Annotated in this window: 54 protein-coding genes and 3 pseudogenes (2 of these 57 cut by a window edge); 23 read left to right on the top strand and 34 right to left on the bottom strand. The window is 71.3% G+C overall.

Going from position 1 to position 56,267, the window contains the following annotated elements:
* The 13 genes and pseudogenes from L1857_RS22205 to uraD all read right to left on the bottom strand — a co-directional run.
* On the bottom strand, positions 1-936 hold the 5' portion of the coding sequence (locus L1857_RS22205) for a glycerate kinase (protein ID WP_249466171.1). It extends 171 nt beyond the left edge of the window; 936 of the gene's 1,107 nt are visible here — the first part of the coding sequence; the start codon lies at positions 934-936; the stop codon falls past the left edge of the window.
* A complete protein-coding gene (gene gcl / locus L1857_RS22210; RefSeq protein ID WP_116110570.1) occupies positions 933-2,645 on the bottom strand; it encodes a glyoxylate carboligase in 1,713 nt (570 codons plus the stop codon). The genes L1857_RS22205 and gcl overlap by 4 nt, the downstream gene beginning before the upstream one ends.
* 52 nt (positions 2,646-2,697) lie before the next feature.
* Complete coding sequence (locus tag L1857_RS22215) at positions 2,698-3,573, bottom strand: 2-hydroxy-3-oxopropionate reductase (protein WP_249466175.1); 876 nt, start codon at positions 3,571-3,573, stop codon at positions 2,698-2,700.
* A 33-nt stretch (positions 3,574-3,606) separates the two neighbouring features.
* Positions 3,607-4,428: a hydroxypyruvate isomerase family protein gene (locus L1857_RS22220; RefSeq protein WP_116110572.1), complete on the bottom strand. Its 822-nt coding sequence runs from the start codon at positions 4,426-4,428 to the stop codon at positions 3,607-3,609.
* Positions 4,425-4,805 carry an allophanate hydrolase-related protein gene (locus L1857_RS22225; protein ID WP_116110573.1) on the bottom strand — a complete coding sequence of 127 codons (381 nt, stop codon included), beginning with the start codon at positions 4,803-4,805 and terminating at the stop codon, positions 4,425-4,427. Before L1857_RS22225 ends, L1857_RS22220 begins: the two co-directional genes overlap by 4 nt.
* A gap of 11 nt (positions 4,806-4,816) precedes the next feature.
* The gene (locus L1857_RS22230) at positions 4,817-6,256 is read right to left on the bottom strand and encodes an NCS2 family permease (RefSeq protein ID WP_116110574.1); all 1,440 of its coding nucleotides are present in this window, start codon (positions 6,254-6,256) and stop codon (positions 4,817-4,819) included.
* Positions 6,257-6,446: 190 nt separating this feature from the next.
* The gene (locus tag L1857_RS22235; protein WP_094002576.1) at positions 6,447-6,929 is read right to left on the bottom strand and encodes a nucleoside deaminase; all 483 of its coding nucleotides are present in this window, start codon (positions 6,927-6,929) and stop codon (positions 6,447-6,449) included.
* Positions 6,930-6,983: 54 nt separating this feature from the next.
* A complete protein-coding gene (gene pucD, locus L1857_RS22240; RefSeq protein ID WP_116110576.1) occupies positions 6,984-9,293 on the bottom strand; it encodes a xanthine dehydrogenase subunit D in 2,310 nt (769 codons plus the stop codon).
* On the bottom strand, positions 9,290-9,775 hold the full coding sequence (locus tag L1857_RS22245; RefSeq protein WP_249466181.1) for a (2Fe-2S)-binding protein: 486 nt from the start codon (positions 9,773-9,775) through the stop codon (positions 9,290-9,292). The genes pucD and L1857_RS22245 overlap by 4 nt, the downstream gene beginning before the upstream one ends.
* Positions 9,766-10,637 (bottom strand): annotated as a pseudogene (locus L1857_RS22250) (FAD binding domain-containing protein). The gene L1857_RS22245 and the pseudogene L1857_RS22250 overlap by 10 nt, the downstream one beginning before the upstream one ends.
* A gap of 12 nt (positions 10,638-10,649) precedes the next feature.
* A complete protein-coding gene (pucL, locus tag L1857_RS22255; RefSeq protein WP_116110579.1) occupies positions 10,650-11,525 on the bottom strand; it encodes a factor-independent urate hydroxylase in 876 nt (291 codons plus the stop codon).
* A 25-nt stretch (positions 11,526-11,550) separates the two neighbouring features.
* Entirely contained in the window at positions 11,551-11,865 is a 315-nt protein-coding gene (gene uraH, locus L1857_RS22260; protein ID WP_116110580.1) for a hydroxyisourate hydrolase, read from the bottom strand.
* A complete protein-coding gene (uraD, locus tag L1857_RS22265; RefSeq protein ID WP_346009478.1) occupies positions 11,862-12,575 on the bottom strand; it encodes a 2-oxo-4-hydroxy-4-carboxy-5-ureidoimidazoline decarboxylase in 714 nt (237 codons plus the stop codon). Before uraD ends, uraH begins: the two co-directional genes overlap by 4 nt.
* Between uraD and L1857_RS22270 the strand changes: the two genes are divergently transcribed.
* The 6 genes from L1857_RS22270 to L1857_RS22290 all read left to right on the top strand — a co-directional run bounded on the left by L1857_RS22270 (position 12,550) and on the right by L1857_RS22290 (position 19,685).
* Positions 12,550-14,094 (top strand): PucR family transcriptional regulator, encoded by a 1,545-nt coding sequence (locus L1857_RS22270; protein ID WP_249466186.1) that lies wholly within the window; start codon positions 12,550-12,552, stop codon positions 14,092-14,094. The two genes, uraD and L1857_RS22270, sit on opposite strands and share 26 nt — an antisense overlap.
* A 101-nt stretch (positions 14,095-14,195) precedes the next feature.
* Positions 14,196-14,363, top strand: coding sequence for a hypothetical protein (locus tag L1857_RS22275; protein WP_162831039.1), 168 nt, complete (start codon positions 14,196-14,198; stop codon positions 14,361-14,363).
* Between the two features lie 108 nt (positions 14,364-14,471).
* Positions 14,472-15,140 (top strand): FAD-dependent monooxygenase, encoded by a 669-nt coding sequence (locus L1857_RS35760; protein ID WP_429727775.1) that lies wholly within the window; start codon positions 14,472-14,474, stop codon positions 15,138-15,140.
* A 6-nt stretch (positions 15,141-15,146) separates the two neighbouring features.
* Positions 15,147-15,548, top strand: coding sequence for a PGPGW domain-containing protein (locus L1857_RS22280; protein ID WP_094002567.1), 402 nt, complete (start codon positions 15,147-15,149; stop codon positions 15,546-15,548).
* 224 nt (positions 15,549-15,772) lie between these two features.
* Positions 15,773-17,152 (top strand): hypothetical protein, encoded by a 1,380-nt coding sequence (locus L1857_RS22285; protein ID WP_162831040.1) that lies wholly within the window; start codon positions 15,773-15,775, stop codon positions 17,150-17,152.
* On the top strand, positions 17,145-19,685 hold the full coding sequence (locus tag L1857_RS22290; protein ID WP_162831041.1) for a phospholipase D-like domain-containing protein: 2,541 nt from the start codon (positions 17,145-17,147) through the stop codon (positions 19,683-19,685). Before L1857_RS22285 ends, L1857_RS22290 begins: the two co-directional genes overlap by 8 nt.
* A 497-nt stretch (positions 19,686-20,182) precedes the next feature.
* Here L1857_RS22290 and L1857_RS22295 read toward each other — a convergent pair whose 3' ends face one another.
* From L1857_RS22295 to L1857_RS22315, 5 genes and pseudogenes are all read right to left on the bottom strand, one after another.
* Positions 20,183-21,121: an ATP-grasp domain-containing protein gene (locus L1857_RS22295; RefSeq protein WP_162831042.1), complete on the bottom strand. Its 939-nt coding sequence runs from the start codon at positions 21,119-21,121 to the stop codon at positions 20,183-20,185.
* Positions 21,118-23,105 (bottom strand): annotated as a pseudogene (locus L1857_RS22300) (TfuA-like protein). The gene L1857_RS22295 and the pseudogene L1857_RS22300 overlap by 4 nt, the downstream one beginning before the upstream one ends.
* 108 nt (positions 23,106-23,213) lie before the next feature.
* The gene (locus L1857_RS22305; RefSeq protein WP_346009479.1) at positions 23,214-24,563 is read right to left on the bottom strand and encodes an MFS transporter; all 1,350 of its coding nucleotides are present in this window, start codon (positions 24,561-24,563) and stop codon (positions 23,214-23,216) included.
* Entirely contained in the window at positions 24,485-25,444 is a 960-nt protein-coding gene (locus L1857_RS22310; RefSeq protein WP_249466189.1) for a YcaO-like family protein, read from the bottom strand. The genes L1857_RS22305 and L1857_RS22310 overlap by 79 nt, the downstream gene beginning before the upstream one ends.
* A gap of 826 nt (positions 25,445-26,270) precedes the next feature.
* The gene (locus L1857_RS22315) at positions 26,271-27,026 is read right to left on the bottom strand and encodes a glycosyltransferase family 2 protein (RefSeq protein WP_249466196.1); all 756 of its coding nucleotides are present in this window, start codon (positions 27,024-27,026) and stop codon (positions 26,271-26,273) included.
* Positions 27,027-27,124: 98 nt separating this feature from the next.
* On the opposite strand from L1857_RS22315, the gene L1857_RS22320 reads away from it, so the two are divergent.
* From L1857_RS22320 to L1857_RS22330, 3 genes are all read left to right on the top strand, one after another.
* Positions 27,125-28,330: a hypothetical protein gene (locus tag L1857_RS22320; RefSeq protein ID WP_094002560.1), complete on the top strand. Its 1,206-nt coding sequence runs from the start codon at positions 27,125-27,127 to the stop codon at positions 28,328-28,330.
* A 267-nt stretch (positions 28,331-28,597) separates the two neighbouring features.
* Entirely contained in the window at positions 28,598-28,831 is a 234-nt protein-coding gene (locus L1857_RS22325) for a hypothetical protein (RefSeq protein WP_094002559.1), read from the top strand.
* Between the two features lie 92 nt (positions 28,832-28,923).
* Entirely contained in the window at positions 28,924-29,430 is a 507-nt protein-coding gene (locus L1857_RS22330) for a hypothetical protein (protein WP_198958068.1), read from the top strand.
* A gap of 379 nt (positions 29,431-29,809) precedes the next feature.
* On the opposite strand, the gene L1857_RS22335 is transcribed toward L1857_RS22330, so the two are convergent.
* The 6 genes and pseudogenes from L1857_RS22335 to L1857_RS22355 all read right to left on the bottom strand — a co-directional run bounded on the left by L1857_RS22335 (position 29,810) and on the right by L1857_RS22355 (position 33,453).
* Complete coding sequence (locus L1857_RS22335; RefSeq protein ID WP_198958067.1) at positions 29,810-29,932, bottom strand: toxin-antitoxin system, antitoxin component, PHD family protein; 123 nt, start codon at positions 29,930-29,932, stop codon at positions 29,810-29,812.
* A 108-nt stretch (positions 29,933-30,040) separates the two neighbouring features.
* Positions 30,041-30,874: a phosphotransferase family protein gene (locus L1857_RS22340; RefSeq protein ID WP_205413235.1), complete on the bottom strand. Its 834-nt coding sequence runs from the start codon at positions 30,872-30,874 to the stop codon at positions 30,041-30,043.
* A gap of 118 nt (positions 30,875-30,992) precedes the next feature.
* Positions 30,993-31,400, bottom strand: coding sequence for a RidA family protein (locus tag L1857_RS22345; RefSeq protein ID WP_116110589.1), 408 nt, complete (start codon positions 31,398-31,400; stop codon positions 30,993-30,995).
* Positions 31,401-31,598: 198 nt separating this feature from the next.
* On the bottom strand, positions 31,599-32,069 hold the full coding sequence (locus L1857_RS35765; RefSeq protein ID WP_429728401.1) for a serine hydrolase: 471 nt from the start codon (positions 32,067-32,069) through the stop codon (positions 31,599-31,601).
* Between the two features lie 97 nt (positions 32,070-32,166).
* Positions 32,167-32,514: pseudogene (locus L1857_RS35770) on the bottom strand (serine hydrolase domain-containing protein); the annotation flags it as partial.
* 105 nt (positions 32,515-32,619) lie between these two features.
* A complete protein-coding gene (locus L1857_RS22355; protein ID WP_116110590.1) occupies positions 32,620-33,453 on the bottom strand; it encodes an SDR family NAD(P)-dependent oxidoreductase in 834 nt (277 codons plus the stop codon).
* A 587-nt stretch (positions 33,454-34,040) separates the two neighbouring features.
* On the opposite strand from L1857_RS22355, the gene L1857_RS22360 reads away from it, so the two are divergent.
* Positions 34,041-34,817, top strand: a complete 777-nt coding sequence (locus L1857_RS22360) for an SDR family oxidoreductase (protein WP_116110591.1) — start codon at positions 34,041-34,043, stop codon at positions 34,815-34,817.
* A gap of 98 nt (positions 34,818-34,915) precedes the next feature.
* On the opposite strand, the gene L1857_RS22365 is transcribed toward L1857_RS22360, so the two are convergent.
* The 5 genes from L1857_RS22365 to L1857_RS22385 form a co-directional block, all read right to left on the bottom strand.
* Entirely contained in the window at positions 34,916-36,247 is a 1,332-nt protein-coding gene (locus L1857_RS22365) for an MFS transporter (protein WP_116110592.1), read from the bottom strand.
* A complete protein-coding gene (locus L1857_RS22370) occupies positions 36,244-36,660 on the bottom strand; it encodes a TetR/AcrR family transcriptional regulator (RefSeq protein WP_116110593.1) in 417 nt (138 codons plus the stop codon). Before L1857_RS22370 ends, L1857_RS22365 begins: the two co-directional genes overlap by 4 nt.
* 257 nt (positions 36,661-36,917) lie before the next feature.
* On the bottom strand, positions 36,918-37,442 hold the full coding sequence (locus tag L1857_RS22375) for a hypothetical protein (protein ID WP_233156960.1): 525 nt from the start codon (positions 37,440-37,442) through the stop codon (positions 36,918-36,920).
* Positions 37,443-38,313: 871 nt separating this feature from the next.
* Positions 38,314-39,180: a helix-turn-helix domain-containing protein gene (locus L1857_RS22380; RefSeq protein WP_115944789.1), complete on the bottom strand. Its 867-nt coding sequence runs from the start codon at positions 39,178-39,180 to the stop codon at positions 38,314-38,316.
* A gap of 108 nt (positions 39,181-39,288) precedes the next feature.
* Entirely contained in the window at positions 39,289-40,230 is a 942-nt protein-coding gene (locus tag L1857_RS22385) for an acyl-ACP desaturase (protein ID WP_116110595.1), read from the bottom strand.
* 172 nt (positions 40,231-40,402) lie between these two features.
* On the opposite strand from L1857_RS22385, the gene L1857_RS22390 reads away from it, so the two are divergent.
* The 5 genes from L1857_RS22390 to L1857_RS22415 all read left to right on the top strand — a co-directional run bounded on the left by L1857_RS22390 (position 40,403) and on the right by L1857_RS22415 (position 44,414).
* Positions 40,403-41,035 carry a hypothetical protein gene (locus L1857_RS22390; protein WP_233156959.1) on the top strand — a complete coding sequence of 211 codons (633 nt, stop codon included), beginning with the start codon at positions 40,403-40,405 and terminating at the stop codon, positions 41,033-41,035.
* A 524-nt stretch (positions 41,036-41,559) separates the two neighbouring features.
* Complete coding sequence (locus L1857_RS22400) at positions 41,560-41,931, top strand: hypothetical protein (protein ID WP_488153996.1); 372 nt, start codon at positions 41,560-41,562, stop codon at positions 41,929-41,931.
* Positions 41,932-42,439: 508 nt separating this feature from the next.
* Positions 42,440-42,769: a putative quinol monooxygenase gene (locus tag L1857_RS22405; protein ID WP_094002550.1), complete on the top strand. Its 330-nt coding sequence runs from the start codon at positions 42,440-42,442 to the stop codon at positions 42,767-42,769.
* A gap of 12 nt (positions 42,770-42,781) precedes the next feature.
* Complete coding sequence (locus L1857_RS22410; protein ID WP_116110597.1) at positions 42,782-43,219, top strand: MarR family winged helix-turn-helix transcriptional regulator; 438 nt, start codon at positions 42,782-42,784, stop codon at positions 43,217-43,219.
* 64 nt (positions 43,220-43,283) lie between these two features.
* A complete protein-coding gene (locus L1857_RS22415) occupies positions 43,284-44,414 on the top strand; it encodes an FAD-dependent oxidoreductase (RefSeq protein ID WP_116110598.1) in 1,131 nt (376 codons plus the stop codon).
* Positions 44,415-44,467: 53 nt separating this feature from the next.
* Here L1857_RS22415 and L1857_RS35775 read toward each other — a convergent pair whose 3' ends face one another.
* The 3 genes from L1857_RS35775 to L1857_RS22430 all read right to left on the bottom strand — a co-directional run bounded on the left by L1857_RS35775 (position 44,468) and on the right by L1857_RS22430 (position 46,927).
* A complete protein-coding gene (locus tag L1857_RS35775) occupies positions 44,468-44,701 on the bottom strand; it encodes a zinc-binding dehydrogenase (protein ID WP_429727776.1) in 234 nt (77 codons plus the stop codon).
* Between the two features lie 280 nt (positions 44,702-44,981).
* Complete coding sequence (locus L1857_RS22425) at positions 44,982-45,266, bottom strand: NAD(P)/FAD-dependent oxidoreductase (protein WP_162831037.1); 285 nt, start codon at positions 45,264-45,266, stop codon at positions 44,982-44,984.
* Positions 45,236-46,927: an NAD(P)-binding domain-containing protein gene (locus tag L1857_RS22430; protein WP_240323177.1), complete on the bottom strand. Its 1,692-nt coding sequence runs from the start codon at positions 46,925-46,927 to the stop codon at positions 45,236-45,238. Before L1857_RS22430 ends, L1857_RS22425 begins: the two co-directional genes overlap by 31 nt.
* A 100-nt stretch (positions 46,928-47,027) precedes the next feature.
* Here L1857_RS22430 and L1857_RS22435 point away from each other — a divergent pair, with 100 nt between their 5' ends.
* Positions 47,028-47,870 carry a helix-turn-helix domain-containing GNAT family N-acetyltransferase gene (locus tag L1857_RS22435; RefSeq protein ID WP_116110599.1) on the top strand — a complete coding sequence of 281 codons (843 nt, stop codon included), beginning with the start codon at positions 47,028-47,030 and terminating at the stop codon, positions 47,868-47,870.
* Between the two features lie 28 nt (positions 47,871-47,898).
* On the opposite strand, the gene L1857_RS22440 is transcribed toward L1857_RS22435, so the two are convergent.
* Positions 47,899-49,479 (bottom strand): MFS transporter, encoded by a 1,581-nt coding sequence (locus tag L1857_RS22440; protein WP_094009227.1) that lies wholly within the window; start codon positions 49,477-49,479, stop codon positions 47,899-47,901.
* Positions 49,480-49,592: 113 nt separating this feature from the next.
* Between L1857_RS22440 and L1857_RS22445 the strand changes: the two genes are divergently transcribed.
* Positions 49,593-50,195, top strand: coding sequence for a helix-turn-helix transcriptional regulator (locus tag L1857_RS22445; RefSeq protein ID WP_094009228.1), 603 nt, complete (start codon positions 49,593-49,595; stop codon positions 50,193-50,195).
* A 76-nt stretch (positions 50,196-50,271) separates the two neighbouring features.
* Complete coding sequence (locus L1857_RS22450) at positions 50,272-51,132, top strand: class I SAM-dependent methyltransferase (protein WP_116110601.1); 861 nt, start codon at positions 50,272-50,274, stop codon at positions 51,130-51,132.
* 349 nt (positions 51,133-51,481) lie between these two features.
* Here L1857_RS22450 and L1857_RS22455 read toward each other — a convergent pair whose 3' ends face one another.
* Positions 51,482-52,231: an IclR family transcriptional regulator gene (locus tag L1857_RS22455; protein WP_116110602.1), complete on the bottom strand. Its 750-nt coding sequence runs from the start codon at positions 52,229-52,231 to the stop codon at positions 51,482-51,484.
* A 158-nt stretch (positions 52,232-52,389) separates the two neighbouring features.
* On the opposite strand from L1857_RS22455, the gene L1857_RS22460 reads away from it, so the two are divergent.
* The 5 genes in view from L1857_RS22460 to L1857_RS22480 are tightly spaced (at most 17 nt apart) and all read left to right on the top strand, a layout consistent with a single transcriptional unit that may run on beyond the window.
* A complete protein-coding gene (locus tag L1857_RS22460; RefSeq protein WP_240323178.1) occupies positions 52,390-53,643 on the top strand; it encodes an MFS transporter in 1,254 nt (417 codons plus the stop codon).
* Positions 53,640-54,350: an alpha/beta fold hydrolase gene (locus tag L1857_RS22465; protein WP_116110604.1), complete on the top strand. Its 711-nt coding sequence runs from the start codon at positions 53,640-53,642 to the stop codon at positions 54,348-54,350. The genes L1857_RS22460 and L1857_RS22465 overlap by 4 nt, the downstream gene beginning before the upstream one ends.
* Positions 54,347-55,093, top strand: a complete 747-nt coding sequence (locus L1857_RS22470; RefSeq protein ID WP_249466202.1) for an SDR family NAD(P)-dependent oxidoreductase — start codon at positions 54,347-54,349, stop codon at positions 55,091-55,093. Before L1857_RS22465 ends, L1857_RS22470 begins: the two co-directional genes overlap by 4 nt.
* A 17-nt stretch (positions 55,094-55,110) precedes the next feature.
* Positions 55,111-55,734, top strand: coding sequence for a nuclear transport factor 2 family protein (locus tag L1857_RS22475; RefSeq protein WP_116110605.1), 624 nt, complete (start codon positions 55,111-55,113; stop codon positions 55,732-55,734).
* Positions 55,731-56,267, top strand: the 5' portion of a protein-coding gene (locus tag L1857_RS22480; RefSeq protein ID WP_162831045.1) for a sugar phosphate isomerase/epimerase family protein. The gene runs 294 nt beyond the window's last position; only the first 537 of its 831 coding nucleotides appear in the window; its start codon is at positions 55,731-55,733; its stop codon lies off the right edge, out of view. Before L1857_RS22475 ends, L1857_RS22480 begins: the two co-directional genes overlap by 4 nt.

The following is a 56,267-nucleotide window of genomic DNA, read 5'->3' on the forward strand; positions in this document are numbered from 1 at the left end:
GGCCACGGCCACGACGGGGATCCCGGCCGCGCGGCCGGCCCCGGCCACCCCCGCCGGTGTCTTGCCGTGCAGAGTCTGCTCGTCCAGCGACCCCTCGCCGGTGACGACCAGCCGGGCGCCGCGCAGGGCGTCGTCGAAGCCGACCAGGTCCATCAGCGCGCGCACCCCCGGGCGGCGGCGCGCGCCCAGCACGGCCAGCGCCGCGTATCCCACTCCCCCGGCCGCGCCCGCGCCGGGAGCGCCGGCGCACCGCGGTCCGACGACCTCGGACCACCGCCGCAGCCCGGCTTCCAGGACGGCCACGTCGGCGGGGCTCGCGCCCTTCTGCGGCCCGTACACCGCGGCCGCGCCGGTGGGCCCGAGCAGCGGGTTGTCCACGTCACCGGCCAGCTCGAACTCGACGCCGGCCAGTGCCGGGTGGAGTCCGGTCAGCTCGACCCGGTCCAGGTCCCGCAGCGCGGCACCGCCCGGAGCCAGTTCGCCGCCGTCCCGGTCCAGCAGCTTCGCCCCGAGCGCGGACAGCAGGCCCGCGCCGCCGTCGGTGCACGCGCTGCCGCCGACCCCCAGCACGATCCGGCGGCAACCGGCCGACACCGCCGCGGCGATCAGCTCACCGGTGCCGAAGCTGGACGCGGTCAGCGGCGCGGGCGGTCCGGGCAGCCGCTGCAGCCCGGACGCCTCGGCCAGCTCCACCACGGCGGTGCCGTCGCGCACCGCGAACGCGGCGGTGACCGGCTGCCCGGCCGGGCCGTGCACCGTCACGGGCACGCGGCGGAACCCGGCCGACACCGCGGCCTCGACCGTGCCCTCGCCGCCGTCGGCCAGCGGCACTGTGCGGGCTCCGCCGCCGAGGCCGTCGGCGACCGCCGCGGCGACCTCGGCCGCGGTCAGCGAGCCCTTGAACTTGTCCGGGGCGACGAGGACGTGACCGGTCACGGGGCGGGCTCGAACTCGCGCACGGCGTCGATCGCGGGCCCGTGCGGGGTGTTGGCCTCGCGCTCGATCATGATCTCCACGAGCACCGGGCGGGAGGTCGCCACCGCCTCCTTGCGGGCCCAGTCGATCGCGTCCCGGATCTCCGCCGGGTCGAACACCCGCCGCCCGGCGCAGCCGTAGGCCTCCATGATCTTGACGTTGTCCGAGCCGTACTCGTCGTAGTGGATGTCGACCTGGTAGTTCATGTCGTACGGGATCGACGCCTGCCGGATCAGGCCCAGGTACTCGTTGTTGAGCATGATGAGCACGAACGGCACGTCGTACTGCGCGGCCACCGCCAGTTCCTCGACCAGGTACTGGAAGCCGTAGTCGCCGACGATGCCGACGACCTCGGCCCCCGGCTCGACCGGCTGCAGCGCCTTCTTCACGCCGATCGCGGCCGGGATCTCCCAGCCCAGCGGCCCGGCTTGCCCGCACACCTGGTAGCGCCGGGGCCGGTAGGCCTTCTGGTGCTGGCCGCCCCAGATCTGGTAGAGCCCGATCGCGGTGACGAACCAGGTGTCCGGGCCGAACGCCTCGTTGATCTCCTTGTACACCCGGGGCGCCTTGATCGGGGTGGTGTCGAAGTCCTCCCGGCGGCGCAGCGTCGCCTTCAGCTCGCCGATCCGCTCGACCCAGGCGGCCGGGCCGCGGCCACCGGCGCCCCGCGCCCGCGCCGCGTCCAGCAGCGCCCGCAGGAACAGCTTCGCGTCGGAGACGATGCCCAGATCGGGCGGGAACACCTTGCCGATCTGGGTCGGCTCGATGTCGACGTGGATGAACGTGCGGTCGCCCCGGTAGACGTCCAGCCTGCCGGTGTGCCGGTCGCCGAACCGGGCGCCGACGGCCAGCACGGTGTCGCACTCCAGCATCGAGGCGTTGCCGTAGCGCTGGGAGGTCTGCACCCCGGTCATCCCGGCGTAGAGGTCGTGGTCCTCGTCGATCGCGCCCTTGCCCATGAGCGTGACCTGCACCGGGACGTTGAGGTACTCGGCCAGCTCGCGCAGCTCCGGCGCCGCGTCGGCGATGACGACGCCACCGCCGGCCAGGATGAGCGGTTTCTCCGCGGCCAGCAGCAGGTCCAGTGCCCGCTCGACGCGCGGCAGGTGCGGCCGCACCACCTCGACCGGGAACGGCGCGTCGATGTCCGGGTCGTAGGTGATGATCTCCTGCGCGACGTCGACGGGGATGTCGACGAGCACCGGGCCGGGACGGCCGGACCGCGCGATCCGGAACGCCTCGCGGAAGATCCACGGCGCCGTGGCCGCCTCCTTGACCTGCACCGCCCACTTGGTGACCGGTTCGGCGATCCGCACGATGTCGACCGCTTGGAAGGCCTCCTTGTGCAGGTTGGCCGACACCGCCTGGCCGGTGATGGCGAGGATCGGGATCGAGTCGGCCATCGCGGTGTAGAGACCGGTGATCATGTTGGTCCCGGCCGGGCCGGAGGTGCCGATCGCGACGCCGACCTTGCCGCTGGTGCGCGACCAGCCGTCGGCCATGTGCGTGGCGCCCTCCTCGTGCCGGACCGTGAGGTGCTCGATGCCGCCCCGGCGTTCCATCGCCTGGTACAGCGGCAGGATGGCCGCGCCGGGGCATCCGAACGCGACGTCCACGCCCTCGGACTTGAGGACTTCGACGACCGCTTCCATCGCGGGCATTCTGGGCATGGCAAAGACTCCTCGGACTGTCGACGGGTGTGGTGGCTGGTGGAGCGGGCCGTCAGCGGCCGGACAGCCGCTCGGTGACGGCGAGCAGCGCCGAGTGGTCGGCGTCGCCGAGGCCCTGGGCGCGGGCGGACTGGACGAAGGCGGCGACCTGGCCGGCGAAGGGCAGGGCCACCTCGGCCTGCCGGGCGGCGTCCAGCACGATGCCCATGTCCTTGTGGTGCAGGTCGATGCGGAAGCCGGGCGTGAAGTCGCGGGCCAGCATGGACTTGCGCTTCAGCTCCAGGATCCGGCTGCCGGCCAGGCCGCCGGCCAGCACCTCGAGCCCGGCCTCGGCGTCCACACCGGACGCTTCCATCAGCACGATCGCCTCGGCCACCAGCGCGTAGGTGCCACCGACGACCAGCTGGTTGGCCGCCTTGACGAACTGGCCCGCGCCGGACGGTCCCACGAGCGCGGCGACCTTGCCGACGGCGTCGAACACCGGCTTGGCGGCGTCGAAGTCCGCCTGCGCCCCGCCGACCATGATGGACAGCACGCCGTCGACGGCACCGGCCTCACCGCCGGACACCGGGGCGTCGAGCACGCGCACGCCCTGCTCGCCGAACCGCCGCGCGACTCGTTGCGACGTTTCCGGTTTGACGGTGCTGAAGTCGATGAACAGCGTCCCGGGCTCGATGTGCCCGGCGATCCCGCCGGGGCCGAACACGACGTCTTCGACGTGCGGGTCGGCGGGCAGCATCGTGATGACGATCTCGGCGTCCCGCACGGCCTCGGCGATCGACCGGGCCGCGGTGCCGCCGTTCGCGGCGAGCCTGGCGACCGCGTCGGTGTTGCGGTCGTAGCCGGCGACGGCGAAGCCGGCCTTGACGAGGTTGCGGGCCATGGGGGCACCCATGATGCCCAGGCCGACGAATCCCACACGGGTCATGATCAGGTTTTCCGTTCCGGTGTCGGGGATGGTTCAGGTCGCCGCACGACGGTCCCGGGGCAGCCAGGCCAGGCTGTCCTCGGTGGTGCCGGACGGCTGGTACTCCAGGCCGACGTGGCCGGTGTAGCCGCCGGCGGCGAGCTTGCCGAGCGCGGCGTCCAGGTCGATGGCGCCGGTCCCGGGCTGGTGGCGTCCGGGGTGGTCGGCGATCTGCACGTGGCCGATCCGGCCGGTGTGCTCGGCGATGACGGCGCCGAGGTCGTCGCCGTTCGCCGTCAGGTGGTAGAGGTCGGCCAGCAGCGCGAGGTTGCCGGCGCCGGATTCGCGCGTGACGCGGTCGATCACGGCGAGCGCGTCCGCGGCCCGCCGCAGCGGGTAGTGCGGCGCGCCGCTGACCGGTTCGACCAGCACGGTCGCGCCGATCCGCGCCGCCGCGTGCGCGGCCACGGCGAGGTTCTGCGCAGCGAGCGCGTCCTGTTCGGCCGGGTCGGCGCCGGCCACGCGGTTGCCGTAGAGGGCGTTGAGGGCGCGGCAGCCGAGCTGCTCGGCGATGCCGACGGCGATCGGCACGTTCTCGCGGAACTCCGCCGACCGCGCGGGCCAGGACACCAGGCCCCGGTCGCCGCCCGGCAGGTCGCCCGCCGCGAAGTTGAGGCCCACCAGCCGCACGCCCGCGTCCCGGACGGCCGCCACGAACCGGTCCACCTCGGCGTCACCGGGTGCCGCGGTGCCGAAGGGCCACCAGAACTCGACCGCGTCGAAGCCGGCGGCTTTGGCCGCGGCGGGGCGCTGCAGCAGGGGCAGCTCGGTGAACAGCATGGACAGGTTGACGTCGTAGGGCAGGGTGTGGTTCACGCGGCTTTCTCCTGGTAGGCACGCCAGTCGCCGAACTCGGTGATGTCGCGCAGCTGCGCGTGCGAGGTGTAGGGGCGGCGCAACAGCATCGCCAGCGACGAGCTGCCGTCGGCCAGCTCGATCACGCCGAGCTCCAGCTCGTGCGGTTCGGACGGCAGCACCCGGTCGCGCAGCACGTCCATCGGCACGTCGTAGACCTCGCCCGCGATGGCCGCCCCGCCGTGCGAGACCGGGAACAGCGCCGGGCACTGACCGCCGACGGAGTAGAAGCGGTACTTGGGCGCGGTGGTGGTCGCGGCGACCAGCGGGGCGCCGCCGAGCAGGTGGTGCAACGGCTCGCCACGCATGGCCCCGCCGTTGAGGAACATCAACGCCATGTCTGTCTCCTTCAGCCGAAGAGCTTCTCGACACCGGTGATTCCGAAGTAGACGGTGAACACCAGGGCCAGCCCGGTGAGCAGCCAGCCGGGCCAGCGGCCCTTGCCGATGCGGATGACGACGTAGGACACCAGCCCGGCGCCCACGCCGTTGGTGATCGAGTACGTGAACGGGATGACCGCGGCGGTGAGGAACACCGGGATGGTGAAATCCGTGTCGTGCCAGGGGACGCGCCGGATCTGCGACACCATCATCCCGCCGATCACGACCAGCGCCGGTGCCGCGGCCTGCGCCGGGACCACCCCGGCCAGCGGGGTGAACAGCAGGGTCGCCCCGAACAACAGCCCGGTCACCACGCTGGCCAGCCCGGTGCGGGCCCCCTCGCCGACACCGGCGGCGGACTCCAGGAACACCGTGTTCGGCGACGACCCGGTGACTCCGCCCGCGATCGCGCCCGCCCCGTCCACCAGCAGGATCCGGCCCATGCCGGGCACCTTGCCGTCGCGGGACAGCCCGGCCTCGTCGGAGACGCTGGTGATGGTGCCCATCGCGTCGAAGAACCCGGACAGCACGAGCGTGAACAGGAACACCGTCGCGGTGACCGGCCCGGCGGAGACGAACCCGCCGAACAGGTCGACGTCCCCGAACAGCCCGAAGTCCGGCGCGGCGAGCACCTGGCTGGGCAGTGTCGGCTCGGTGCGGCCCCAGCCGCCCACGCCGAACCCGTCGTGCAGCACGATCGCGAACACCGTGGTGACCGCGATGCCGATCAGCACCGCGCCCGGGACCTTGCGCGACACCAGGACCACCATCAGCAGCAGGCCCAGGCAGAACACCGCGATCGGCCAGCCGGCGAGGTGCCCGCTCAGGCCCAGCTGGACCGGGACGGACGAGCCCGCGACGTCCGGGACGCGCGTGACGAACCCGGCGCTGACGAACCCGACGAGCGCGATGTAGAGCCCGATGCCGACCGTGATGGCCGTCTTCAACGCCGGCGGGATGCCGTTCATGATGCGTTCCCGCACCCCGCTGACGGCCATCAGGACGATGCACACGCCCTCCAGCACGACCAGGCCGAACGCCTGCGCCCAGGTCATCGCCGGGGCCATCTGGAAGGCCACGATGCCGTTGATGCCCAGCCCGGCGGCCAGCGCCAGCGGGGCGTTGCCGACCAGTCCCATGAGGATGGTCGTCACCGCGGCGGCCAGCGCGGTCGCCGTGGTGACCTGGGCCGCGCTCAGCTTCGCGCCGGTGATGTCCGCCGACGCGCCGAGGATGAGCGGGTTGAGCAGCACGATGTAGGCCATCGCGACGAACGTGGTGATCCCGCCGCGGACCTCGCGGCCGACGGTGGTCCGCCTGCCGGTGAGGTCGAAGAAGCGGTCGAGCGCCGTCCTGCGGGGTACGGTGGGTGCTGGTGCGACGCGGTCGTCGCTGGGGGCCTGGGTCATGGCGTCCTCCCCTTGCCGGTGGGTGTGCTCGGCCGGGCCGCCGCGGCTGGGCGCCGCGGGGCCTGGTGAGCGGGACGATTGGGGTTTTTCTGGTGCTCCGGTCAGCACCGCCGAGGGGCCCGGTGAGGGGCGCTCGTCGCCGGTGACAAGCCGTACTCGGTTCCCGGTCCCGGGTTCCCGGGCCGGGGGGTCAGTACTCGATGCGGTCGGGCCGGTCCAGCCAGGCCGCGAACGGCACGAATCCGTCCACTTCGGACAGCCGGGAGACGGGGACGGTCCACGACTCCCGCGGCCGGTCGAACAGCTCGTAGAACGCGCGGTCGTCGAAGCCGGCGCGGGCGGCGTCGTGCCGGTCGGCGGCGTAGACCACCCGGTCCAGGCGGGCCCACAGGGCCGAGGCCAGGCACATCGGGCACGGTTCGCAGGACGACACCAGCACGCAGCCGGTGAGCTTGAAGTCGCCCAGCGCCTGGCAGGCCGCCCGGATCGCGACGACCTCGGCGTGCGCGGTCGGGTCCAGCGCCGGGGTGACCTGGTTGGTCCCGGTGGCGACGATCTCGCCGTCGCGGACGACCACGGCGCCGAACGGCCCGCCGCCGGCGGCGACGTTGTCGGTGGCCAGCTCGACGGCCCTGGCCAGCCATTCCTTCTCCACACTGACGATCGCGGTCACGCGTGCACTCCCTCCCCCGTGCCGGGCACGGGGTTTTCGTGGTGGTGGTGTTCCTCAGGTGCCGGTGAGGTGTTCCGGCCGGATCGGGACCCGGGGCAGTTCCAGTCCCGTGGCGTCGCGGATCGCGTTGGCGATCGCCGGGGTCGCGGAGATCGTGGGCGGTTCCCCGACCCCGCGCACGCCGTAGGGGGCGTGCGGGTCGGCCCGCTCGACGATCTCGATGCGCATCGGGGGCATGTCGAGGGTGGTCGGGATGAGGTAGTCGGTGAACGACGGGTTGCGCACCTTGCCGCCGGAGACCTGGATCTCCTCCATCACGGCGAGCCCGAGGCCCTGCGCCGAGCCGCCCTGGATCTGGCCGATCACCGCGTCCGGGTTGATCGCCTTGCCGACGTCCTGGGCGCAGTCCAGCTGCACGACCTTGACCAGGCCCAGCTCGGTGTCCACGTCCACGACGGCCCGGTGCGCGGAGAACGCCCACTGCACGTGCGCGTCGCCCTGGCCGGTCTCCGGGTCGAGCGGGACGGTGGGCCGGTGGTGGAACTCCCGGGTCTCCTCGACGGCGTCGGTGCCCAGGACGTCCACCAGGTCGGCGATCACCTCGCCCCGGCCGTCGACGATCTTGCCGCCGGACAGCGTCAGCCCCTCGGCGGGACGGCCGGACTTGCTCGCCGCGAGCGCGCACACGGACTCCGCCACGGCGCGGCAGGCGTTGCGGACCGCGCCGCCGGTGACGTAGGTCTGCCGGGACGCCGAGCTGGACCCGGCGTCGCCGACGGAGGTGTCGTTCGGGTGGATCGTCACCCGCTGCACGCCCAGCTCGGTCCTGGCGATCTGCTGCTGCACGGTGACCAGGCCCTGGCCGACCTCGGCGGCCGCGGTGTGCACCAGCGCCACCGGTTCCCCGCCGGCCACCTCCAGCCGCACGCGGGCGGTGGAGTAGTCGTCGAGACCCTCGGCGTAGGAGACGTTCTTGATGGTCACGCCGTAGCCGATGCCGCGGACCACCCCTTCGCCGTGGGTGGTGTTGGACGCGCCACCGGGCAGCTCCCGGATGTCCGCGGGACCGGTGCGCTCCGGCGGCAGCGGCATGTCGCGCACCCGGCGGACCAGCTCGGCCACCGCCACCGGGAAATCCGCGACCTGCCCGGTGACCCCGGTGTCGCCCTCTTTCATCGCGTTGCGGATGCGCAGCTCCGCCGGGTCCATGCCCAGCGCGGTGGCGAGCTTGTCCATTTGCGACTCGTAGGCGAAGGTCGGCTGCACCGCGCCGAGCCCGCGCATCGCCCCGCAGGTGGGGTTGTTGGTGCGCACGCCCCAGCCCTCGATGCGGGCGTTGGGCACCACGTACGGCCCGGCGCCCAGCGTGGTGCCGTTGCCGACGACCACCGGCGTCTTCGAGGCGTACGGTCCGCCGTCGAAGTACAGCCGCGCCCGCACGTAGACCAGCTTCCCGTCGCGGGTCGCGCCGTGCTCGTAGTACATCTTCGCCGGGTGCCGGTGCACGTGGCCGAAGAACGACTCCTCGCGGTGGTAGGACATCTTCACCGGGCGGCCGGTGCGCAGCGCGAGCATGCAGGCGTGGATCTGCATCGACAGGTCCTCGCGGCCGCCGAACGCGCCGCCGACGCCGGACAGGGTCAGGCGCACCTTCTCCAGCGGCAGGCCCAGCGCGTGCGCGGTCTGCCGCTGGTCGACGTGCAGCCACTGGGTCGCCAGGTACAGGTCGACCCCGCCGTCGCCGTCGGGCACCGCGAGCCCGGACTCCGGGCCGAGGAACGCCTGGTCCTGCATGCCGATCTCGTACACGCCGGACACCACCACGTCGGCGGTCGCGTCCGGGTCGCCCTTGACGATCCGCTGGTAGCGCACCAGGTTGCCGTCGGGGTGCAGCGCCGGCAAGTCCTCGTCGTGCGCGGCCCGCTCCGGATCGGTGATCGGCTCCAGGACTTCGTAGTCCACCTTGATCTTCTTCAGCGCCCGGCGCGCGATCTCCGGGTGGTCGGCCGCCACCAGCGCGACCGGTTCCCCCTGGCAGCGGACCCGGTCGGCGGCCAGCACCGGGGTGTCGGCGTACTTGAGGCCGTAGACGTTTTCGCCCGGCACGTCCTCGTGGGTCAGCACGGCGTGCACGCCGGGGTGGGCCAGCGCCGCGCTGTAGTCGAGCGAGCGGATGCGGGCGTGCGGGTGCGGGCTGCGCAGCGTCGCGCCCCACAGCATGTCCTCGTGCCACAGGTCGGACGAGTACGCGTACTGGCCGGTGACCTTCAGCCTGCCGTCCGGGCGCAGCGGGCTGTCCCCGACGCCGCCCGTGACGGCGTCGGTGAGGTCCTGCGGGAAGCGGGCCGGTGCCGGCTTGGTCACCGCGCGGCCTCCTTCGCGGCGGCCGTGCGCTCGGCGGCGAGGCGGACGGCGTCCAGGATCTTCTCGTAACCGGTGCAGCGGCACAGGTTCCCGGCCAGCGCCTCGCGGATCTCGGCGTCACCGGGCGAGCCGGTGCGCTCGATCAGGTCGTGCGCGGCGACGATCAGGCCCGGCGTGCAGAACCCGCACTGCACCGCGCCACGCTCCACAAAGGACCGCTGCACCTCGTCGAGCGCGTCGCCCTCGGCGAGCCCTTCGACGGTGCGCACCGCGCGGCCCTCCGCCTGCCCGGCGGCGACCAGGCAGGCACACGCCGGCACCCCGTCCAGGTACACCGTGCAGGACCCGCATTCGCCCTGTTCGCAGGCGTTCTTCGAGCCGGGCAGGCCCAGCCGCTCACGCAGCACGTACAGCAGGCTCTCCCCCTCCCAGACGTCGTCGGCCTGGCGGTGCTCGCCGTTGACGGTGACGTTCAGGCGCATGCGGTCCAGCTCCCTCGCGTGTAGTCGGTCCAGGCCCAGCCGAGCGTGCGGCGGGCCAGCACCGCCAGCGCGTGCCGGCGGTAGTTCGCGGTGCCCCGGACGTCGTCGATGGGGGCGGCCGCCGCGGCGACCAGCTCCCCGAAACGGCGCAGCACCGCGTCGGACAGTGGTTTCGGCTTCTCCCAGTCCAGTTCGCCGGCGAGGAACTCCTCCGCGTCCGGGGCCCGGCGCGGGGTCGGGGCGGCCGAGCCGAGCCCGGTGCCGGCCCGCCGCTGCTCCGGGTGCAGCGCGAGGCCGAACGCGCACACCGCGATCACCATCGCGTTGCGGGTGCCGACCTTGCTGAACTGCTGGGGACCGGTGGCCGGGGCCAGGTGCACGGCGGTGATCAGCTCGTCGGGCTCCAGGACGTTGCGCTTGACCCCGGTGTAGAAGTCGGCCGCCGCCACGGTCCGGGTGCCGCGCACCGAGGCGATCTCCACCTCTGCGCCCGCGGCGAGCAGCGCCGGGTGCGCGTCGCCGGCCGGGAGGCCGAGCCCAGGTTGCCGCCGACGCCGCCGCGGTTGCGGATCTGCGGTGAGCCCACCGTGCGCGACGCCATCGCGAGCCCCGGCAGCACGTGACCGAGCTCGGTGATGATGCGGGTGTACGGGACGCTCGCCCCCAGCCGGATCCGGCCGTCGGCGGTGCCGTGCTCGGCCAGCTCCGGAACGCGGCCGAGGTCGAGCAGCGCGTCCGGGCGCCGGTGGTCGAAGTTGATCTCGACCATGACGTCGGTGCCGCCGGCGATCGGTACCGCCCCGGGATGTTCGGCCTTCGCGGCCAGCGCCTCGGCGAGCGAGGACGGTCGCAGGAAGTCCATCGCGGTGCTCCTTCAGCTCCAGGCCAGTCCGGGTTCGGGGGCGTCGTCGCGCAGGACGGTCCCCTCGATCAGCCCGTAGGGGCGGTCGGCGGCGTAGTAGACCTCGTCCGGGTTGTCCAGGCCGAAGGCGGACAGGTCGCTGAGGAAGTGGTGCTTGTTCGGCAGCGACAGCCGCACCTCGACGATCTCCGGCACGTGCTCCAGGACCCGCGCGCCCATCGCGTAGAGGGTCTGCTGCAGGGAGTAGCTGTAGGTGTCGGCGAAGGCGGTCAGCAGAGCGGCCCGCGCGGTCGTGTAGGCGCCCGCCCAGTCGACGTCCTCGGTGCGGCCGAACCGCCAGCTCGCGGCCACCGCGGTGGCGAGGATGCGGTCCTTGGTCTCGGCCAGCGTGGTGTAGCGGTCGCGGGGGAAACCCCAGAACTCCGAGTCGGTGGAGTTGAGCACGGTCAGGTCGCGGATGCCGCCGGTGACCCAGGACCGCTCACCGTCGTGGTGCACCACCGCCAGCCGGGTGCCCTCGGCGGACCGGGCGAACGAGTGCGCGGCCGGGACACCGCCGACGTCGAGGCGCGCCCACGGGAACCGCTCGATCGCCACCCGGGCGCGGTGGATGCTCGGCTGCGTGGCGACGAAGTGCCGCGCCAGCCGCAGGCCGAAGTCCTCGATCTCGCCGATCCCGTCCCTGGCGAAGGCGAACACCGTGTTCTTCTGCGTGTCGGTGGCCAGCACCTTGTCGTTGGCCCCGGTGAGGTGGGTGTCGGCCAGGTCGCCGGAGAGGGTGGTGCTGACGTTGAGGTCGGTGACGGCGTGCCGCTCACCGTCGCGGTCGAGCCGCACGACCCGGACCTCCGCCTTGCCGTACTGGTTGTCGCCGAGAACGATGCCCATGGTTGTCCTGACACTCCTTTGTGGTCTAACTGCCGCGGTAGGTGGAGAAGGCGAAGGGGCTCAGCAGGAGCGGGACGTGGTAGTGCTCGTCCGGGTCGCCGACCCGGAAGGTCACCACCGCCTCCGGGTAGAAGGCGTCCGGGCCGAGGTAGCCGCCGGTGTCGAACACCAGCCGGTGCGTGCCGGGACCGGTGCGCCAGCCGCGGATGCGGCCGTCGTCGTCGGTGCGGGCCTCGGCCAGCAGGTCCCAGCCCTGACCGTCGTGCCGCTCCAGCCGCACCACGACACCCGCCGCGGGCCGGCCCCGCGCGGCGTCGAGGACGTGCGTGGACAGGCTCATCGCGTCTCCCCTGCCAGCCACCGGCGCACGCGGAGCCGCACGATCTCGCGCAGCTCCTCGCGCACCACGGCCCGTTCGGTCTCCTCGTCGTGGCCCAGCCGCTCGCGCAGCCGGCCGAGGATCGTCGCGGCGGGCAGCCCGGCGGCGCAGATCAGGAACACCCGGCCGAAGCGGCGCTCGTACTCCGCGTTCGCCTCGGCGAGTTCCCGCCGGACCGCCTCGTCGCCGGTGGCCGCGGCCTCCTGCTCCTGGCGCGACCACGCCGCCTCCCGGCCGGTGCCGCCGGCCCGGTCGCCGATGCGGGGGTGCGCGGCCAGCGCCTCGGTGATCCCCGCCCAGTCCAGATCGGCCAGGGCCGCGTCGGCCGCCGCGCACACCGCGTCCACGTCGGCGTAGGGGCGGCCGGCCGCGACCTGCGCGGCCCAGTCCCGCGCGGCGCAGCAGGCCCGCAGCTCACGCTCGGCCTCCTCGGCCGGCAGTGCGTGGAATTGCTGGAGCACCGGCCACCTCCTCGTCTGCTCCGGCTGAACTGTGAAGCAGTACACACTCCGGGGTCCGGCAGCGGCCAGCGGCGGAATCGCCGAAAGGTGACGGTCCCCACGGGCCGGTTTTTGTGCTTTCCTCCAAGTGACGACGCGCCGCCGCGGGGACACAGTGGCGGTCCGACGATCGGGAGGCCACATCGTGCGGCTGCACGCCCTGCTGGACATCGCCGACCTCGGGCTGACCCTGTTGGCCGGCGAGGACCAGGTGGATCGCGAGTTCACGCGGGTGCTCACCGCGACGCTGCGCGACCCCCGCCGCTACCTCTACGGCGGTGAGCTGGTGCTGTCCAGCATGCAGTGGCTGCAGGGCCAGGCCGACGCCGACGCGTTCATCGGCGGCCTGGCCGAGGCGGGTGTGGTGGCGCTGGGCGCCGGTACCGCCGAGGTGGGCGGGCCGGTGCCGGACTACGTGGTCAACGCGTGCCGCACGCACCGGCTGCCGTTGTTCGAGGTGCCGGTCACCGTCTCGTTCGCCACGATCTCCGAGCGGGCGATCCTGGGCCTGGCGGCCGAACGGGCGGGCAGCGGGGCGAGCGGGCAGGCGCTGGACCGGCACCGGCGGCTGGTCAACGCCGTGGCCGGGGGCGGCGGGCTGACGGCGCTGGTCGAGGCGGGGGCGGCGGAGCTGGGCGCCGGCTGCTGGGTGCTGACCTCGACCGGCCGGGTGGTGGCCGGCACCGGGGAGCTGGCGGATCCGACCGCGCTGGCCCGCCGGTTCCTGCTGGCGGACCGGCTGCCCCGGGTGGTGTCCCGCCCGGGCGGGCCGGTGTCGCTGCTGCCCGCGGCGAGCAAGGCCGGTCACCGGGTGGCGAGCTGGTTCCTCGTGGTGGCCGGGGACCACCGGTCGTGGGAGCGGGACCGGCACGAGATCGCGACGGAGTTCGCGACGCTGGTCGGCGTCGAACGGTCCCGGTTGGACGACGCCAAGCGCATCGAGAACCGGGCGGCCGAGCCGTTGCTGCGGCTGGCACTGTCCGAGCACGGCACCCAGGCGGAGATCGACTCCCGGCTGGCGGCCGCGGAGTTCCGGCCCGCCGAGCCGATCGCCGCGCTGTCGGTGCGGGTGCGCGGCGGCGGGCCGGGGCTGGCGTCGGTGATCGCCGAGGAGCTGGTGGCGCCGGTGCAGTCCGCCACGCTGGTCGGGGTGGTGGACGGCGAGGTGTTCGGGCTGCTGGCGGGCTGCGCACCGGGCGAGGACGACACGCTGGCCGCCGCGGTGCGCGACGCGGTGGGCGTCATCGAACCGGCGCTGGGCTCCGCCGGGCTGGCCGTGGGGATCAGCCACGCGCCCGACTCGGGAGGCCTGCGCGCGGCGGTGCAGGAGGCCCGGCAGGCCCGCCGGCTCGCGGAGCTGTCGGAGGCGCGGGCGAAGGTCGTGGCCGGTGACGAGGTGGCCTCACACCTGCTGTTGCTGGCCGCCGTCCCGGGCGAGCTGCGCCGCTCGTTCCGCGCCCGGGTCCTCGGCCCGCTCCTCGCCTACGACGAGGAGCACCGGTCGGAGCTGGTCCACACCCTGCGGGTGTTCCTGGACAACTCCGGCTCGTGGGCCCAGACCGCGGCGGAGCTGCACGTGCACGTCAACACGCTGCGGTACCGGATCGGCAAGATCGGCGAACTGACCCGCCGCGACCTGACCCGGTTCGCCGACCGCGTGGACCTCTACCTGGCGCTCGACCAGCCCTGACCGCGGCCTGAGGTGGATCACGAGCCGGCGCTGCAGCGGCGGCCGGACGGCCAGCGACTCGGCGGACGGATCACCGGCCGGCCCGGATGCATTCACCACGCGTGCTGATCGTGATCGGAAGTGCTCGTGCCCGGCCCGGGCGACGGGGGGAAACCGGTGACCTCGACGCGCACCTGACGCTCCCCCACACCCAGGCGTTCCTGGCCCGGATCGGCGACCTGATCGACGGCGAACCGGCCGTGGCCGTCCACGAAGTCCCCAGCTCCTGACCCGCGGCGTCCAACGAACCCGCCCGCACATCTCGACGAGGAGATCACCATGAGCGCCACCCCGACCAGGCGCGGCCGGGCCCCGTCATCGGCGCCGGCCCGGCCGGCATGGCCGCCGCCCTGCGACGAGGGCGTCACCGCCCAGCGCGGGCTGTGCATCGTCTCGCACGGGCGCACCGTGCAGGGCAGCTGGACGTCCATCCCCGACAAGGGCCGCGACGGGTTCCAGTGGTGGGTCCTCGGCGCGCACGACGCCCGCACCGGGTTCACCGGCGACCCGCGCGCCGCACACCGCTCCGGCAGTGGTCGAAGCGCCGGGCCACCCTCGTCGGGGACGCCGCACACGCCACGAGCCCCTACGCCGCCTACGGCGCGGGCATGGCCACCGAGGACGGCTACTTCCTCGGCCGCCGCCTGGCCGGGGCCGACCTGTCCGACTACGCCGCGGTGCGTGCCGCGCTCGACGCTTTCGAAGCACCGCGCAAACCGCACACCGCCCGGCAGGTGCAGCAGGCCTGCGTGCTCGGCCGGCTCTTCCACCACGCACCGGCCCACTCCGACCACTCCGCGACGCGATCCTCGACCGCACGTCGGCGAATCCTCCTCCGGGGAGATCATCGCCCAGCTCGCGGCGATCGACGAAGCGGAGGAGGCGTTCCGCGCGGCCCGGTGACCGCACCGCTGTCCACACGGGACAACTGGGCGCCAGAACGGGCGTCGCCGGGTGAACTGGGGCAGACTGGCACCCGACCGGGACAACCAGGGCCAGGGAGCTGACGACGGATGAAACGAGCGGTCATCGCCGTGGCAGGCGTCCTGCTTCTCGGTGTCGGGGTGCTGCTGCTGGTGCTTCCCGGCCCCGGGCTGCTGCTGGTGCTCGCGGGGCTGGTCGTGCTGGCCTCGGAGTTCCCCGCGCTGGAACGCTACGTCGACCCGGTGCGCTCGCGAGCGATGAAGGCCGCCGAGGACAGCGTGTCCTCACCGCTGCGGATCGCGGGCTCCGTGACCGCCGGACTGCTGCTCATCACTGCGGGGCTGGTCTGGGGTTTCGTGCGATCGCTGCCGCTGAGCGGGTGGAGCACCGGATCGAGCCTGATCCTGTCCGGCCTCGTCCTGCTCGGCCTGCTGGCCTGGAGCCACCGCCGGGTACGTGCGCGCCGCACCACCTCGCGGACCTCTCCCTAGCCCCCTCCACCAGGTCGATGGACGCCAGACCCAGCCCGGGCACGCCTATAGCCTGGTGGCGTACGGAGACCGCTCTGACCTGCAGCAAGCAACAATTCCAGCTCGTCGCGCGATCACCTCCGAAAGTGGAAGGGGATCGGGTGGGAGTCGACGGGCCGGCGTGGAGCGCCGTTGGTTTGGGCGCCGGTGCCGGGAAGTACCCGTTGGCTGTCGAGCAGCCAGTGATGGCGCAGGCAGCGCAGTTGGTGCCCGGGGTGACGACCGTGACACCGCATGCGCGGTACTTCGCGATCCACGGCATGGTGATGGCCGAGGCTCAGGCGAGAGGGCTCGACAAGGACGCGACCACGGATCTGCTTCGACGGACGGAAGTCGCGGCGGCGGCGGTCTCCTTCGTCCACCACGGTGGACACGACTCGCCGACAGGCCGGGCGCACGGCACCGATTCACTGGCGCAGCGCCTCCGCGGCGGGACGCTCGTCATGGAAGAGGCGTCCGCTGTCGGCGGCTACGCCAGGAACTCCTGGGGATTCTCCGGCGCATACCTCGGTTCCGAGGTGACGCTCGGCGTGCTTGATCAAACAAGAGGTCCCGGAGAAACGTACGACGACGTCGCGGTCCGCGGCGGTATCGGCAGGTTGCTGGACCTGGCCCGCGAAGACGAACTCACCTTGTCGGATCTAGCTCAAGACACCGGCCTCTGCATCTGCGCCGGGCCGGGACGGCCCGACGGTCGATGGCTGGCGCGGCTGTTGTGTGGCAAGGATGAGCGCATCGCCGAGGACGAGGCCACCTTGTCCCGGCGGGAAACGATCCGGCTGCTGGCGCGGATCGTCGACACCCACGACATCCGGAACCTCACCGAGCAGGTGACGGACATCCTCGCCTTCGGTGTCTTCCTCAGCACCGACACCGTTGCGGCAGCCAGCCCGGTCGCACACCGGTGGCGTGGTGTCACCCTCCGCAATCACGCTGTCTCGGCGTGGCGGCGGCTCTGGGCGTGGCTGGTCGACCAGGTGGTCGACGTGACCCACATCGATGACGTGGTGGCCGCGCTCCTTGCCGAGTTGCCGGCAGGCACCGTGGGCGCCTGGTTGTCCGAGCTTCCCTCTACCACCGGACCCGATGGTGCGCCCGCACCCGCTGAGGTCAGCCTGTATGACGGCTACGGCGCCCCCGCGGCGGACTTGCGTGTGCTGTGCGCCAACGCGGCCCGAGTCTCGGAGCTCACCGGTGAAATCCGAAAGGTGTTCGCAGGCAGCCCCGACCACGAACTGACGCCCGCCTGGCTGGCCGCGAACCTGGACGCGCAGCGATCGCACTCCCTGCACGCGTTCGCGGACCGTCTGGTCAGACAGCTGCTCGCCCGGAGCGAGCGGGTTGCGCTCATGAAGACCCGCCGGAAGGCAGACGGGACTCTGTGGTTTCCCGGCCGCGTCCGTTCGCTCGACGGTGGTTGGCTCTACAAGACCGGTGCAGAGGGGCGTGGACGGGTGAGCCTGCGGCTGGCTCAGCTGGGCAACGTGCTCGTGGGGTCCGGCGTCTTCGCCGACGTCGGCGGCAGGATCACGGTCACCGCCCTGGGACGTGATCTCCTTGTCTGACGAGCACACGATCGCCGGCAACGTTCGCGAGGGCGCGGCTTCGCCGCTGACCTGGATCCTGCAGGCCGAACGCGGCCGCTGGCGCCTCAACCACGCGATCTTCCTCAGCTACACACTCGACCTGGGCTTCTTCGAGTCCCAGGTGCTCGGTCTGGTCCGCGGTCTGGGCTCACGCGTCACGGTCGTCGGGGACGCCGGCGCGGCCAGACCGGACCCCCGTGCCGTGCGGCAGGCCGGCCGCGCCTACCTGGCGGGCTTGGCGGTCACCTCCGGCGCCTTCCACCCCAAGGTCATCGTGCTGGCCGGCGACCGGGAGTGCCTGGTCGCGGTCGGGTCCGGCAACACGACACTCGCCGGGTGGCAGGACAACGCCGAGCTGTGGACAGTCCTCCGAGGCGGCACGGAAGGCGTCCCCGCCGCTGTCCACAGCGTTTCCGCGTGGATGCGCGCTCTTCCCGGCCACGTCCGTTTCTCGCGCGGCGTGATCGAAGCTCTGCGCAGCGCCGCCGATCAACTGGAGACCTTCCCGGTCACGGCGAACAGCCCTTCCGTGCTCGACAATCTCCACGAGCCTCTGCTGGGACAACTTCCCGAAGGCCCGGTCGATCACCTGCGGGTGTCAGCTCCTTTCCACGACCGGGGTGCCGCCGCGCTCCACGCCCTCGTGGAACGCATGCGCCCCAGGCACTTCACTGTCGCGTACCAGCCCGGCCGCACCGTGGTCGACGCGCCCGCGTTGGAAGAGCTGATCATCGACACCGGTGGCACGCTGGTCGCGGACCTGGAGCCGCGATACCGCCACGGCAAGCTGATCGAATGGACAGTGGAGGACCAGACGTTCGCCTTGACCGGCAGTGCGAACCTCTCGTCAGCGGCCCTGCGACGCGTGACCGGTGCGGGCGGAAACTGCGAGCTGGCCGTGCTGAGCACGGTGGAGGCGACGTTGATGCCGCACTTCTCGCCTGTGCCGGCGAGAGCGGTGCAGCCCGCCCGAATCTCGTTGCCCGCACCGGCGCCAGGGCCGCGTCTGCTCGGCGCGACCCTCGTCGACGGTGCACTCCACGTCCAGCTGGTTTCGGCCCTGAACCGCACCGGCAGGCTGGAGTTGTCCGATATCAGCCGCCCGCCGGACGACTGGACGGCCATCGCCGAAGTCGGACCTGGCACGCTGGAGGTCATGGTCGAGCGCGACTGCACGCCCGGCAGCCACGTGCGGCTCGTCGACGCCGAAGCCGTCGCCGGCCCGTTCGTTCCGGTCCTCGACCTGGCCCGCGCCACGCGGACGGTAACAACCAGCCCAGTCAGGCAACCGCCGACCCTGACCGACCTGATCGCCAACAGCACCTTGGCCGAGCGGTTCCTGGAGGACCTCGCAGCGTTGCGTCGCGCGATGCGCGAACTTCGCGCGTCCACGGCCTCGCTGCACACCCAGGCCGCCTGGCAGAAGGAGGTCGCTATCGCCGACGACCGGCTCGGTGTGACGCTGGTCGACCTCGCACTGGCCCGCAAGCGAGACGACCGCGTCGACACCGGGATCTGGTCGGAGGACTTGGACGCCGACGAGACCGAAGCCGGCCTGGAGGAGGAGACCGCCGAGTCCGTCGACGCCGTCCAGAACGATCCCGATGGCCCACCACAGGGACTCGCCGAGAAGCAGCGGCGCACACTGCGCCGGTGGGCACTGAAGCTGGCCGCGACTCAGGACGTGATCGCCACGGTCGACCGGTTGCTGCCCGTCCGCATGATGTTCACCCTGATCGCCATGGAGGTGTGGGACGACGACTCCTGGTTCCCGCTCGTGGCCGACCTGCTCGTGGACTTTCAGCAAGCCGAAGACCCGCCCCCGGAGGCGGAGGCCCAGATGGCCAGCATCGCCGCGGTGGGTCTGGCCTTGTTGCGCTGGTGCGTTCCGAGCTACGACCACGGCAGCGAAAACGCGTTGCGGTATGCGGCAGTGGCCCGCGCCGTCGAGCACCTGTTGCCTGCGATGGACGCCGACATCGTCGCCGAGTACAGTTCCGAACTCGAGAAGCACTTCGGAACCGCTTTGAGCCCCGGCGCGGTGTACGCGGTCGCCGAGAAGGTCGTCCAAGCCGACCCTGTCAACGACGCGTTGTCCGCTCTGGAGGAGCAGGGCCGGGTCGCCCACGCGGACCACCCAGCGGTGATCCACGTCCTGGGGGACTGGCCGAGCCCGGTGTTCGTCGCGCTGGCGGCCGTCGCCGCAGCGCAGACAACCCGGGTGGCAGCTTGGGCGCACGGCACCGCGAAGGGCTGGGTCCTCCTGGTGTGGCGAAACCCCGATCTGTTCCGTATCCAACCGAACGGCGACCTGGTTGTCTGGAACCACTACCGCTGCAACCAGCGAATCACCCCGCGAGCCATCCTGGAAGCGCGCGACTTCACCTTGGCGGAGCGAGTCAGGCGCGCGGCAGGCGTCCATCCGATACCCGAGGCGGTAGACATCTTGCGAGACATGGGCGTAGACCTCACTAAAGGGCTTCGTTGCGCCCGGACCGCCGACGATCGCTGAGCTGGCGCACCGCGGAACGACGGGACAGCGCGCTCGACAGAAGACCGGGGCCCGGCAGGGCTGGGGACCTCCCGCCCGGCCGAATTCGCTGCACCTCCCCGGGTCGCCCGTCTACGCGGCGGCTGCGAGCCGGATCAGGTTCGCACCTCCGCGACCGCCGAATGGCAGCGGCGGTGCGAGACCGTGCGGCGACCAGCTGGCCGGCCATCCGGCCGCACGGCGGCTGGTCATTGCTCGTCGACAGTGGACAGCAGTTTCTGCACGCTCCCACCGAAAGCCCGCGACTCGGCCGCGACACGCCCCCCTGCACCATCGCCGTCGGCGTCGTCTCCAGCCCGGCACACGGCAACCACCTCGGCGAGCTCGTGGAAATGGCCGTCCGTGCGAAGAAGGCAGCGAAGGCCGGCGGCCGCAACCACGTGGTGCAGCCGAAGCGCCGGCAGTGCCACCCCTCATCCGAACAAACGCCGGCTCAGGGAAAGAACCTCGAAAATCTTCTAGACCGCCGCGGAGTCGAGGAGCCCTGCGAGGTGGTCCGCGATCACGCGGGTCATCCCGGCCGATGTCAGGCCGCCGTAGGACTCCTCGATGCGCCGCCACGTCGAGATGCCCTCGTTGACTTCGATGACGACCGGACCGTCCGGTCCCTCCACCAGGTCGATCGACGCCAGATCGAGGCCGAGCGCGGCGACAGCACGCACGCTGATGTCCCGGATCCGCGCGGTGAGTTCGACCTGCTCCCAGCGGATGGGGTACAGATGGTGGCGTACCCGTTTGTCGGGTGCGGTGCTGTGTTGATACACGCACGCGACAACGGTCCGGCCGACGACGGTGACCCGTACGTCGCGGCCCGGATTCGGGACGAAGGGCTGTGCACACAAGACTTTCCGCTCCTGGAGCAGATGCCATACGACGATCTCCTCGCGCAGGCCGAGGAGATCGGCCTCCGTGCCGCTCGGACCGTGAGCGCGCAGATGCGTCATGTCGATGGAGGCGTGGCCGATCACCGGTTTGAGCACCACCTCGCCCCACTCCGCGAGGCACTCCTCGACAGCGCCCAGTGTTCCGACGACCCGGGTCTCGGGTACGGGCAAGCCCGCAGCCTCCAGCGTCGCGGCCTGCCGCACCTTGTTGCGGCAGCGGCGCATGTCCGCCACCCGGTTGACCACGCGGCTGCCGCCATCCGTCAGGTGGTCGAGCCAGTCGTAGAGGAGGGCCAGATCACCACCGGTGTGGCGGGTAGCCACGCGGGACTGCACCAGCACCAAGGCAGGCGCGGACGGCAGGCGCACACTGCCTGCCCCGGGCTCCAGTGCCCGCCAGTCGACGGGCGCCGCCTCGATGCCCAGGCCGGCAAGCTGCTGTGTCAGCCGGGCCATCTCCCAGGAGGGCGTTCCGGATCGGTCCAGCAGCCAGACCGGCGCCGTCGGCGTCATGCGCGGGCCTCCTCCACGACCACCGGCAGCAGCATCTCCCGCCTGCCGATGTTGACCACGGGGTCCAATGAAGCCCGGCACTGGAACGCAGCGAAGTCCCCGTCGAAGAGGTAGGTGTCGATGCCGTGCGCCATCCGGCAGCGGCGCCCGCCCGAGTACGGGCGCAAATCGCTTGCCGCCAAAGGGAGATAGCGCTGGACAACGTAGGTGTCCGGCGCCGCCAGCGCGGTGTCGAGGGCCGCCTCCCACACGGGTTGGTCGGTGAACGGTCCGACCACGACGCCCTCGCCACGGGTCTTGTCGGCCGGTTTCATGATCAGCCGGGCACGGTCCTTGCGGAGGTAGGCGGCCAGGTCGTGTCGTGTTCCGTCCGGAACGGTCGTCGCGCCGGACGAGACGCGGCGGGTCCACGGTATGTGCCGGTCGATCACATCCTGCTCCGCTGGGCCGAACAGCGTCCTGAACCGCTCGTCCGTGAGCAGGGCGAGAACCGACTTGTCGTTGAGGACGCATTGGGCCAGCAACCCGTTGACGAAGGTGACGTCACCAGCCGCCGCTGCGTCGAGGTAGGCGACGGCCTCCGGCGTACGGATGAGGTCGACCTGGTCGAGCTTGTTGTAAGCGAGGTCGATGCGTCGCCCGTTCAGGAGGACAGTGCCCTCGCGGGAGCGCACGAAGGAGCGGGCGTCGGCGATCTCGGTCTCCACCCCGGCGGCGGTCAGCCCCTCGCTGATCCAGTCGACCTCGTTGGCGTACTTGCCGCGCAACTGGACCACAGCCGCCGACTCAGGGAACCGGCCGGTCTTCCGTTCGTGCAGTGCGACCAGACGGCGAACGAACAGCCCAGTGTCCTGCGCCTGGGGCGGATCGGTGAACGGCGTCAGATCCAGGCCCAGTTCTTCGCTCACCGCCTGCGCCCAGCGGCGGTGGACGATGCCGTTCTGGATCACGCCTCCCGGGCAGGCCGTGTTGGTCTCCATAATGCGGAACCGGCCGTCGACCAGCGCCCCGTCGAAGCGGCACACGAAGACGTCCGGACGGGTTCCGGTGTCGGCGGCCAGCCAGTGCTCCGCGTGCGCGTATCGGGGGAAGAACTCGCGCACGTCGGCGTGTTCGCGGTACAGCGCCGCGACTCGTTCGAGGAGTGCGTGCAGTTCCCGCGCCGCGTCAGTAACCGCTGCCGCTTCCTCCGCGGACAGCACCAAGGGGCGGGGACTGGCCGGATAGGGTCGTCCCTCGAAGTGGACGCCGGCGTTCCACAGTTCGGTACCCAGGCGGTCGGCCAGCGCCGTGAAGTCCTCTGCCGGCAGATCGTCGATGATCCCGAGAATCTCCTTGCCTGCCACGTGCACACCTCCGGAGGCGGGTTCAGGGCGTTTCCTGGCGTACGAACTCCGCCCAGTGGTGGGTCGGTTCGAAAGACGGGCGCCGCGTCCTGGAAAGGGCCCCTGGATTCCGGGCAACCGCGTCCAGGGCTTCGAATGCGTCGTCGCGTTTGACGTCGGGTTTCCGGGCGGCCACGAAGCGACCCAGTCCTCGAGCTGGTCTCGGGGAATGCCCGCCTGCCGAGCCTGCTCGGCCAGGCTGGTCCAGTGACGGTCCGCGTAGAACAGGGATTTGGCCAGCCGGACCAGGGTGCCGGCGGAATCGGGTCCCAGCACGCCCTCGGCTCGGACCAGCCCGGCGGCGTGGCGGATCGTCACCATCGGCACGGACAGGGTCTGGTAGCCGGAACCGGCGTCACCATGGGCGACGGCAACCTCGTCGTCGTCGGTGAGAGTGCCGTCACGGTACGGCGGAAGACGCGCCCGATACCGACCATCCCGAAGTCCGCCAGTTCCGCGGCGCGCAGGGCGCCCATGCTGGAGCAGCCGAACACCGCCAGCCCTTGGTGGAGGGCGTAGAGGATCTCCTTGTGCTGAACGCTGGGCACCTGGTGGAAGTACCCGTCGATCAGGAGAAGCGTGCGGTACCCCGCCTCCACGGCGCGGTAGACGTCACCGGCCGAAGCTGGGGGAGTGCGGTCAGGCCGGCGACGCGTTCGGCTTCCCCGGCGCCGAGAGTGGGTCCGACGAAAACGCAACCGTGCAAGTCAGCCTCCTTCCGCGGTCCCGCCGGAGACCGGGGCCGGGCTCGGGTAGTGGCGAATGCGGGCGATGCCGGCGACCAGCAGGCTGGGGAGCGACAACGTGGCGACCGCGGCGCAGAGGACCAGGGCCAGGGTCAGGCCCGTGCGGTCGCCGTACGCGTCCGCGAGAAGCTGGGCCAGCGCGCCGCCCGCCAAGGCGCCGAGAGGAATCGTGCTCAGGTTGATCGTCCGAGCGGTCGCATGCACCCGGCCCAGCAGACGGGCTTCCGTGACCTGCTGGCGCAGCGTGGTGACGACGGCGTTCCAGATCGGCAGCCACAGCGACGACACCACCATCACGGTCACCACGATGCCAACCGGCGGCAACACCAGCGCCAACGGCACGGCCAGCCACGCCAGCCCCTCGCACCCGGTCAGCAACAAGGTGCGGCCGACCCCCAGACGCCCGGCCAGCCAGCCGCTCAGCATCGCTCCAGCCACCGCGGCGACAGCCCCGGCGGTGAAGAGGGCTCCGGCGACCCCCGGGGACAGCGCGAGTGCCCGGTACAGGAAGAGCACCAGCACCGTCCGCACCGCGCTCATCCCCAGGTTGCGCAGTCCCGCTGCCACGGTGAGCGGGCGCAGGAGGGGGTGTCCCCACAGGAAGCGCAAGCCCTCGGCGATCGAACGCCACACACCGGTCCTCGCGCCGTGCGAACCCGGGGTGGGTTCGGGTGCGCGGACGAGAACGACCCCGGCCACCGATGCGAGAAAGGACAGCGCGTTCACCGCCAGGGCGCCGGCGGCGGCCAATGCCTGCAGCAACGCCCCACCGGGCACGGGCCCGATCAGCCGGGAGACGCTGCTCGACATCTCCAGGCGCGCGTTCCCCCGCGCCAGCGGCTCCCCGGACCGGAGCGTGGGCAGATACGACTGGTAGGCCACGTCGAAGAGGACCGAGAAGACCCCCGCCACCGCTGCCACGACATACAGCTGGGCGAGGGACAGAACGCCGGAGGCCGCGGCTACCGGAAGCGTCGCGAAAGCCGCGCACCGCACCAGATCGGCCGTGATCATGGCGGGACGGCGGCGGACGCGGTCCATGAGCACCCCGACGAACAGCCCCAGCACCGGATAGGCCGCGGAGGCGATCGCATTGAGCGCGCCGACCTCGACGCTGCCCGCGTGCAGCACCACCACGGCGACAGTCGGCAGCACGAAGGCAGACACCTGATCGCCGATCAGTGACACGGTCTGACCCGTCCAAAGCCATCGGAAATCCCGCCCGGCTGTGCTCACGCCACTGGCCTCACCGGGGCCAGCGCGGAGCCGTAGGGGCCGTACGCGCCGGGTACGACCACCTTCACCACCCACGGGCCCGGATCGGCGCCGCCCACGTCGAGGACGACGATCCGCTCGAATCCAGCACGCCGGAGTGCCTCCGCGGCCACCGCGACATCGGAGCCAGCGCTTCCACGCGGGTACGACCGCAAGGTCGCGAAGTCGATCCGCTCGCCTCCCCTGTGCAGGTCAGTCCACACTCGCCGGACCAGGCCGATGTCGTGGGCCCTGGCCATCTCCTCCCTGGTGACGTCGTCCCGGCTGCCGGAGATGTAGGTCAGCCTCTTCTGCGCGGCCTCCTGCAGCGCGGGGGCCAAGGCCGCGGCCGGTTCCATGCGGCAGCAGAAACCGTCGTGGACCCCCGTCCCGAACCACTCGGCCTCGTCGGGGTCCGGCAGGACGACGCAGCCCACTGCGGGGAGCCCGGCGGCACTGGTGATGTTCCAGGCGGCGACGTACACCCCGCGTGCGGCGAAGCGGTCCAGCAGCCACCGGCATCCGGGGTCTCGCACCGTGTCCAACGCGATGCGCCGCTCGTCGTCACTGGTCCCCCACCGCCATTCCGCATCGCGCTCGATCACCTCGCACAGCGCGTGCAGCATCGCCTCCGGCCGGGTGTTGCCCGACGCCAGACCATTCGAGTTGCGGGCGAGCCAGGGCGCGGTCAGGCTGTCGAGCCGGAAGTCCAGCGACACGACCTCCGTCAACTCCTCGAACGACGCCACTTGGCCCGCCGCGTCGATGTTCTCCGCATGCCGGACCTCCAGGCTCTCCATCAGCGCTGCTGTTCGCGCGGAGGCGGTGTCCATGCCCTTGCCGACGCTCACGGCCAGCGAACGGGCAAGGGGCCGCACAGCGAGGCACACCGGGATGCCCAGCACATCCAAACCGGTCACATCGGCGAGACGAGTCACGCCTGCCGACGGCATCAGACGCCGGAACCGCGCGAACGTCTCGTCCGCCCGGCAGGCACGACCCACTCTGCCCGTCAGGCGCGCCTCACGGTTAGCGCGGCGGATGCGGCACCGACGCTGTGCACCGAATCTTTCACCGATCTCGACATGACCTCCTCGCCTCATTCGAGGTATCACGCAAGGGACATCAACGTACAACCAGGTTGGGGACTCAAGTCGGGTGAACCGCGAGTCTTGCTGCAGACGGGTCACTGATCGCTGGTCTCGATGCCGTTCGGCAGGACCGGATACCGGGCGGCCTCGACCCAATCAGTGCCGAACCGCACAATTCGACAATTCAGACAAAGCAAGCGTTGATACCGATCGGAACTGGCAGCCACAATTCACCGACGAGGCGCGCGAGGTAACGTCACACTCCGATTTCACCGGTTCGCCACCATGCATCCGGTCGTAAGGTCAAGACCGAATGGAAATCAAGATAGGCTAAGGAATCGTCGTCCGGCAAGTATTGAGCCTGCCAAACACGTTGTCGGTCATACCGCAAAATCGCACCGAACCAGCCATGACACTTCGCTTCTCACGACCTCGCCAACCGCGTGATCGCATTAAGCATCAAATCGACCAGATTGGCGTTCGACAATCCCTTCGGAACTACCATTCACGCACCCGCGAAGTAGCAGACGTTCATTTGAACAGGGCGCCCCGTTGACCGCCCAGTGCGTCTCACGTCAAGATGCCAAGTCTTGCACGAGTTCGTTGGTCCGATTTCCGGTTGCTTCGCCGACAACTGCAGCGCTGGGCGAAGTCCTGGCAACGTCCGTCGGGCTCATTCGACTCGCAAAGCGGGCGGCCACCGGGGCGGCCCCGCGGCCAGGAGTGCGACCCGTTCCCGCACTAGCGAAATATGCGCCCCCCCCCCCGCGAATTTTGACCTTCCGGTGCGGAGAGACCTTTGCCGGGGATGCTTGCGGTAGCGCAGGATCGGGGCGTCGACCAGGACTCCCTCCGCGGCGGCGGAGGCTGCCATGAGAAGCCCGGTGTCCTCCATACCCAGCAGCGCCGTCCAGCCGCCCAGCTCCACCACGAGGGGCCGTCGCCACATGGCTCCCGCTGGGTGGACCGGAAGCCGGTAGTGTTCCGGATCACTCAACCATTCGTCCGATAATGCTCCGCGCCGCTGAATGCCGGGGGGCAACGGTAGTGGATGCTCGCGCAGGGTGCCGTCGGGGAGCAGGTCGCGGGCGTGGCCGACCGCGTATCCCGCTTCCGGGTGCCGTCGCATCGCCGCCACCAGCAGCTCCAGCGCGTTCGGTTCCAGCTGGTCGTCGGCGTCCAGGTTCTGCAGGAGAGGCGCCTCGGCGCGGGCCAGGGCGATGTTGCGGGTGACGGCCGGCCCCGCCATGGCCCGGTTGCTCTCGACCTGGACGCGTTCGTCGGTCAGCGCTCCGGTGACAGCCAGGGCTGTGCGGACAGCGGTGTCGTTCACCCCGTCGATCTGCACCAGCCATCGCCATCGCGGATAGGTCTGCGCGCGCAGGGACGCGTAGGCCGCAGGCACGAACGGTGCGTAGGCGGCGTGCACCGCTGTCACCACATCAACCCACACAGTGTGTATCTACCATCGCGAGGCGGCCCCGGTGTGGTAAGTAGTGGATCAATCACAGTCGGTCGAGGGGAAGCATGGACAAGAAGGCCCTGCTGGACAGTCTGCGTCAAGCAACCACGACGGGCTCGCGCGAGCTGGATCGCATCTGCGAGGCTGCCGCCGCCGAGCTGATGGCGGCCGGGGCGGAGCCTCCGTTCGAGGTCGGATCCGCCGACTTCGCCGCCGACCCCTTCCTCATCTGCGCCGATCGCTACTGGCGGTTGCGGTTCCTGGAACTGCCCACGGTCGAAACCGCCGCCCGGTGCGCGCACTGGCTGACCCGCTCGGCCGACGTCGAGCAACGCACCGAGATCGCCCAGAAGTGGGCCCTCGGCTACGCGTTCATCACCAGGGACACCGTCGAATCCGCGCGAGAACTCACCGAAGCCAGCGGCTGGATCCTGGAGGAACACCACGGCTCGTCCGCCATCGCGTATTTCGCGACCGTCTACCACGCCGGCAAACTCCGGGCGAACTTCGCGTTCGACGACCTGCGCCTGTTCCTCGATTCCGCACTCCTGGCCCTGGCCTGCGACGAGCACCGCAATGACCCGCTCTTCGTCGCCCTGGAAGCCTTCGCCGCCTTCGGCAGCCGCACCATCACCGCAGAACACGCGATCACGCTGCTGGACAAGGCGTGGGCATCCCCGCAACGGACGCTGCACGTCGTCGACCTCTGCCTCAACGCACTCGCCGCGGCCGCCCCCTTCGAGGGTCAAGCCGATCTCCTCCGCACCCGGGCCGAAGAAGCCGTGGCCGCATTTCCGGACAATCACATCTTCTACTTCCGGCTGGCGGCAGGACAGCGCATGTCCCGGGACTGCGACACCGCGCTCGACACCATCGACACCGCGCTGCGGCTCCTGCCCGCGACCGGCAACCGCGGCAGCCACAAACTGCTCCAAGAGCAATACCTCCGCGAACGCGACATGATCCAGGAAGGCCGGCAACTGGCCCAATGGTCGGCCGAGGAACGCCAGCGCTGGGCCGCCCAAGAAGCCAGCAACGCCGATCTCCGCCGCACACTGCAGAACTCCACCGTCCGCGCGATCGAACTCGTCACCGTCTTCACCGCCGCCATCGCCTTCGCCGTCGGCTCCCTGCAAGTCACACTCGCCGGCACACTGGCAGTCAAAGACCGGATCTGGATGATCATCACGTTCGGCGCGGGCCTTCTCGCGTTCGCACTGCTCATCATCGGCGGAACGTGGTGGATCACCCGCAGGCGCCGCAACCCGTGACGCGTCCCCTCCGGACTCCGGGCCTGTCGGCCCCGCAGTAATCTCTCGGACCGGGCATCGCTGCCCAGCTCGTCCAGCCAGTCCACGGCGGGGCAGCGGATGTCGGGCGACCGGCCGCGGGACGTGTGGCCGGCCTCGGCGCCGCCAGAAGGACGCGGGCGCTGTCCGGCGACCCGATCCACGCCCCAGCTCACCGGGGTCGACGGACTCCGACGTCGGCCGCCATCGTATCCAGGATGCCGGGAAGGTCGGCAACTGTCTCCTCGGATGAGCGACCGCCACGACTCCTTGGCCTTGCTGGCCAACTCGGTGGCCGCGTCGGTGCGGTTCACGATTCCCACCCGCTTGTCAAGCGCGCGGCACCGGGGACGGCGCCTCGCCGGACTGGCGATACGCCTGCGCGAGGACGACGTGAGCATCGTGGGCGGCATGGCGGACACCGCCAGCCAGGTCGGCGGCTCACTTTGGCTGCCCGTCCCCGACACTACGGCCACGCGGTGACCAGCCTCGTCGTTGGCCGCAACCTCACCGACCGCACCCTCAAGACCAATGGCACGATAAGTCCTGATCCGAGCTGACGAATGGGAGACACCATGCAAGAACCGAGAAGCGCCGGAGCCATGGGGGCCGATTTTCCCTACACCCTCAAGACGATGTGCTACATCGAAGTCTTCGCAGACGGCAGCGTCCACTGGGGCGGGGATGACAACACCTACCACCGCGCACTCACCGGTACATCTCGCTTATTCGCGGTCTGGCCGGGAGAATGGTCGAGCCACCTCTTCGCCATCGACGACCTTGACCAGTACGCCCGGGCCTTTCGAATCATCCACGACGAAGCACGAACCGGGCTTACCGACCACGAACACCAAGTCCGCTGGTCAGTCAGCCCCCACGAGCAGAAGCCAACCGCCTCCTACATCAGCATCAACCTCTGGCTGGACTGCGGCTGCACAATCCGCGACTTGGAAACTTTCGCATCTCAAATGCGACAGCAGAAAGGCTGGCATATCGCCACCAGCGGCGGCTGGGGAAGCAGCGAAGACAGCACCGGACGAACCTACTCGATGAGGGCACGTCGCAAGAGCCTTGCAACCTAACTACGTCCCCAACAGCTATACAAGACGTGCCGACCCCAGTCCCCTGGCACAGCGAAAACCAAAGCGCGGAGAATGCATCACACTACGTCAGAGCGAGTCGATCAGCTTTCGGAGGGCTCGTGGCCAGTTCGAGGACGCACACGCTCACGCATAACGTGCTCCTCCTGCTCGTTGCCCCGACGGGAAACCCGTTGCTGGACGCGCGGGTGCTCAAGGTTGGCCTCCGTTGAACTGGACCAGACGACGGCTGGCGGTGGCGCGACGGGCGGTGCCGCGATCCACGTGGCGCCCCGTTTCGGGCTGACGGAATCTGACCCGGTCGCGGACACGATTCAATGCCCCCAGCAGCACATGCGCTTCAAAACCAGCCGCCACGGGGTCACGGCTCCCACGCCGCGAGCTCGTCGTCGGGCAGCGGCTCGGAGAACGACTCCGGAACACGGTAGGGCACGAAGCCCAATTCCCGTTCCGGCGGCTCCTGAATCGGGACCAACCGGGCCACCGGGACGTCTCCCCGCGCGATGACAACCTCCTCACCCCCTCGACATCAGCCAAGATTGCGGACAACCGCGTCTTGGCCTCCTGCACCTCCACCGTCCGCACCATACGGTCAATCGTGCTTGACCAACCATGGCTGGCAACCTTGGTCAGCCTGCTCGTTGCCAATCTTGTGCTGGTGGATGCGGTGTAATGCCCAGCCCCGCGCCGCAGTGATGAGTGCCGGGCGGTGTGGCAGCGATTGGTCCCGCTCGAGCAGTTGCCAGATGCCCCAAATGGCGATGGCGAACGCCTTACGCGTGGCGGCCGGAGTGGATCGCCACGCCAGCACCGCCTCGGCCCAGCATTCCGCCGCGTCAGGGTGGTGGCCTGCGGCGATCAGCCGCGGAATGAGGAACGCCGTGTCGAGGGCGGGGTTGCCGCGCCGGGACCAGGCCCAATCCACGATCCGGGCACCGTCCTCGCCGACGAGGATGTTGAGCGAGTGCAGGTCGGTATGCACCCGGTGGTCGCCTGCGACCAGCTCGATCGCGCGCGCTTCCTCCGCCACCAGCTCGTCGAGATGTTCCCGCGCCCACGGATCGAGATCGGGCGGAGTGTCCTTCGCCAGCCTGCGCCAGGCCGCCAGTCTCGCCCACTGCTCGGCCACCAGCGGCGCCTGAACCGGGCACGCGGCCAGCTCCGCACCGAGGATGCCGAGCACGGGGACGATCTTTGCCAGGTCCGGCGCCCCGGGGGCAAGATCGGCGTGTCTACCAGGCACATGCTCGAACCCCAGCAACAGCCAGTCCTCGACCTCCACACTCCACCGCAGCCGCGGCGCGATGGCCGAGGGCAACCACCGATTGACCTCGGCCTCGTGGCGGTGCATCACTCCCCGGCGGCCACCGGCTTCGGCGATGCCCTTGCAGAAGATTCGTCCACCGTCCTGCGCCAGCAGCGCCACCCCAGTCGAACCCGCCCGACGACCACGCGTCGGGCACCTCGCATCGCCGTCACCACCGGCTCCGCCCCCGGCGTGTCCAGCCACACCTGGTCGCGGAGCGCCGGGAACTCGGCGGGCCTCAGCGCGGCACCGCGGCCATGGCCTCGACCTCCACCAGGAGGTCCGGCCGGGCCAGCGCGGCCGCCACGATCAGCGACTGCGCCGGCCAGTCGCCGTCCGGGTACCAGCGGGTGAAGGTCCGCTTCACCACCGTGCGGAGGCCGGGCAGGTGCTCGGCGCCGGCCACCATGCTGAACAGCTTCACCACGTGCTCCGGCTGCGCGCCCGCCGCCGCGAGGAGCCGCTCCAGGTTGGCGAACACCGCCTCGGTCTGGGCTTCGGCGTCGGCACCGGCGAGCGAGCCATCGGGCAGCGCGCCAACCTGGCCGGAGATCACCACGAGCTCGTGACCGGACGGCACCTGGGCCAGGTGGCTGTACATCCCGATGGGGGCGGCGACGGTGTCCGGGTTCCAGCGCCGGATCATGCGTTCTCCTCAGTTCGTCCGACAGTGGTGGGGTAACGGTCGTCGGCGAGGCACGACGAGTTCCACGCCGGTCATCAAACCCATCCCGCGGACCTCGCCGACGAGCGGGTAGCCCTCCACGATCGCGCGCAGGCCGGTCATCAGGTGCACGGGATGAGGACGTCATCGTCCAGGCGGACCAGCTCGGTCCGCTCGGCCTCACCCAGCTGGCCAGAGGCCGCCGTCGTCGTCCTGGGTCACCGTGAGGTCGGCGACCTCGCTGGAGTAGGTGCGCCGAGCCCCCAGGCGGTGCCCATCAGCCCGAGCGGCGGCAGGAGGACCTGCCGCTCCTGCATGGCCTTCACTCTGCCCGGGCTGAGCAGCGCCGTCCCATCCGGGGCGGTGCGCCGGAGAGGTGCAGGCGGGCGAAGGCCAGCAGGTCCCGTGGCCGCATCGCCGGCGCCGAGCCGGCCGGCGCGTTGGAGCGGGCCAGCGACCACACCGGGGCAGGCTGCCCGCCCGGCAGATGCCCGACCGCGGCGCGATCGCCTCGTCGGCGTTCGTCGCGAAGTGCGTGAGGCCGAGCGGGGTGGCCGGGTGGTCGTGCAGGCACTGGTCGTAGGGCTTGCCGCGCAGCACCTCGACGATCCGGCCGAGCACGACGAAGGCCGCGTTGTTGCAGGAGAACATCTCCCCCGGCGGGAACAGCTGGTCGGTCCCCGCCCAGGGTCGCGACGTACCTCTCGACGCAGTCGTCGCCGCGGCCGGTGTCGGTGAACAGGTCGCCCTCGAAGCCGGACGTGTGGCACATCAGCTGGCGGACGGTGATCGCGGCGGCGGCGCTGGAGTCCGGCACCCGGAACTCCGGCAGGTACCGGCGCACCGGCGTGTCCAGGTCGAGCGCGCCCTCCTCGGACAGCTGCATGGCGAGCGTGGTGGTCCAGACCTTGGTGATGGACCCGATCTGGAACACCGAGTCCGGGGTGGCCTCGACCCCGGTCGCCCGGTTCAGCACCCCGGCGCCCGCGTCGGCGACCTCGCCGCCCACGGCGGGCGCACCGGGCACCTCACGCGCCTCGGCCAGGATCGCGTCCGAGCCAGCCGGTGATCTCGTCCAGGTTCGCCATCGGGTCACGGTAGCGGCGCCGGTGGCGGAGAAGTTCGTTCGCGCGCACGAACGCGGCCCCGCGGATCGGTCGTTCCGGACGAATCCGCGGGGCCGCGATCGGGACGGTCCACCTCAGTCCTGGTGGGCGGTCGCGATGGACTTCTCCCGCCAGGGCTCGGTGTCCTCGGCGATCCGGTCGACCTTCACCTGCCAGCGGTCGAGCGCGTCCCGGCCGAGCAGCAGGTGGGTGGGCAGCTTCTCCTGGCCGGTGACCTCGCAGATCAGCGCCGCGCCCTGGACCGGGTCGCCCAGCTGGGTGTGGTTGGCCTCGCCGACCCAGTCCAGCGTCGTGTGTGCCGGGGTGCCGTCGTAGGCGGCGATCCGGTTGTCCGGCAGGGACAGTGAGCTGGCGTCGAGGAAGTCGGTGCGGAACACGCCCGGTTCGACGACCATGCTCTGGATCCCGAACGGCGCCAGCTCCACCGACAGCGCCTCGCTGATGCCGGCCACCGCGAACTTCGACGCGCTGTACACGCTCACCCCGGGCTCACCCTCGAAACCCGACCGGGATCCGATGTGGACCAACTTCCCGCCACCCGCTTCACGCATGTAGGGCAGCACCGCGCGGGTGACGTTGATCAGCCCGAACACGTTGAGGTCGAACAGCGACCGCGCCTCGGCGTCGCTGATCTCCTCCAGCGCGCCCAGCAGACCGCGGCCGGCGTTGTTGACCAGCACGTCGATGCCGCCGAACCGGTCGACCACGGACTCCACCGCGGGGGCGATCGCGGCGGTGTCGGTGACGTCCAGCGCGACCGGGAACACGCGGCCGCCGGTCTTGAGGTCGTCCGGGAGCCGGTCCGGGTTGCGGACCGCGACCGCCACCGTGTCCCCGCCGGCCAGCGCCGCGCGGGCGATCTCCGCGCCGAGGCCGCGCGATGCGCCGGTGATCAGCCAAGTAGCCATTTCCTCGTGTCTCCTTTCGCTTCGGCGTTGTGCCTGTGCCACCACTCAACCAACGGGGAGCGGCGAAAAGGGCGCCGAACAGGGCCTCGCTCATCCTGGGACGGAATGGGCCACCCAACCGCCGCCCGTGGTCCGCGCCGCGGGGCACCCTGGCTGGATGACCACCCGTCAGCGCGCGCCGTCGGCAGCCCGGAACCTGCTGACCGCGCGCTCGTCCCGGCCGGGTCCTGCTGGTCCAGACCGCCGAACCGGGATCAGCGTCGGAAGCGGCCCTGGTGCGTGGCGTGATCAGTCCGCGGCGGCCGGCCAGGCCTGGATGTCGTCGTCGGCCTGGTGGCGCGCGGTATCGGCGCGCCCGGAGGGCAGTCCATGGCGATCCACTACCGCCTGGGCGCCCCGCTCGCCTGGATCCCCGGCGGGATCAGGCGCGGCCCGCTGTCGCTGCCGGTGCGCTTCACCCGGCGCGGCTGGGGGGATCATCCTGTCCCCCGACAACAGAGGCGCTGTTGTGGCCCCATTTCCGGCCCCCGGACTGGTTGTGTGAAGGCATCGGGACGAAAACCCGCAACCGGAAAGGAACAATCGTCATGTCGCAGGTCATCACCGGAACCCCGCTCGCCGGCCGGGTCGCCGTCGTCACCGGCGCCAGCAGCGGGATCGGCGCGGCCACCGCGGAACGGCTCGCCGCGCTCGGGGCGAAGGTCGCGGTCGCCGCGCGCCGCAAGGACAACCTCGGCGACCTGGTCGCCCGGATCACCGTCGCCGGCGGCACCGCGCTCGCCGTCCCGCTGGACGTCACCGACCGCGACGCCGTCACCGCGGCGGCCACGCAGGTGACCGATCAGCTGGGCCGGGCCGACCTGGTCGTCAACAACGCCGGCGTGCAGCTGATCTCCCCCATCGAGGACCTGAAGGTCGACGACTGGCAGCGCCAGATCGACCTCAACATCACCGGGGTGATGAACGTCCTCGCCGCGTTCGTGCCGCACCTGGTCGCCGCCGCGGACGCGGGCGGGCCCGCGGACCTGATCACCACCTCCTCGATCGCCGCAACCCGGATCCTGGAGAAGTTCTCCGTCTACTCCGGCACGAAGGCCTACCTCAGCCACTTCAGCAGGCTCGCGCGCGTCGAGCTGGGCCGGAAGATGGTGCGGGTGTCGGCGATCGAGCCGGGCATGGTCGACACCGAACTGCCCGACCACGTCACCGACCCGGATGCCAGCACGCTGATGGCGGACCTGCTGCGCGACATCGAGTGCCTGAGCCCGGCCGACGTGGCCGAGACTGTTGCGTTCATCGCCGCGGCGCCCCGGCACGTCAACCTCAGCGAGATCACCATCCTGCCGACCGCCCAGCCGGTCTGAGCGGCTCGGAGCGCGCCGTCCGTCCTAACCGGACGGCGCGCCGAGCAGCCGCTGCTGTCGTTACTCGCCAGGCTGGTCATCGGCCGCTGGTCGCCTCGTCACGACTGGTGCCGCCTGCGCCGGGAGGCGTTCATCCCCGCCGCCGGCACGATGGTGACCAGCGCCAGCACCCCGGCCGTCCAAGCTGCGGTGGAATAGCCGGAGTCGGTGGGGGCGAAGCTGCCGGCGGCGGTGTGCGCGGCGAGGATCAGGCCGCTGACCGCGCTGCCGAGGGAGAAGCCGCCGACGCCGAAGCCCAGCACGCCCATGACCACGATCGGCCACACCACACCCAGTCCGCGGACGCCGGCGAACAGCACGCACGCGAGGGCGATCACGAAACCGTTCGCGGTCAGCAGGCCGAACGGGCTGACCTTCTCCCGCATCTTCGGCGTCACGCGGCCGGCGACGAAACCCAGCACCGAGAACGGGACCAGCACCAGACCCGCCTCGACCTCGGTGAGCCCGTACCCGTAGCCGGCCTGCGAGGGGGTCTGCACGAAGCGGGTGACCAGGGTGAAGAGCAGGTACATGGCGATACCGGAGACGAACATGACCACGTTGGCGCCCGCCACCGCCGGATGCCGCAGCGCGGTCAGGTCCACCAGCGGGCGCGCCGCCTTCCGCTCGACGAGGACCCAGGCCGCCAGCGCCACGGCGCCGGCGAGCAGGATCAGCACGACCGGGAGCGGGTCGCTCGACCACCGGCTCGACTGGCTGGTCACCAGCAGCACCGCCACCAGGCCGGCGGAGAGCAGGGACGCGCCCAGCCAGTCCACCGGTTCCTTCGCCGGCGCGGCTCCGGTGTCCCGCGGGACGGCGACCACGGCGGTGATCAGCGCGGCCACGGCGACCACCACGCCGAGCAGGTGGGCCACGCGCACGCCGCCGACCTGGGCCGGCAGGCTCGCGATCGGGTAGCCGACGCCGACGGTGGAGGCCACCGACAGCATCGCGATCGTGCTCACGGCTCGGTCGCCGAGGTGCTGGCGGGCGGTGGCCATCATCAGCGCGGTCAGGCCCAGACCTACGCCCTGCGCGGCACGGCCTGCCAAGATCACCGCGAACGGCGCGGGCACCACGGTGGCCACGCTGCCCAGCGCCACGACGGCGAGCGTGGCCAGGACGACCTTCCGCCGCCGGTGGGCGGAGCCGAGGCGGCCGAGCAGGGGGGTGGCCACGGCACCGGTCAGCAGCGTGATGGCCAACGTCCATTGCGCGGTGGACAGCGACACGTCGTACTCCTCGGCCACGGACGTGATCAGCGGTGCGCCCAGGCTGCCGATCGCCGCGACCACCAACGCGATGAACACCAGCGCCGCCACCAGGAGGGTGCCGCCGCGAGCGGCACCCTCGGCCTGGCCGGTCGCAGGCGTCGAGGAAGCACTCACTGGTTGTTCTCCTCGGTCAGGTGCTCGAACAGCCCCGCGTTGATGCGGGTGCGGATGCCACGGGCCCACATCCTGGCCATGTGCTCGCGCACCACCTCGCGGACCTCGTGGTCGGCGCAGGCGGCGAAGGCCTGCAGCTGCACCAGCAGCCCAGTGCGGTCGGCGAGAACGCTGTCGTAGTACCCGCCCATGACCTTGACCGAGCCCGTCCCGGACGTGTGCTCCGCGGCGCGGTCCATACCTTCGATGAGCCGCGTGAACGCGCGCCGCACCACCTGCAGGAACAGCGCTTTCTTGGTGCCGAACAACCGGAACACGCAGGCTTGCGAGATCCCCGCGCGACGGGCGAGCGTCTCCATCGACGCGCCGTGCAGCCCAGCCGCGGCGAACTCCTCGGCGGCCAGCTCCAGCAGCTGTTCGCGCCGTTGCTCGGCCGACTACTAACAACCCCGGAGGCGGTGGTGGAAATTTCGGAAGCGACGAGAAGCGGCGTCACAACCGCCCGACCGGCGCGAGATGACGCAGGGCGGCGGCGAGCATCGGGCCGTGCAGCCCATGCCCGCACCAGCCGTCCTGTGTCGGTGGCCGCGCTCGCCGAGCGCGCAGCCCCGTGCTCCGCTGTGGTGAAGGGGACCCTCGCGCGTGTGTGGGTACCGTGCTGCTCGGTTGCCTACCGTGGGCGGTTGAACCAGGCGCCGGCCTGTGCGGTGACCATCAACGCCAGGATGATGCCGCCACAGGCGAGCCCGATGACCGGCCCGCCCGCGAAGATGAGGCCGAAGCCGTCCCCGAGGCCCAGGATGCCCAGGCAGGCCACGATCATCAGCGATGCGTACACGATCGTGGTGACCCGGACACCTCTGCCGCCGGTGGCGAACTTCGTCCCCAGGACGATCGACAGCGCCCCCAGGCCCAGCAGCACACTGACGAGGGCGACGGCATCGGCGATGCTGCCGCCGTTGCCAGCGATGATGCCGGCCGAGAAGCTGGCGACCAGCGCACCGACGGTGAGCTGCACGCCACCCATGACGAACAGGAGTACCCGCGCCCCCCTCATCAGCCCGGGCATGTCCCTCGGATGGCCCAGGTAGCCGCCGTAGGAGCTGTTCGGGGCACCGGATCTCATGGTGGCGTCTCCTCCGTCGAACCAGCTGAGCAGGGCGATACCACGCCAACAACCCGAGACGGCGCGCACCGACGCCAATATGCACCATCCAGGGCTGGGCCAAAACCGTTGTCCGAACACCCGCCCGCAAACCGGCTCCACCACCGTCAACCGACCCACCTGGACCACCACACTGCACTGTCCGGTTGGACCACATCGCACTGCCCCACAAGCAGCCGCGGCGCCGGTTTGTGGACCACATATGCAGGCCCGGTCGTCCTGGGGCGTGAGCTGGTGGTGCTCCCGCAGCAGCTTCCCGGCGCTCCTCGGCGAGCTGCACCGGGCACCTGCACGAGAACGTGCACGCTGGCTCGCTCGCCGAGTGGCTCACGACCTGGGACGTCGCCGGCGACAGAGCCACGGCCAGCGCCACCGCACATCCCCGCCCAGCCCAGCACCACGCGCACACGGGCCGGCGACCGCAGCTCCCGCTGGCGCGGGCGCCGGTCCACCAGCCGCAGCAGGCAGGGCGTGGTGAACACGAACGCCAGGCGCACCAGCAGGACGACCACCGCGACCGCGACGCCCCGCCCGGCCAGCACCAGCGCCTCCGACGGCCCGATCTCGGTGAACAGCGGCAAGCTGGGCGCCCGCCGCCGCGACGGCGATGAGCACCAGGAGCGCCTCGGTGTCCCTGGTCCCCTTCAGCCCCTCAGCCCCAGCAGGCCCAGGGCCAGCGCCACCCCGCCCTCAAGCTACTGCCCAATGGTCACGTCCCGCGAGGCCGACAGGTGGGGGGCGGCGCGACGTGCACGACCCGCCCGCCTGCGGCCAGCAACGCCGGTGTCAGCCATTCGTGAGCAGAGCCGCCGCGAGGTAGCGGCCCGCCCGATGCCACTGGCGCCGGTGAGGGCCATGGTGTCTCGGTTCATGCCCCCAGCCAAGCGAGATCCGGGGCGCATCAGCGCACCGGCAGCTCGCGGTCCTGGTTCTCCGTGCTGTGCCAGTTGGCCAGCAGGCGCATCGAGTTTTCCGACGCCGAGCCCGGTTCGGTGGTGTAGACGAACAGGATCTGGTCCGGGTCGCCCGCCGGGTGCAGCGCCTGGTATTGCACGGTCAGGTCGCCGACCAGCGGGTGGTGGTAGCCCTTGGAGCCGGTGGTGCGCCGGTGCACCTTGTGGTCCGACCACCATTTCCGGAACTGTTCGGAGTGGATGGACAGCTCACCGATCAACGCCGACAGCTGCGGGTCGTCCGGGTAGCGGCCGGCGTCCAGGCGCAACATGGCGACGGTGTCGGCGGCGACGGCCTCCCAGTCCTGGTACAGCTCACGGGCGTGCGGGTCGAAGAACACGAACCGCGCCTGGTTCCGGTCGGCGGCGGGCAGCGCCCGGAAGTCGGTGATGAGGGCGCCCGCGAGCCGGTTGTGCGCGAGCACGTCCAGGCGCCGCCCCAGCACGAACGCCGGTGAGTGCACCTCGTCCAACATCTCCACCAGGCGCAGCGTCGCCGGATCCACCCGCTGCGGCCGCGCGCGCCGCTTGCGCACCGCGGGTTCGGGGCGGCCCAGGTCCATCAGGTGCTGGCGCTCGGCGTCGGTCAGCCGCAACGCGGTCGCCAGGGCGTCCAGCACCTCGGCCGAGGCGCTGCGGCTGCGGCCCTGCTCGAGGCGGGTGTAGTAGTCCACGCTCACACCGGCCAGCTGCGCCAGCTCCTCGCGCCGCAACCCCGGCACCCGCCGCCGGGCCGAGCCGTCCAGGCCCAGCTCCTCGGGGCTGACCCGGGACCGGCAGGTTCGCAGGAACTGCGCCAGCTCACCGCTCTTCATGCCGCTCATGGACCCGATTGTGCCCACCGGTGGCCACCCGGCGCGCGGTGAAGGTGGCCCATCTTGTCCCCCCGTCACGGGGGGCCGTGCTGGACGCCGGGCCGGGAGTCACGCGAGCGGGCGATCACGCGCGGCGTCGCGGGCGAGCGCGGCCGCTCGGCGGTCCTCGAACCGCGAGGCCTGCGCGTCGAGTCCAGTGAGGAATGCGGCGAGTTCGTCGCGCGCGGTCTCACCGGCCTGACCCAGGCCTTCCAGCTCGAAGACCTTCCAGTACCGCAGCAGCGGCATCACGACGTCGTCGTGGTGGATGCGCAGGTCGTAGATCCCGGCCTTGGCGATCAACGCGGCCTTGCGCGCGAAGCTCGGGATGACCGCGCCCGGCATCGCGAAGTCGAGGACCTCGTCGGTGATGGCCCGCATCATCGCGTCCGGGGAGATCTCCAGCGCCGCCTTCACCAGGTTGCGGTAGAACACCATGTGCAGGTTCTCGTCCGTGGACACCCTGGCCAGCAGTTTCTCCGCCAGCGGGTCCTGGGTGTAGCGCCCGGTGTTGCGGTGCGACAGCCGCGTCGCGAGTTCCTGGAACGACACGTAGGCGCACACCCGCAACAACGGCTTGTCCCCGCTGTCGTAGCCGGCCTGCATGGTCTCCATGCGCATCCGCTCCAGCTCGACCGGGTCGACCGCGCGGGTCACCAGCAGGTAGTCGCGGATGCAGATGCCGTGCCTGCCCTCCTCCGCGGTCCACCGGTGCACCCAGGTCCCCCACGCCCCGTCCCGGCCGAACGCGCGCTCGATCTCCCGGTGGTAGCTGGGCAGGTTGTCCTCGGTCAGCAGGTTGACCTCCAGCGCCGTCCGCGCCACCGGCGACACCCGCGACTGCGCCGGGTCCCACGCCTCGCCACCCAGATCCGCGAAGTTCCGGCCCTCGCTCCACGGCACGAACTCGTGCGGCATCCAGTCCTGGGCCGCGGTGAGATGGCGGTTGAGGTTCTCTTCGACCGTCCCTTCCAGCTCGTACATCAGGCGGGTGGTGTCGGGAAGCGTCATGCGCACGTCCTTCGGGTGGCGGCCAGGAACCTACGAGGCCGTAGGTTACGGTCCCGTAGGTACTGACAACGCGCGAGCGCCTCGACGGGTTCCCGCCGAGCGCCCCCGGTGCCACATCACACCCGGCGACGGCACCGCCCGTCCGGAGCCGGAACGGGTCACAATGGAGGACATGAAGAGGGGGTTTCGCGACTGTCTGCTGGCCTTGCTGAGCGTCGTGACGCTGGCGGTCCCGTCGGCCGCCGCGATCACGACGAGCGGAGCGCCGCAGGCCGCCGGGCCGCCGCCGGTCGTGCCGGGTTGCGAACAGGGCTGCGAAACCACGTTCTCCGCTGCGCTGCCCGGCGGGCACCGGCTCGACGGGCTGCACGGAGCCGGCGGCAACGTGCTGGCGTACTGGGACGGCGCAAGCCTGGTCGACACGGCACAGGTCCGCGGCAGCGACGGGCAACCCTACGAGCGGGTTACGGCCGGGCTCTGCGGCGCGGCGCGTTGTTCGGTCGCGTTCGAGTACGGCGCGCACTCCGCCGCCGTCGCGACGCTGCGGGTCGATACGAAGATCACGGTGGACACCGCGGTGGAGGGCGTCTCGGCCGACGTGCGCGACCTCAACGCCGACGGCCTGCCGGACGCCGCGGTGCGGCAGAGCACGTACGAGCCCAGCTTCGCGCTCGCGCCGCTGTACTGGGTGACCTACGTGCAGCAGGACGACCACCTGGTGCCCACCGGCTGCACGACACCGGTGCAGGCCTACGAGCCGGCCCCGCTCACCCCGGCGACCGGCCCCTGCCCGACGAACGTCTAGCCCGACTCGACGCCGGTCGGGCTGGACTCCCGGATCCGAGTCCGCGAAGCACACTGAGGTACCGGAGCGGAAGTCAGCAGGACCACGCGGTGGAGCGAGGCTGGGCCGAGTCCATCGGGCCGGCCGCGCGGCGGCCTCCGCATACGGGACCGCGCCGGTGGAAACCCCGATGACGAGGTCGTATGCCTCATCCGCGGGCGCGTCGAGACGAGACCGGTCAGCCCGTAGAACACGAAGGCGGCCATCCAGCTCAGCCGCTTGTTGCCATCGATCACGGAGGTCGGGGTAGGCGCTGCGCAGCAGGCCCGCAGCTCGTCGCCGGCTGGCAGCGCTGCTCGAGCTGACACCGGAGGGGCGCCCGTCTACGCCACCTTGGGCCGCAACGCCCGCCAATGAACCACCCCGCCGCCGACCTGCCCGGCCGCCCTGCTGCCCCGCTGCGCCCCGGCGGACCCAGCCGCGCTGCGAAGCACGCCCGTCCCAACCGCCCATCGGCGAGCGGACCATGACCTAGGCTTCGAGCCGTGCACAGACTCAGGGTTGGCGTGGGGTTCGGCTGCTGGCCGGTGTGGGAGGAGCGCCAAGACGGCGTGGCGAATGTGCCGCCGGCCGCATTGCCGATCAGCAGCTTGCTGCGCACTGACCTCGAACGGTGGGCGGCGTGGTACGAGCAGCAGTACGACTCGGCGAACCCCGTCGATTCCGGGTTCGACGACCGCGCGGAGGCGATCCGCTTCAACCAGGCGGGCGAGGAGCTGAGGCGGCGGCTTGCGGACGAGCTGGAGGGAGTGGCCTCGGTGACGTTCCGGCCGTATCCGGTGCATCGCGAACCGGCGCCGATCCGGCAAGCGCGAACCGGCATCGACCAGGACGATGCCGGGGCCGAGCCGTTCTAGCTGCGCGGCGGCGAACCGGCTGTGGTCATCGACGGGTTCGACTTCGTCGTCACCGTGCCGGAGGCGAGCCACAACTCGAAGGATCCCGGCAAGAAGAAGCGGCTCATCCATCGGGCAGGGCGAGGCCATCCGGCTCGCGTTCTGCGCATACACCGGCTTGGGCTGCGCCGCCGGGTGATCGGCGTGACCCGGCAGGGTCTGACCAGCGACGGACCGTTGTCGCGGGTCGCAAGCGGGGCAGTCCTCGAGCCGGAGGGTGCCGGTCGGCGTCATCGGAGCCAACGGGCGCGAGACGAACTACTGCCGCAGCCATCCCTGGGCACCCCCGCCGCCGCTGGTCCACCACCGACAAGCCGCTCCAGCGGCGCGAGGCGGCTTCTGGCGAGGCTCGCGCGTAAAGCCCGTCCTCGGCGCGGACCTCACCTGCATCTCCTTGACACTTAGAACTCTAACGTTTAGAGTGCTAAGTGTTAGTCGACAGGGCGAGCACCCGAGAAAGGAGCACGAGATGCATGCGAAGCAGCCGGGAATGGTGTTGAAGGTCAAGGCGAAGCCCGGAATGGGGGACGAACTGTTCCAGGCCTGCCACGAGCAACACTTCAACGGCGACCCGGACGGCCCGGTCGAGTGGGTCCTCGCCCGCTCGGACGAAGATCCCGACGTCATGTGGGCCTTCGAGTTCTACCGGGACGACGCGTCGTTCGACCGCCACTACTCGAGCGCCGCGCTCCAGGAAGGGCAGTTCGACGAAGGGCACCAGCGGATCGCCGACCTCGTCGCCGACGGCGCCGAGGAATGGGGCGTCCGGACGCCGGTGCACATCGTCTCCTCCAGCTGAGAAGGTCGAAGCATGGAGACGACACCGACCGGCAGCCTCGATCTGATGCGCTGGATCGTCTGGGCGCAGCGGAAAAGCGGCGAGGACTGGATCCGGGAGCGCGGGCTCACCCACGAGCAGAGCGCCGCGCTCGTCTACCTGGTCCGCAACCCCGGGGCGATCCAGCGGGACATCGCCCGGATGAGCCGCACCAGCGCGGCGAGCGTGACCAGCCTCCTGCAGGGGCTCGAGCGCCGCGGTTTCGTCGAGCGGCGCATCGAGCCCGGCAACGAGCGCAGCAAACGCGTCTACGCGACACCGGCGGGAAGCGAACTGATCGCCGGGTTCGAGACCGCGATGACCGGCGTCGAGGAGTCGATCCTGGCCCCGCTGGACCAGGCGGAGCGCGCCACCCTGCAGGCCCTCCTCACGAAGATCGCCGCGGATCTGCCGCAGCCGGACCCGTCCTGACCCACCGCCCCGCCACCCCACGTCCGCGCCGCGCCGGCCTGGACCTGCCCGGAAGAAGACCATTATGAACACCCCTCACGTCACGATCATCGGGGCGGGACTCGGCGGCCTCACGCTCGCCCGTGTCCTGCACCTCCACGGAATCCCGGCCACGGTCTACGAAGCCGAGCCCGCGCCGACGGCCCGCACGCAGGGCGGGATGCTCGACATCCACGACTACAACGGGCAGCTCGCCATCGAAGCGGCCGGCCTGATGGACGAGTTCCGCGGCATCGTCCTCCACGGCCGCCAGGCCATGCGGATCCTCGCCTCCGACGGGACCGTCCTGCTCGACAAGCCCGACGACGGCACCGGCGGACGACCCGAAGTGCAGCGCGGCGACCTGCGCCGGATCCTGCTCGACTCACTCCCCGGCGACACCGTGCAGTGGGGCCGAAAGGCCGTCGGCACCCGCTCCCTGGGCGACGGGCACCACGAGGTGACCTTCGCCGACGGCGGCACCATCACCACGAGCCTGCTCGTCGGAGCGGACGGCGCGTGGTCACGGGTGCGGCCGTTGCTCTCCGATGCCACACCCGAGTACACCGGGATGTCCTATGTGGAGACCTACCTGTTCGACGTCGACACCCGGCACCCGGCTGCCGCGCGAGCCGTCGGCAGCGGCTCCATGGCCGCACCCGCGACGGGCGGCAAGGGGATCCAGGCCCACCGGGAAAAGGGCGAGACCATCCACACCTACGTCGTACTCCGCGAACCGCTGGAGTGGTTCGCGGCCATCGACTTCGCCGACGGCGCGGCCGCGGCCGCACGGATCGCGCAGGAGTTCGACGGGTGGGCACCCGAGCTCACCGCACTGATCACCGACGGCGACGTCGCACCGCTGCTGCGTCCCATCTTCACCCTGCCGCTCGGGCACAAGTGGGAGCGGGTGCCCGGGGTGACCCTGCTCGGCGACGCCGCGCACCTCCTGACGCCGAACGGCGAAGGCGCCAACAGCGCCATGTACGACGGCGCCGAACTCGGCAAGGCCATCGCCGCCCACCCCGGCGACATCGAAACCGCCCTCACGCAGTACGAGGAAGCCATGTTCCCGCGCAGCGTGGAGTTCGGCTCCATCGGCGCGGAACTCCACGACCTCGACGGCGACGACGCGGCCGCGGGCCTGATCAAGCTCTTCACGGAGAACGGCGACTGAAACGCCGGAGCCCCCACGATCACGGGGCGGAGCTTCGAACGCCGCCCGCGGCGTCAGACGGTGAGGACGAGCTTGCCCTGCAGGTGGCCGGCGTCGAGCAGGCGGTGCGCGTCTGCGATCCGGTCGAAGGGGAACACCTCCTGCACGTGGACCCGGAGCTCGCCCTGCCACGCCGTCAGCCCGACGACCGGCAGCGCCGCAGCCTCCACATGCGACAACGAAGCCGGCTTGCGCACCAGGTGCAACGCCGGGGCCGCCACGAATTCCGCGTACGCGTTCAGCCACACGGGGGAACAGCGGCATGCCGAACACCTCGTCACCGGGCCGCAACCGGTACGTCCTGGTCTCTTCGACGACACCGCTGATGCCCCAGCCGGGTACGAACGGAAGCGGCTGCGGCAGCGGAAATTCACCGGAGGGTCGTGCTCGCCGGTCTCAGCAAGGGCCCGGTCCGCCGCGGTGAGCTCGTCGACCGCCACGCCTACGCCGAGGTGCCGCCCGCGCCGAGTACGCACTCACCCCGCTCGGCGAGACGCTGATCGGCCCGATCCACACGCACCCGACCGCTCACCGCCTTAGCAGCCGTCGGGCGAGGTAGGCCGCGTCGCGGCCGACGCCGCGGATGGTCGCGGAGGAGAAGCTGCGCTGCCACTCCAGCCCGACGAACCCGAGCCCGGGATGGGTGGTGGACAGGCCGCGGTGCTGCTTCGGCATCCCGGCCGGGCCGAGGGCACCGAGCTTGTCCAAGTAGGACAGTCCCGGGCGGAACCCGGTCGCCAGGAGGATGGTGTCGACCCGTTCGCGGGTGCCGTCGGGCCAGGTCACGGTGTCGCCGTCGATGGCGGTGAACATCCGGCGCTGGTCTGGTGCGCCGGCGTCGATCGCGGCGCGGTAGCCGCCCGCGTCCTGGACGGGCATGCCCGGCTTGGTGCGCAGCCAGGGGCCGATGGGCAGGGCGTCGAATCCGGTGACGGTGAGCCAGAAGTGCACGTCCCGCCCGAGCGGTTTCCGGGGGGCGTAGCGGATCGGGTGGCGAGGGTGACGCGGGCGTGCGGGGCGAGGTCGATCGCGATCTGGACGGCGGAGTTGGCCGCGCCCACCACCACGATCCGCTGCCCGGCGAAGGGGCTCGGCTCGCGGTAGTCGCCGGAGTGCAGGACGGTCCCGGTGAACTCGTCGAGTCCGGGGAGCGCGGGCCGATACGGGGAGGTGAAGGCGCCGGTCGCGGCGATGACGATCGGCGCGGACAGCTCCTCGCCGCTGTCGGTCGAGACGACGAACAAGCCGGCCCCGCCGCACACCCCGGTCTCGGCCAGGACCAGCTCCACCCGTCCGGCGGCCTCGTGGTCCCCGGCCAGTGCGGCGGCGATGGAGCGGACCTGCTCGTAGCCGGTCATGGCGAGGAACGTGGGGGCGCGGCCGTAGCTCTTCATCCCGGCCAGGTACACGTTCGGCTCCGGGTGCGCGAGTTCCTTCGCGCCGTGCGGGTAGACGGTGCCGCAGGAGTGCACGTTCGGGTCGATCAGCGGCGCGAGCGCGACCGGCGCCTGCAGCGTGGCGTCCAGCTCCAGCCGCAGCTCCGACAGCCAGGACAGGTCTGGGCGGAAGCCGGTCACCACCACGACCTCGTCCACCGCCTCGACGGTGCGCCCGTCGCCCGAGCGCAGCACCAGGCGGCCCTGCTCGTCGCGCGTCACGGCCTCGGTGCGGAACCCGGACACGATCTGCACCAGCCCGGCGTCCACGGCCTCCTTGGCCCGCAGCCCGAGCGCGCCGCGGGCGGGCAGCTGGTCGGCCTCGCCGCCGCCGAAGGTGGTGCCCACCGAGCCGCGGCGCAGGATCCAGCTGATCCGCGTGCCCGCCACGGCGGTGAGCGCGACCAGCGCCGTCAACGCGGAGTGCCCGCTGCCCGCGACCGCGACGTGCCTGCCGGCGAACCGTTCCCGGACCACCGGGTCGCCGAGGTCGGGCACCTGGTAGGTGATCCGGTCCGCCGCCGCCCGTTCGCCCAGCGCCGGGAGCCCGTCGCCACCCAGTGGGTTCGGGTTGGTCCACGTGCCCGAGGCGTCGATCACCGCGCGCGCGGTGATCAGCTCCTCGCGGCCGTCGGCGTGGCGGACGTGCACCGTCAGCGGCTCGGTGTCCCGCCCGTGATCCACCACGCGGTCCCGGCCCCGGCGCGCCACACCCACCACCTCCGCGCCGAACCGCACGCGCTCACCGAGGGCGGCAGCCAACGGCGCCAGGTAACACGCGACCCACTCCTGCCCCGTCGGGTAGTCCTCGGCCGCGGGGTGTTCCCAGCCGGTGGCCTCCAGGAGGCGGCCTGCCGCCGGGTCCACCAGCTCCGACCACTGGGAGAACAAGCGCACGTGGTTCCACTGCGCCACCGACGCCCCCGCCTGCGACCCGCGCTCCAGCACCACCGGCTCCAAACCCCGCTCCAGCACCTCGGACGCGGCCGCGAGCCCGATCGGCCCAGCCCCCACCACCACGACGGGCAGCTCACTCATCCCGGCCCATTCCATCGATCCAGCTCGATTGACTTGCCCAGACTGTATCGACTGTCATCGATCGAGGCAACCATCGATTGGAATCGATACACTCGGGGGCATGACCATGACTGCCGCGCCCCAGGCCCGAGTCCTGCCCGACGGGGAAGCCGCCACCTACGCCGACTGGTTCGCGTGCCTGGCCGAGCCCACCCGGGTGCGGCTGCTGCACGCCGTGGCCACCGCACCCCGCGGCATCACCGTCGGCGCCCTGACCGGCCTGGTCGGCATCAGCCAGTCCACCTGCTCACACCACGTGCGCAAGCTCGCCGACGTCGGGTTCGTGCAGGTGCGCAAGGAGGGCACCGCCACCATCGTCACCGTCAACGCGGCCTGCTGCGCCGGCCTCCCGCACGCCGCCGACGCCGTGATGGGCCTGCTCGCGCCGCGTCCCTGCTGCCCCGAAGACGTCCCCGCCGACGTCACCGTGCGGGCCTTGCGCGACGAGGACTGGGCCGCGGTCCGCCGCATCTACGGCGAAGGCATGGCCACCGGGATCGCCACCTTCGAGACCACCGTCCCCAGCCGGGCCACCCTCGACGCGACATGGCTCCCGGACCAGCGGTGGGTCGCCGAACTGGACGGCGAGGTGGTCGGCTGGGCGGCCGCCACCCCGGTGTCCACTCGCGACTGCTACGCCGGCGTCGCCGAAACCTCGATCTACGTCGCCGACGGCCACCGCGGCCGCGGCATCGGCAAAGCCCTGATCCGGCAGCAGGTCATCGCCCTCGACGAGGCCGGCTACTGGACCCTGCAAACCTCCATCTTCACCGAAAACCGCGCCGGCCTCGCCCTGCACCACTCCGCCGGCTACCGCACCATCGGCATCCGCGAACGCATCGCCCAACGCAACGGCACCTGGCACGACACCGTTTTCCTCGAACGCCGCAACAACGTCAGCTGACCGGGCGGCTGAGCTGGGTCGAGCCGGCTCATTCGACCAGGCTCGACCTGAGCGCGGTCTCGGTGTCGTCCACTGTGGAGCGCATCCGGTTCTTCGGGCCCCACACGGCGACGTAGACGAACAACACCACCATCACGGCCGCTCCGGCCCAGATGGACTGCTGCCATCCGTCCACGAACGACTCGCGGGCGGCCTGGACGATCTGTGCCGCCTGCGCGCCGGCGCCGCCCGAGACCTCGACGGCGTTGGCGACGCCCTCCCTGGCGACGTCCGCGGCCTCCTCGGGGACACCGGCCAGCCTGCCGTCGATCGAGCCGCGATACCCGGCGGACAGCAGCGCGCCCAGCACCGCGACACCCAGGGCGGTGCCGAGTTCGCGGGTGATGTCGTTGAGCGCGGAGGCGACACCCTGCTTGTCCCGCGGCAACGAGCCGGTGATGGCCTCGGTGGACGGCGTCATCGACAGGCCCATGCCCAGACCCACGGCGACCAGCCCCGGCAGGATCGACAGGTAGCCGCCCGACACCGAGACGAACAGGGCCATGAACACCAGTCCCACGACGGCCAGCGCGACGCCGGCAGCCATGGTCGCGCGGGAGCCGATGCCCGCGGCCAGCTTGGCCGCGAGGCCGGAAGCCAGCATCATCGAGATCGCCATGGGCATCAGGGCCGCCGTCGACAGCAGTCCCGACCACCCGAGCACGGCCTGGAAGAACGGGAACAGCACCACGCCGATACCCGCTTGGACGCCGAAGACCGCGAGCAACGTGAGCGAGCCGCCCGCCAAGCCGCGTTCCCGGAACAAGCGCACGTTCAGCAGGGCGGCGTCCCGGCGGCGCAGCTCCCAGACCACGAAGGCGATGCCGGCGACGAGGCCGGCGGCGAGGCTGATCACCGTTTCCGGGGCGGCCCAGCCGCCTTCGGGCCCTTCCTGCAGCGCGAAGATGAGACCGACGACGGCGACGGCGGAGAGCAGCGCGCCGACGGTGTCGTAGGCGTGTGCCGCGCGCTCACGGGAGTTGGGCACCGACTTCACCGTCGTCGCCATCGCCACGACGATCAGCGCGATCGGGAGCGCGAACAGCCAGCGCCAGTCGACGACGTCGACCAGGAGGGCGGAGAGGAACATGCCCAGGACGCCGCCGCCTCCCGCGACGGCCGTCCACACGCCGATGGCCTTGCCGCGCTGTTCCTCGGGGAAGGTGGAGGTGATGACGGCAAGGGTGATCGGCATGATCATCGCGGCGCCGGCGCCGCCGATCGCGCGGGCGGCGATCATGACCTCGGCGGTCGGGGCCAGTGCCGCCACCACGTTCGCGGTGCCGAACACCGTGAGCCCGGCGGTGAGCATGGGCTTGCGGCCCAGGCGGTCACCGATCGCGCCGAGCGGCAGCAGCAGCGCGGCCAGGGTCAGGGTGTAGATGTTGATGATCCAGAGAACCGTGCCCAGGGAGGCGCCGAACTCGACGGCCATGTGGGTCTGCGCGACGTTCAGGCCCGAGACCGAGGCGACGACGGCCATCAACGAGACGGACACGGAGATGAGGATGGTGCGCAGCTGCCGCGCGTCCGGGGTGGCAGCCCCCTGCGCGGGCTGGTTGGTGCTCATGGGTTCCTTTCCGATGGATTTGGGAGATCACGGCCCGGAACGTGGTTCGGCGCCCGGGAACCGTCTGCCACGATGTTAAGCAGGATTTGCGTCAATGGCATACACTCTTGCTCATGACGCAAGAAGAAAGTGCGCTGGACGGCCTCGTGCGCAAACGGATCCGGGCCTTGCGGGTCGCGCAGGGCCTGTCCCTGGAGGAACTGGCCAAGCGAGTCCACCTGGGACAGTCCTCGCTGAGCCGCATCGAAAACGGTCAGCGCCGCCTGGCGCTGGACCAGCTCGTCGCACTGGCCCGCGCCTTGGACACCACCCTCGACCAGCTGGTCGAGAACGCCGTGGACGACGTCATCATCAGCCCGATGAACCACGGAGCGCGCGGACTGAGCTGGCCGATGAAGAGCGACCCCGGCATGACGGTGATGCGCAGGCGGCTGACCGAGCCGCCGCCGGACAACCCCGCCAGGATGCGTGCCCACCCCGGCCGGGAGTGGCTCCTCGTGCTGTCCGGCACCGCCACCTTGGTGCTGGGGGACGCCAGGTTCCGGGTCGAGACGAACCGCGCCGCCGAGTTCCCGACCATGACGCCGCACGCCATCGGGGCGGAGGGCCGCCCGTGCGAGGTCTTGTTCATCTACGACCGCGACGCCCGCCGCGGGCATCGCGAGAACGACAACTCCGAGGACGACGGCTCACGACGCCACGACTTGCGCTCCTAGCATCGCGCGAGCCGACTTCCTTGCGCAATGCGCATGACAACACGCGGAAAAGGCATAACGCGCTTATCGTCGCAGTATGACGCACGCCCAGCACCACGACCACCGCCGGCACGGCCACCACCACGACCCCGACAGCGCGCTGGCGGAGATCCTCGAACTGGACGCGGAAGTCCTCGCCGAGCACACCGCCGGCATCATCAGGTGGCTGCCCCTGCACGGCGATCCGCGCCAGATCGTCGACCTCGCCTCGGGCACCGGCGCGGGCACGTTCGCCCTTCTCGACCAGTTCCCCGAGGCGCATGTCACGGCCGTGGACACCTCCCCCGGCCACCTGCGGCGGCTCAGTGAGAAGGCGTGCGCCCGCGGGGTGGAGGGGCACGTGCACACGGTGCTCGCCGACCTCGACGATGCCACCTGGCCCGACCTCGGCACCCCGGACCTCGTCTGGGCCTCGGGCGCCGTGCACCACATGGCCGATCCCGGCCGCGCCCTGCGGTCCGTCCACGACCTGCTCGCGCCCGGCGGCCTGTTCGTCGTGGTCGAGATGGCGGGCATTCCCCGCTTCCTGCCCAGGACCGCACCCGACGACCGGCCCGGCCTGGAGGACCGCGTCCACGCCGTGAGCGACCGGCGCCACGCCCAGCACCTCCCCCATCGCGGCGCCGACTGGGGACCGATGCTCGCCGCCGCCGGGTTCGTGGTGGAGGGCGAGCTCGTCGTCGAGGTGGACGTCCAGGGCGCCGGCAACGCGGCGGTCGGCCGGTACGCCCTGGGCGCGCTGCAGCGCGCCCGCGGCGCGGTCGCGGCCGAGCTCGACCCCGAGGACCTCGCCGCGCTCGACCGGCTGCTCGACACGAACAGCCCGCACAGCCTCCTGCGGCGTGAGGACCTCGCGGTCCGCACCGAACGTTCCGTCTGGGCCGCACGCCGCGCTTGAGGAGAGGCCCTCCGCGAAGCCGGACTCATCGACGCGACTGACCACTGCCGAGCGGCCGTGCTGCCCGGCACGAGGCATCTGCCGCAGCGGGCCGGCGCCGCGCTGGATCACCTGCTCCGCCGGCCGCCCGCCGCCGGGCCTCCCCTGACCGGTCCCCGACGGGACTCAGCCGGCCCAGCGGGCAATCCCGAGGGCCGCGCCGCGCTCGACCGGCTGCTCGACACGAACAGCCCGCACAGCCTCCTGCGGCGTGACGACCTCGCAGTCCGCACCGAACGTTCCGTCTGGGCCGCACGCGCGCGTGAGGAGCGAGGCCGCTCGCGAAGCCTGACCGGCTCCCCGCCGGGGCTCAATCGGCCCAGCGGGCGATGCCCAGGGCCGCGGTGCGCACAGCCGGGGCGAGCCGGTCGACGGCGGCGCGGGAATGCGCCACGATGCCGAGCGCGGCGCGCACCCGGCCGTCCAGGCCGAGGACCGGGGCGGCGACGGACACCGCGCCCAGGGTCATCTCCTCGTAGGAGTAGGCGACACCGGTCTTGCGGACCTCCTCCAGCGCGGCCGCGAGGCGGCCCGGCTGGGTGATCGTGTGCGGGGTCATCCGGGCCAGCCCCGCCTCGACGACCGACCGCAGCAGGTCCTGTCCGGAGAACGCCAGGAAGACCTTCCCGACGCCGGTCGCGTGCAGCGGCAGGCGGCCACCGACCTCGGTCCGCGTGGGAACGGCCTTGGTGCTGGAGATCTTCTCGATGCACAGCGCCTGCGTGCCCTCCAGCACCGTGAGCTGGAGGTTCTCCTGGGCCGCCTGGAAGAGGTCGTGCATGTAGGGCAGCGCGGCCTCCCGCAGCCCACGCTGCCGCGGGGCCAGGGTGCCGATCGTCCACAAGCGCATCCCGATGCGGTACCGGCCGTCCTCGAGGCGTTCCAGCCCGCCCCACTCCCGCAACTCGGTGATGAGCCGGCGCGCGGTCGAAATCGGCAGGCCGCTGCGGGTGGCCACCTCGGTGAGCGTGAGCGCCGGATGCGCCACGTCGAAACAGTCGAGGACGGTCAGCAGCCGCCGGGAGACCGACTGTCCGGGCGTGTTCGTTCGGCCTGCCATGCCGCCAATGTACGGACGATTGCCACTGGGCGGCAATCACGTCTGGTGCCGGCGGTGGCCGGGCCGCAGGATCGCTACGTTCCCGCGAGACCAGGGCAGAACAAGGAGGTTCTGAGGATGAAGACAACCGACGGCCGTGTCACCGGGTGGCCGGACCGATGAGCGGGTTCTGGGCACGGCAGGGCATCGTCCCGCATCTGCGCTGGGGGTTCGTGGCGCTCACGTTGTTCATGATCGGCGACGGCATCGAGTCGGGCTTCCTGTCCCCTTACCTCGCCGAGCGCGGCTTCGGACCGGGCCAGACCTCGCTGCTGTGGAGCGTCTACGGGTTCGTCGTCGCCGTCGCCGCCTGGTTGTCCGGTGCGCTCGCCGAGGCGTTCGGCCCCCGGCGCGTGATGTTCGCCGGGTTCGCGATCTGGGTGGTCTTCGAGATCGCGTTCCTGGTCGCGCTGGCTCAGGGCGACTTCACGGTCATGCTGATCAGCTTCGGCGTCCGCGGGCTGGGTTATCCGCTGTTCTCCTACGGCTTCCTCGTCTGGGTGGCCATGGACACGCCCGAGTCGGTGATGGGCAAGGCCGTGGGCTGGTACTGGTTCTTCTTCGTGCTCGGCCTCGGGGTGATCAGCTCCTACTACGCGGGGGCGGTCATCCCGCTGATCGGCGAGTTCGCCACCCTGGTCACCTCGCTGGCGTTCATCGGGGCCGGCGGGATCCTGCTCGCGGTCCTGGTCAAGGCCCGCCCGCAACCGCCTGCCGGTGCCGCGACCAGCCTGCGTGCCGTGCTCGGCGCCGTCACCGTCGTCGTCGAACGGCCGAAGGTGGGTCTCGGCGGGATCGTCCGAGTGATCAACACCCTGGGTTTCTACGCCTTCGTCGTGTTCCTGGGCACGTTCATGGTGCGGGACGTCGGACTGTCCACACCGGAATGGCAGACGGTGTGGGGCACCATGCTGCTGACGAACATCCTCGCCAACGTGCTGTTCGGCTACGTCGCCGACCGGATCGGCCGCGTCCGCACGGTGGCGTGGTTCGGCGGTCTGCTCTGCGCGCTCAGCGTGCCCGCCTTCTACCACGTGCCGGCGCTGCTGGGCCCGAACTTCTGGGCCGTCCTCGTGGTCGCCGTCGTCTACGGCGCCGGGCTCTCCGGATTCGTCCCGCTCTCGGCGATCCTGCCCGCGCTGGCCCCGCACCGCGTCGGCGGCGCCGTCGCGATCCTGAACCTCGGCGCGGGGGTGAGCCAGTTCCTGGGGCCCGTCGTCGCCGGGCTGGTGGCGCCGATCGGTGTCGCCGGGACGCTCTGGGTGATCGCCGGGATCTACATGGCCGGGATCGCGCTCACCTACTCCCTCCGCACCCGTGACACCAGCGTGTCCACAGTAGACAAGCAACTGACCGGAAGGACCGCGTCATGACCGACCGTCCCACCATCGTTCTCGTGCACGGGATGTGGCACGGCGGCTGGGCCTGGGAACGTGTCTCGACCCTGCTCGAAGCCGACGGCTATCCCTGCGTCAGCGTCACGCTGCCCGGCAAGGACCGGGCCCCGGGTGACCCGACGTTCCGGGGGCACTGCGACCACCTCGTCCGCGTGCTCGACGGCATCCCCGGTGACGTCGTGCTCGTCGGCCACTCCTACTCCGGCGCCCTGCTGACCGAGGTCGGCGACGCCCCGGGCGTGCGTGCCCTGATCTACCTGAGCGCGTTCTGCCTCGAACCCGGCGACTCGGTGGCGTCCGTCAACGACGCCGAGGCGGGCTCCCAGGCGGGCAAGGACGACATCCGCCAGGTCGGCGACTACCTGGTCATCGACCCGGACACCGCGCGGCACGCCTTCTACCACGACTGCGCGCCCGCCGACGCGGCGAGCGCGGCCGGGCGCCTCACCCCCGAGCACGCCGACGCCCGGACCGCGGTCGTCTCCCGGGCGGCCTGGCGGACGGTTCCCGCCCACTTCGTCGTGTGCACGCTGGACCGGGCCTGCACGCCGGAGGTCCAGCGCAAGATGGCCGCCCGGGCAGGCTCGGTGAGCGAACTCGACTCCAGCCACTCCCCCATGTTGTCGATGCCCGGCGCCGTGGCGGACACGATCGTCAAGGTCGCGACGGAGCACGCGTCGTGACCGCCCCGGTCGCGATCGTGACCGGGGGCGCCGGCGGCATGGGCACGGCGATCGCCACGGCCCTGCTCGCGGACGGCTTCCGGGTCGCGCTGCTGGACCGCCGCGGGGCGAGCCAGGCCGCGGATCGGTTCACCGGAGAGGTGCTGGGCGTCGAGGCGGACGTCACCGACGAGGCAGCGGTCCGGGCCGCCGTCGAGCAGGTGGACGCCACCTGGGGCCGGGTCGACGCGCTGGTGAACAACGCCGGCATCGAGCCGCCGCACACGGTGGCGGACCTGGACCTCGACACGTGGCAGGCGACGGTGCAGGTGAACCTGACCGGGCCGGTGCTGCTGATGAAGCACTGCGTTCCGCGGTGGCGGCGGCAGGGCGGCGGCCGGGTGGTGTCGATCGGCTCGCGCGTGTGGCTCGGCGGCGGCTGGACCCCGGCGTACTCCGCGTCGAAGGCCGGGCTCGTCGGGCCGACCCGGGTGGCCGCCCGCGAACTGGGCCCGCTCGGGGTCACGGTCAACGTCGTGGCGCCGAGTTTCGTGCACACCGCCTTCAACGCCCAGAAGGCCGATCCGGGGTTCCTCGACGACTACGCCGGCCGGTTCGCCGCCGCCTCGCCGCTGGGCAGGCTGGTGGAACCGGCCGACGTCGCGAACACCGTGGCGTTCCTGGTGTCCGACCGGGCCCGCGCCATCACGGGCGAAGTGATCCACGTCGCCGCCGGAACCCAGCTGGCGCCGGCGATCCGATGACAAGGGGGTTGGAAAGCATGCCGACGAGCCTCGAAGACAGGCTGGAACTGCGCGAACTGGTCGACAACTGGGTCGTCTGGCGCGACGCCGGGGACTGGGATCGCTTCGCGACGGTCTGGCACCCGATCCAGGGGTGGATGACCGCCACCTGGTTCCAGGGGCCGGCCGCGGAGTTCATCGCGGTCAGCCGCGAGGGGTTCGACCGGGGCGTGAACATCCTGCACTTCCTGGGCGGGCACAGCGCCGACGTCGACGGCGACCGGGCCGTCGTCCAGACGAAGATGACGATCAGCCAGCGCGCGAGCGTCGACGGGGTCGAGGCCGACGTGGTGTGCACCGGCCGGTTCTACGACTTCTGCTGCCGCCACGAGGGCGCGTGGAAGATCGTGCGCAGGCAGCCGATCTACGAGAAGGACCGGCTCGACCCCGTCGACCCGTCCGCGCGGCTGGAGCTCGACACCGGACTGCTGAACCGGTTCCCGTCCGGATACCGCCATCTGGCCTACCTGCAGACCAAGGCGGGGTTCACGGTCAAGACCGGGCTGCCCGGGCTCACCGGAGAGGCCGTGCGCCGCCTGTACGACGAGGGCGCGAAATGGCTCGCGGGCTCGGCCACCGCGGGCGAGGTGAGCAAGGGATGAGCATGAAGCACCTCAACTGCAGCGCGAACACGCTGCGCCACGCCGACCTCCCCACCCGCATCACCGCGGCTGCCCAGGCCGGGTTCACCGGCATCGGATTGCGGGTGAGTGACTACCTCGGCACGGACCTGCCCGACGGGCGGATCCGCGACCTGCTCGACCAGCACGGTCTGCGGGTGCTCGAGCTGGAGCACAACTGGGACTGGGCGCTGGGCCCCGATCCGGTGGAGGAGGCCATGTTCCGGCTCGCCGACCGGATCGGGGTGCGGCACCTCAACCTCCCGATGTTCCAGGCGCACCCGCTGACCGACCTGGTGGAGCCGTTCGGCGCGCTGTGCGACCGCGCCGCCGAGCACGGCGTGCTGGTCGGCTTCGAGTTCCTCCCCTACAGCCACGTCCGCACGCTCGGCGAGGTGTGGGAGGTCGTCGCCGCGGCGGACCGGCGCAACGGCGGGATCACGCTCGACCTGTGGCACTGGTTCCGCTCCGGCGCCACGCCCGCCGATCTCGACGGCATCCCCGCCTCCGTGATC

The organism is Amycolatopsis thermalba, assembly GCF_023376025.1.
GTDB lineage: Bacteria > Actinomycetota > Actinomycetes > Mycobacteriales > Pseudonocardiaceae > Amycolatopsis_E > Amycolatopsis_E thermalba.

Coding starts and splice junctions, on each gene's coding strand:
- L1857_RS35765 (WP_429728401.1), bottom strand. CDS start 32,069: ATGTTCTCCTGCAACAACGCGGCCTTCGTCGTGCTCGGCCGGATCGTC.
- L1857_RS22390 (WP_233156959.1), top strand. CDS start 40,403: ATGAAGAGGGGGTTTCGCGACTGTCTGCTGGCCTTGCTGAGCGTCGTG.
- L1857_RS22430 (WP_240323177.1), bottom strand. CDS start 46,927: ATGAGTGAGCTGCCCGTCGTGGTGGTGGGGGCTGGGCCGATCGGGCTC.
- L1857_RS22245 (WP_249466181.1), bottom strand. CDS start 9,775: ATGCGCCTGAACGTCACCGTCAACGGCGAGCACCGCCAGGCCGACGAC.
- L1857_RS22440 (WP_094009227.1), bottom strand. CDS start 49,479: ATGAGCACCAACCAGCCCGCGCAGGGGGCTGCCACCCCGGACGCGCGG.
- L1857_RS22295 (WP_162831042.1), bottom strand. CDS start 21,121: ATGACGCCGACGGCGCCGGTCTGGCTGCTGGACCGATCCGGAACGCCC.
- L1857_RS22385 (WP_116110595.1), bottom strand. CDS start 40,230: ATGACGCTTCCCGACACCACCCGCCTGATGTACGAGCTGGAAGGGACG.
- L1857_RS22425 (WP_162831037.1), bottom strand. CDS start 45,266: ATGTTCACCGCCATCGACGGCGACACCGTGACCTGGCCCGACGGCACC.
- L1857_RS22475 (WP_116110605.1), top strand. CDS start 55,111: ATGCCGACGAGCCTCGAAGACAGGCTGGAACTGCGCGAACTGGTCGAC.
- uraD (WP_346009478.1), bottom strand. CDS start 12,575: ATGTCCAGCAGGGCGTGCAGCCGCACGATGTGGCCTCCCGATCGTCGG.
- L1857_RS22320 (WP_094002560.1), top strand. CDS start 27,125: ATGGACAAGAAGGCCCTGCTGGACAGTCTGCGTCAAGCAACCACGACG.
- L1857_RS22325 (WP_094002559.1), top strand. CDS start 28,598: ATGAGCGACCGCCACGACTCCTTGGCCTTGCTGGCCAACTCGGTGGCC.
- uraH (WP_116110580.1), bottom strand. CDS start 11,865: ATGAGCCTGTCCACGCACGTCCTCGACGCCGCGCGGGGCCGGCCCGCG.
- L1857_RS22455 (WP_116110602.1), bottom strand. CDS start 52,231: ATGGCAGGCCGAACGAACACGCCCGGACAGTCGGTCTCCCGGCGGCTG.
- L1857_RS22215 (WP_249466175.1), bottom strand. CDS start 3,573: ATGACCCGTGTGGGATTCGTCGGCCTGGGCATCATGGGTGCCCCCATG.
- L1857_RS22410 (WP_116110597.1), top strand. CDS start 42,782: ATGGAGACGACACCGACCGGCAGCCTCGATCTGATGCGCTGGATCGTC.
- L1857_RS22445 (WP_094009228.1), top strand. CDS start 49,593: ATGACGCAAGAAGAAAGTGCGCTGGACGGCCTCGTGCGCAAACGGATC.
- L1857_RS22280 (WP_094002567.1), top strand. CDS start 15,147: ATGAAACGAGCGGTCATCGCCGTGGCAGGCGTCCTGCTTCTCGGTGTC.
- L1857_RS22225 (WP_116110573.1), bottom strand. CDS start 4,805: ATGGCGTTGATGTTCCTCAACGGCGGGGCCATGCGTGGCGAGCCGTTG.
- L1857_RS22450 (WP_116110601.1), top strand. CDS start 50,272: ATGACGCACGCCCAGCACCACGACCACCGCCGGCACGGCCACCACCAC.
- pucL (WP_116110579.1), bottom strand. CDS start 11,525: ATGGGCATCGTTCTCGGCGACAACCAGTACGGCAAGGCGGAGGTCCGG.
- L1857_RS22330 (WP_198958068.1), top strand. CDS start 28,924: ATGCAAGAACCGAGAAGCGCCGGAGCCATGGGGGCCGATTTTCCCTAC.
- L1857_RS22460 (WP_240323178.1), top strand. CDS start 52,390: ATGAGCGGGTTCTGGGCACGGCAGGGCATCGTCCCGCATCTGCGCTGG.
- L1857_RS22465 (WP_116110604.1), top strand. CDS start 53,640: ATGACCGACCGTCCCACCATCGTTCTCGTGCACGGGATGTGGCACGGC.
- L1857_RS22345 (WP_116110589.1), bottom strand. CDS start 31,400: ATGATCCGGCGCTGGAACCCGGACACCGTCGCCGCCCCCATCGGGATG.
- L1857_RS22360 (WP_116110591.1), top strand. CDS start 34,041: ATGTCGCAGGTCATCACCGGAACCCCGCTCGCCGGCCGGGTCGCCGTC.
- L1857_RS22230 (WP_116110574.1), bottom strand. CDS start 6,256: ATGACCCAGGCCCCCAGCGACGACCGCGTCGCACCAGCACCCACCGTA.
- gcl (WP_116110570.1), bottom strand. CDS start 2,645: ATGCCCAGAATGCCCGCGATGGAAGCGGTCGTCGAAGTCCTCAAGTCC.
- L1857_RS22285 (WP_162831040.1), top strand. CDS start 15,773: ATGGCGCAGGCAGCGCAGTTGGTGCCCGGGGTGACGACCGTGACACCG.
- L1857_RS22380 (WP_115944789.1), bottom strand. CDS start 39,180: ATGAAGAGCGGTGAGCTGGCGCAGTTCCTGCGAACCTGCCGGTCCCGG.
- L1857_RS22355 (WP_116110590.1), bottom strand. CDS start 33,453: ATGGCTACTTGGCTGATCACCGGCGCATCGCGCGGCCTCGGCGCGGAG.
- L1857_RS22435 (WP_116110599.1), top strand. CDS start 47,028: ATGACCATGACTGCCGCGCCCCAGGCCCGAGTCCTGCCCGACGGGGAA.
- L1857_RS22405 (WP_094002550.1), top strand. CDS start 42,440: ATGCATGCGAAGCAGCCGGGAATGGTGTTGAAGGTCAAGGCGAAGCCC.
- L1857_RS35760 (WP_429727775.1), top strand. CDS start 14,472: ATGGCCGCCGCCCTGCGACGAGGGCGTCACCGCCCAGCGCGGGCTGTG.
- L1857_RS22415 (WP_116110598.1), top strand. CDS start 43,284: ATGAACACCCCTCACGTCACGATCATCGGGGCGGGACTCGGCGGCCTC.